The organism is Micromonospora sp. NPDC048909 (assembly GCF_040649635.1).
Classification (GTDB): Bacteria; Actinomycetota; Actinomycetes; order Mycobacteriales; family Micromonosporaceae; genus Micromonospora.
On sequence record NZ_JBEZFU010000003.1, the window covers coordinates 112,175 to 168,954 of the forward strand.

Sequence of the window (56,780 nt, forward strand, 5' to 3'; positions counted from 1 at the left end):
CGAGCGGCGCGACGGCAACGCCACCACGGAGGACCTGATCGTCCTCGCCGAACGGGTCTCCGGCCGGCAGTTGAGGTCCCTCTTCGACGCGTGGCTGGTCGGTGGCTCCGCACCCGCCCTGCCGTGACGATCTTGTGATGGTCGCTCGGTAGGCTGCCGCGGAACGGACGGGCGACGCGCCGGGCCGCGCCGGTCGGCGCGCGGCGGGCCGGGTCGACGGGCGCGCCGACAGGGCGGACGGGCGTGGTTCCCGTCGGCACACGAAAGGGCTGAGCGATGAGGCTGCGACGGCGGGCGCTGCGAACGGGCGTCGGTCTGCTGCTGACCGGGGCACTGCTGGCCGGATGCGACTCGGCGCCGGCGGAGTCGGGCCCCTCGGCGGCCGCCCCCTCCTCGGGCACCCCGCGGCAGTTCAAGCCGGGCGCGGCGGGCGCCGGTGACCCGTACTTCCCGAGCTACGGCAACGGCGGCTACGACGTCGGCCGCTACACGGTGAAGGTCCGGTACGACCCGGCGAAGGACCGGCTCACCGGCACCGCCACCGTGCAGGCCGCCGCGACCAGTGACCTCTCCGCGTTCAACCTGGACCTGGCCGGGCTCTCCGTGCGTTCGGTGAAGGTGGACGGTGCGCCGGCCAAGCACACCCGCAAGGGCGACGAGCTGGTGGTGACCCCGGCGAACGGCCTGATCGCGGGCAACGGCTTCGTCGCCGAGATCGCGTACGAGGGCAAGCCGGAGCCGCTGGAGAACGAGGTCCTCGGCGAGGGCGGCTTCCTGCACACCGGCGACGGCGCGATCGCGCTCGGCCAGCCGGAGTCGGCGAGCACCTGGTTCCCGGTCAACGACCACCCGTCCGACAAGGCCAGCTACGACTTCGAGATCACCGTCCCGGACGGCCTGACGGCGGTCAGCAACGGCGTGCCGGCCGGTAAGTCCCGCGATGACGGTTGGACCACCTGGAAGTGGTCCGAGCGGGCGCCGATGGCGAGCTACCTGAGCTTCGTGGTGATCGGCAAGCTGCGGGTGACCACCGGCGAGCACAAGGGACGGCCGGTGTTCAGCGCCGTCGACGTCGACGTGGCCGAGGGCGCGGCGGACGAGTCCATCGCCGACACCGTCAAGGTGGCGGACTACCTGGAGACCGTCTTCGGCCCGTACCCGTTCGACGCGTACGGCGGGGTGGTGATCTCCGACGCCCGGATCCGGTACGCGCTGGAGACGCAGTCCCGGCCGGTCTACTCGGCGGGGTTCTTCCGGCAGGGCCGCAACACCGAGGTGGTGGCGCACGAGCTGGCGCACCAGTGGTTCGGCGACAGCGTGGCGCTGACGAAGTGGCAGGACATCTGGCTCAACGAGGGGCTGGCCACGTACGCCGAGTGGCTCTGGGCCGAGCACAGCGAAGGCCGCAGGGCCGCGGCGGCCTTCGCCACCCGGTACTCCGGCTCACCGGCCTCGCTCTGGCGGATCCCGCCCGGCAAGCCGGGAGTGGAGAACCTGTTCAGCCAGTCGGTCTACCAGCGCGGCGGAATGACCGTGCACGCGCTGCGGGTGGCCGTGGGGGACAAGGCCTTCTTCCAGATCCTCAAGACCTGGGCGGCCGAGAAGCGCAACGCCAACGGCACCACCGCCGAGTTCATCGCGCTCGCCGAGCGCGTCTCCGGCGAGAAGCTCGACGCGCTCTTCGACGCCTGGCTCTACGGCACCTCCCGTCCGGAGGAGCCGAAGGCGCTCTAGGGCTGGGTCTTGACCCGCAGCGACGGGTGCTCGGCGAGGTAGGCGTCGGCGCGGCCGGCGCGTAGCTCGGTGAGGAAGCGCCGACCCGTGGAGGTGAGCTGCTCGCCCCGGTAGCCGCCGCCGGAGCCGACGGACGCGCCGGGGAGACCGACCAGCACGAACCGGTCCGCGGGCAGCCCGCCGAGGGCGTACGCGAGGTCGACCAGCCGTCGCCCGCCGCCGGCGAAGATCAGCGTGTCGCCGAGCGCGTCGGCGACCTGCTGCACCCGGTCCGGGTCCCGGGCCAGTCCCTGGTCCAGGATCTTCCGGGCCAGGGCCCGGATCAGCTGCTGCTGGTGCCGCTGCCGGCTGTAGTCACCGCCAGGAATGTAGCGCTGCCGGGAGTAGTCCAGGGCCTGCCAGCCGGTCAGGTGCCGGGTGCCCTTCTCGTAGACCATCTGCGGGCCGGTGTAACCGCCCGGCGCGCCCTTGCGGTGCTGCCCGTCGGGTTGCCGGTGCCGCGAGACGACCCGCTGGTCGACGTAGACGTCCACCCCGCCGAGGCTGTCCACCAGCCGGTCGAAGCCGCTGAAGGTGACCACCGCGCCGGCGTCGATGCGCAGCCCGGTGTAGCCGCTCACGGTGGAGCGCAGCAGGTCGTACCCCTGGGCCGGGTCCGGTCGCTTGGGGCGGCCCGGCACCCGGCTGCCGTAGCTCATCGCGTGGGTCAGCTTGGTGCGCCCACCGCGGTAGTTGGCCCTCGGGAAGGCCGGGATGTCGACCACCAGGTCGCGGGGGAGCGAGAAGAGATACGCCCGGTCGAGTCCGCGCGGGACGTGCAGGACCAGCACGGCGTCCGCGTGCGGCTCCCAGCCGGGGACGCTGACCCGGGTGTCCACGCCGACCAACAGCAGGTTGAGCGGGCCGGTGATGTCGGCGCCCGGCGGTGGTGACGGGCTCGCGGTGGGCGGCCCGGCCGTCGTGGGGCTGGCCGAGCCGGCCGGCGCGGCATCGCGCTCGGGGCTCCGGTCGGCGACCAGTCGGGTGACCACCACCCCGCCGACGGCGACCAGCGCCACGGCGACGAGCAGCGCCAGCCCCAGCAGCCAGCGCCGCCGTGGCGCGCCTGACCCGAGGACCATCTCCGACCCCTTCCGCCCGCACTGGAACAACGCTCCGACGGGTCCCTTCGGTTGCGGCCCGGGGCACCGGGTCGGTCGACCGCTGTGCATGATCGCGCGAATTCCGCCCCTGGCGCGACAGCTACTGACCGGTAATGATGCGTTCATGCGGTACGACGTGCTGGTCATCGGGTCCGGGTTCGGCGGCAGCGTCACCGCGCTGCGGCTGGCCGAGAAGGGCTACTCGGTCGGCGTGCTGGAGGCCGGCCGGCGCTTCGCCGACGACGAGTTCCCGCAGACCTCGTGGCGGGCCCGGCGCTTCCTCTGGGCGCCGCGGCTCGGCTGCTACGGAATCCAGCGGATCACCCTGCTCCGGGCGGCCGACCGCCGGGCCGGCGGTGGGGTGCTGGTGCTCTCCGGCACCGGGGTGGGCGGCGGGTCGCTGGTCTACGCCAACACCCTCTACGAGCCGCTACCCGCGTTCTACACCGACCCGCAGTGGCGGGACATCACCGACTGGCGCGACGAGTTGGCCCGCCACTACGACCAGGCCAAGCGGATGCTCGGCGTCACCACCTATCCGCGCGACACCGGGGCGGACCGGGCGATGCGGGCGGTGGCCGAGCGGATGGGGGTGGGGCACACCTTCCACGCCACCCCGGTCGGGGTGCACATCGGCCGGCCCGGCGAGCGGGTCGCCGACCCGTACTTCGGCGGGGCCGGCCCGGAGCGCACCGGCTGCACGCACTGCGGCTCCTGCATGACCGGTTGCCGGCACGGGGCGAAGAACACTCTGGTCAAGAACTACCTCTGGTTGGCCGAGCGGCTCGGCGCGCGGGTGCACCCGCTGACCACGGTGACCGCCGTCCGCCCCGCGCCGGACGGCGGCCACGAGGTGCACACCGTTCGCACCGGCGCCTGGTTGCGCCGGCGCCGCCAGATCTTCCGGGCCGATCAGGTGGTCTTCGCCGCCGGCGCGCTCGGCACCCAGCGGCTGCTGCACGAGATGAAGGCGACCGGCGCGCTCCCCGCGCTCTCGCCCCGGCTGGGCGAGCTGACCCGGACCAACTCGGAGGCGATCCTCGGCGCCTCGGTGCCCCGCCAGCGGGCCCGGGCACAGCGGCTCGACTTCACCGAGGGGGTGGCCATCACCAGCTCGTTCCACCCGGACCCGCAGACCCACGTGGAGCCGGTCCGCTACGGGCGGGGCTCCAACGCGATGGGGCTGCTCCAGTCGCTGCTGGTCGACGGCGGCCCGCACCGCGTCCGGCGCTGGGTCGGCACGCTGCTGCGGCAGCCGGGCACCGCGGCCCGGCTGCTCTCCGTCCGCCGCTGGTCGGAGCGGACGGTGATCGCCCTGGTCATGCAGTCGGTCGACAACTCGCTGACCACCCGGTGGCGGCGTGGGCCGCTCGGTCGACGGCTGGTCAGCGGCCCCGGGCACGGCGCGTCGAACCCGACCTGGATCCCGGCCGGCAACGACGCGGTCCGGCTGCTCGCCGAGGAGATCGGCGGTACGCCGGGCGGCGCGCTGACCGAGCCCTTCAACATCCCGATGACCGCGCACATCCTCGGCGGGGCGGTGATCGGGGCCACCCCGGCCGAGGGGGTGATCGACCCCTACCACCGGGTGTACGGGCACCCGGGGCTGCACGTGGTGGACGGGGCGGCGGTCTCGGCCAACCTCGGGGTGAACCCGTCGCTGACCATCACCGCCCAGGCGGAGCGGGCGATGTCGCTCTGGCCCAACAAGGGCGAGGCGGACCCGAGGCCGCCGCTCGGCGCTCCGTACCGCCGGCTGGACCCGGTCGCGCCGCGGCAGCCCGCCGTGCCGGCCCACGCTCCCGCCGCCCTGCGCCCCTGATCCGGGGAGCGGAAGAGTGATCTGTCCCGCCGCCGGGCGGGGCGGAGCGGGCCCGCCGGTGACTGTCGGTAGGCTTTGCCCACATGAGCGCGCCTCGCCCCGTCCTCGTGGTGGACTTCGGAGCCCAGTACGCCCAGCTCATCGCGCGCCGGGTGCGTGAGGCGAGGGTCTATTCGGAGATCGTGCCGCACTCCATGCCGGTCGCCGAGATGCTGGCCAAGGACCCGGCGGCGATCATCCTCTCCGGCGGCCCGGCCAGTGTCTACGCGCCGGACGCCCCGCAGATCGACGCCGGCATGTTCAACGCCGGGGTGCCGGTCTTCGGCATCTGCTACGGCTTCCAGGCGATGGCCCAGGCGCTCGGCGGCACGGTGGCCCGCACCGGCAACCGCGAGTACGGCGGCACCCCGCTGCGCCCCCGCCTCCTCGACCCCGGCGTACTGCTGCGCGATCTGCCGGCCGACCTGCCGGTCTGGATGAGCCACGGTGACTGCGTCACCGAGGCCCCCGCCGGCTTCACGGTCACCGCCGAGTCCGCCGGCGCGCCGGTCGCCGCCTTCGAGGACCTGACCGGCCGCCGGGCCGGCGTGCAGTTCCACCCGGAGGTCGGGCACACGGCGCACGGCCAGGAGATGCTCACCCGGTTCCTCTACGACATCGCCGGCATCGAGCCCACCTGGACGCCGGCGAACATCATCGACGAGCAGGTGGCCCGGATCCGGGCGCAGGTGGGCGACAAGGAGGTCATCTGCGGCCTGAGCGGCGGGGTCGACTCCGCGGTCGCCGCCGCGCTGGTGCACAAGGCCGTCGGCGACCAGTTGACCTGCGTCTTCGTCGACCACGGCCTGCTGCGGGCGGGCGAGGCCGAGCAGGTGGAGAAGGACTACGTCGCGGCCACCGGCATCAAGCTGAAGGTGGTCGACGCCGCGGACCGGTTCCTCGGCGCGCTCGCCGGGGTCACCGACCCGGAGCAGAAGCGGAAGATCATCGGACGCGAGTTCATCCGGGTCTTCGAGGCCGCCGCCCGGGAGATCGCCTCCCACGGCGACGTCGAGTTCCTGGTGCAGGGCACCCTCTATCCGGACGTCGTCGAGTCCGGCGGCGGCACCGGCACCGCCAACATCAAGAGCCACCACAACGTGGGCGGCCTGCCGGAGGACCTGAAGTTCGCCCTGGTCGAGCCGCTGCGCACGCTCTTCAAGGACGAGGTCCGGGCGCTCGGCCTGGAGCTGGGGCTGCCCGAGGCGATGGTCTGGCGGCACCCGTTCCCGGGTCCCGGCCTGGCCATCCGGATCATCGGCGCGGTCGACCGGGAGCGCCTGGACCTGCTCCGCCGGGCCGACCTGATCGCCCGCGAGGAGTTGACCGCGGCCGGTCTGGACCGGGGCGTCTGGCAGTTCCCGGTGGTCCTCCTCGCCGACGTGCGCAGCGTCGGGGTGCAGGGGGACGGGCGCAGCTACGGGCATCCCGTGGTGCTGCGCCCGGTCTCCAGCGAGGACGCGATGACCGCCGACTGGTCCCGGCTGCCCTACGACGTGATCGCGAAGATCTCCACCCGGATCACCAACGAGGTGGCCGAGGTCAACCGGGTGGTGCTGGACGTGACCAGCAAGCCGCCGGGCACCATCGAGTGGGAGTGACCCCGGCTCAGGCCGCGGCCGGCGGCGTGGGCCCGGTCGGCGGCACGCCCGGGTAGGTCGGCGACGGGGCGTACCCGGGTCGGCTGGGTTCGGGCCCGGCGGCGGGCGGCGGGCCCTGCGGCGCGGCGGCCGTCGGGTGCGGCCAGGCGGGCGCGCCGGCCGGCTCCTCGGGCATCAGGAACCACATGATCGGGTACGCGATCAGGGCGAGCCCACCGGTGAGCAGCCCGGTGACCGCGAAGATCACCCGGACCAGGGTGGGATCGACGCCGAAGTATCGGCCGACACCGCTCGCGACGCCGGCCACCATGCGGTCGGTGGTCGGTCGGCGGAGCTGCTTGTAGGGAGCGTGGGGAGGGCTGGTGGCTGTCATGCCTCCACCCTCCGCGCCGGGCGGCACGACGTCCTCGGTGACCGCCCGGATCCCTACCCTGACCGGTCCCTGACCCGGGAGCCTTGAGTCAGGAATCTGACTCTTTTCGATACCGGTAACCGGGCCCGGGGAGAATTTCCTCCCGTGACCACCACGCTGACGCCGCTGCGCAGGATCGCGGCATACGCAGTCTGTGCCGATCCTCAGGGCCGAGTTCTGCTGGTCCGCGCGTCGGAGCGCTCCGGCACTCCCGGCACGTGGTCGCTGCCTGGCGGGGCGGTCGACCACGGCGAGGACCCGAACCACACAGTCGTCCGCGAGACCGCGGCGGAGACCGGCCTCTCGGTCGCCGTCACCGGTCTGCACGACGTGCTGGCCGACATGCGGGCGCTGCCCGAGCGGGGCATCACGATCCACACCGACCGGCTCGTCTACCGGGTCTCGGTCCGGGGCGGCACCCTGCTCGACCGGGTGGACCGGCCGACCGACCTGGTGCGGTGGTTCACCCGCGAGGAGGCCGCCGCGCTGCCGCTGCGCTCGTTCACCGCGCGCGCCCTGGAGCTGCCCGCCTCCTCCGCCGACGTGGTCCCCGACGAGCCGCCGGAGTTCCCGTCCTTCTACGCGGTGCCCGGCCCGGACGGGCTGCACCGGGCGCAGCGCTTCGCCGCGTACGCGGTCTGCACCGATCCGGCGGGCCGGGTGCTGCTCACCCGGGTCGCCGACGGCTACCCGGGCGCCGGCTGCTGGCACCTGCCCGGCGGCGGCACCGACTACGGCGAGCAGCCCGGCGCCGCGCTGATCCGGGAACTGGTCGAGGAGACCGGGCAGGCCGGCCGGCTGGTCGAGCTGCTCGGGGTGGCCAGCCACCGCGACGCCGCCTCGCTCGGCCCGGAGGGTTACCCGATCGACTGGCACGGGGTGCGGGCCTTCTACCGGGTGGTGGTCGACCAGCCCGCGCCGCCCCGGGTCGCCGACGTCGGCGGCTCCACCAGCGAGGCCCGCTGGTTCGCTCCCGCCGAGCTGGGCGCGCTGCCCGCCGACCGCCTCACCGAGGTCACCGCCGAAGCCGTCCAAGCCGCCCGCCTGACCCCCTGACCCCACCCCCTCCCGCCGGCCCGGCGGTGATCATGAAGTTATTGTCAGGACACGCCGACATGGACGGCGATAACTTCTTGATCGACGGGACGATCCGGACGGGGACGCGGGGGCCACGGGGATGCAGCAGCGGCGGCGGGTGGGTGCGTACGGGGTCTGCCGGGACGACGGGCGGGTGCTGCTGGTGCGGGGGTCCGCCAGCGCCCAGTTCCCGGGGGTCTGGCAGGTGCCCGGCGGCGGCGTGGAGCACGCCGAACATCCCGTGCACGCGGTGGCCCGTGAGGTCGCCGAGGAGACCGGGCTGACCGTCGAGGTGGCCGGGCTGCGCGCGGTGGTCGCCGACGTGATCCACTTTCCCGAGGCCGACGTGGCGATGCACACCGACCGGCTCGTCTTCGACCTGACGGTGGTCGACGGAGCGCTGCGCGACGAGCGGGACGGCACGACCGACCTGGCCCGCTGGCTGACCCCGGACGAGGCGGCCGAGGTGCCGCTGATGCCGTTCACCGCCGAGCTGCTCGGCCTGCCGGTCACCCCGCTGCCGGCCGGGCGGGCGCGGCGGGCGTCGTTTCCACCGCCACCGGCCGACCGCCGGCTCCGGTTCGGGGCGTACGGGCTGGTCACCGACCCGGCCGGGCGGGTACTGCTCACGATGATCGCGGACGGCTACCCGGGGGCCGGGCGTTGGCACCTGCCCGGCGGCGGGACGGACCACGGCGAGCAGCCGGTGCCCGCGCTCCTGCGTGAGCTGGTCGAGGAGTCCGGCCAGCTCGGCCGGGTGACCGAGCTGGTCGCGGTGGACAACCTGCACAACCCGGCCGCGCTCGGTCCGGAGGGCCGCCCGCTGGACTGGCACGGCGTGCGGGTGGTCTACCGGGTGGTGGTGGAGGCGCCGACCGAGCCGAGGGTCACCGAGCTGGCCGGTGGCTCGACCGCCCGGGCCGCCTGGTTCGACCCCGCGGAGCTGGCCGGGCTGCCACTCACCGAGATCGCTGCCTGGTCAATGGGACGTCCGAGCCGATAGCACCCGCCAGTCGAGCCGACATTGGCCAACTCCGGTACAGTCGAAGCGGGGAATGATGGAGAAACGGGCGATGAGGCCCGGGATGGGAATATGACAGCGGTTCGCGCGGTTTAAGCCAGATATAAGTACCGCCGGCAGCTATCGCCAAGCTCCGTTCCCTTATGCGATGGTGTACTCCGCAAAACGGCTGCCGGGCCAGTGAAGGTCCGGCACGAGACAGCCGGACGCCCGCCCCAACGGCGGACAGCCGATCCGGTGATGGAGGAAACGTGCCGAGAGCCCCATGGCGCCGGCGTCGTACGACTGACAGTCCGCGCCCCGCAGGGCCCCGCTGGGCGGGCCGGTTGCGCCGCAGCAGCACCTTCGCCCGGCAGGTGCTGCTGGTCCGGGTGGGCCGCCGCGACGGCGACCTGCACGGCGGCACCGAGGGTGTGCTGACCGAGCCCCGCTACGCCGACCGGCGCCGCCGACGCTACGGTCTCAACCGGTTCAACCGGCCGAGCGTCGAGTCGGTCATGCCGGTCAGCCCGGCCCTGGCACCGGTCGCCGAGCCCGACGACCAGAGCAACGGGCGCCCCATCCCGCTGCTCCCCGGTGAGCGCACCACCAGCCGCCGGGTGAAGTTCGCCCTGGTCAACGCGTGCACGCTGAGCAGCCTGACCCTGGGCATGTTCGCCATCTTCCTGGCCATGCAGGGCGATGTGCGCGTCGCCGCGATCTGCCTGATCGCCTGCGTCGCGTTCGACGGCCTGGACGGGGCGCTGGCCCGCAAGTTCGGCGTGGCCAGCCCGTTCGGTGCGCAGATGGACTCGCTCGCCGACATGTGCTCGTTCGGCCTCGCCGCGCCGGTGGTGGTCTACGCCTCGCTCGCCGGTTCCGTCTCCACGGCGGCCGCGGCCGTCGCCTGCGCCCTCGTCGGGGCCTGCGCCGCGATCCGGCTCGCCCGATTCAACGTCTCGCCGAAGGACGGCCGGTTCTTCTGCGGGGTGCCCACCACGATGGCCGCCGCCGTGCTCGCGATGACCGTCGCCATCGGCCTGCCGGTGCCCGGCCCGGTGCTCGTCGCCGGCGTGGCGCTGCTCGCCTTCGCGATGGTGTCCAGCTTCCCGTACGCGAAGCTCGCCCGGCTGGTGAAGCTGCCGGCGTGGCTCTGGCTGGCTCCGGTGATCGGTGCCCTGGTCGACATCCGGCTCACCTTCGCCCTGATCGTGGTGGGTTACCTGGTCAGCGGCCCGGTGCTCTGGCTGCGCCAGCGCCGCACCGCCTGATTCCCGTACCTCGAAAAGAAGGGGGCGCCGCAGTCGCGGCGCCCCCTTCTTCGTCGCTGCGGTTCAGCGCCAGCGGGCGATCACGCTCGACCCGCCGACCACCTTGTCGCCCGGACCGACCAGCGGATCCGCCGCCTCGGCGGGCAGGTAGACGTCGGTACGCGAACCGAACCGGATCAGCCCGAAGCGCTCGCCCTTGGCCAGCAGCGCGCCGATCGGCGCCCGCTGCACGATGCGCCGGGCGATGAGCCCGGTCCGCTGCGCCACCACCACCGTGCCGTGCGTGGTGTCCAGCACCGTGTACGCGGCCACGTTGTGCTCGGCGTCCGGCTTCATGGCGTTGACGAACCCGCCGTCGGCCACGAAGTAGTCGACCACCTTGCCGGCGACGGGAGCGCGGTTGACGTGCACGTCCAGCACCGACAGGAAGACCGCGACGCGCAGCCATTCGCCGTCGCCGAAACGCTCGTCGTGCAGCCGCTGCACCGACAGGACCTGCCCGTCCGCCGCGGCCACCACGGCCGTCGGGTCCTCGGGGACGTCGCGCTCCGGGTCGCGGAAGAACGCGGCGACCGGGGCGGCGGCGAGCGCGGGCAGCAGCCAGAGCTTGGACTTCGGCCGGGTCAGCCGGGCCAGCGCGGCCAGGCCGAGGGTGATACCGGCCGCGGCCACCCCGTTGGAGTCGATGTGCATCGCTCGGGTCAGCGGCACGCTGGACGGCCGGTGGGCCGGGGCGAGCTGGTCGGCCGCCGAGGGGCCGGCCGGGGTGAGCCGGAGCCGGAACAGTCGCACCGGCGGGGAGTTGCGCAGTACCAGGTCGGTGCCGACGCCGTGGAGGGCGCCCTGCCGCTCCAGCTCCGCCGCCGCACCGGCCGTCCGACCGGGGGCGGCGGCCGTCGCCACGCTGAGCACCGCGCCGTCGCTGAGGTACTTCGTCAGGCCCTCGATCGCGGTACGGGTCTCGTCGGCCGTGCCGAGGAACGGCTCGGCGGCGATGACCACCTCGGCGGCGTCGGTCTCGGCGAGCGAGTCGACCACCCGGACCCGGTCGGCGACCCACCGGCCCTGGGCGGTGACGTGATCGCGCAGCGCGGCTGCGGACGCCCCCTCGGCGGGCACCACGGTGAGCCGGTCACCGGGCAGCAGCGCCTCGATCGCCGCGGCGAGCACGGCGGACTGCGGGCCCGCGCCGACCAGCAGGGCGGCCTTCGGGTGGTTGAGCCGGGCGAGCTCGGTGACGAGGGTACGGGCGGCTCGCTCGCCGATGCGGACCGGACCGGGCCGGCCGGGGGGACGCACGGCGGGGGACTGGGTCATGTCGGACGGGCTCCTGACGGGGTAGACACGGGAAGCGCGACGGGGCCGCCACGGCGACGCGGGCCGGCCGACGACGGCAGATTCTCCATCGGCCAGCATAGGCGTCCACGCGCGACGGCCGCACCGCCGTCGTCCGCCCGGTCTGCCGGCCCGGCCCGGTCTGCCGGCCCGGCCCGGTCTGCCGGCTCGGCCCGGCCGGCTGAACGGTCGCGGTCCGTCGGGGCGGTCGTGGCGCCCCGGGCCGATCGTGGCTCGGCGAAGCTGGCCGGGCACGCCCGGGGCGTGCCCGGCCAGGAATCCGTCGGGTCGGCCGTCCGCCGGACAGGCGGCGCCGGCGTCAGCGCCGAGGACCGTCCTCGTCGGGGGTCGCCGACCGGGGCTCGGCCCCGCCGCCCGGCCGGTCCTCGACCACCTCGCCCGGAGTGCTGGTGACCGCCTCGGTCGGCCGTTCGTCGGCCTGTTCCACCGTCCGGCTTCCGTCGACGGTCGGCTCGTCCGCCGGCCGGACCGGGCTGCCGCCGGCGGTCGGTTCGTCGACCACCGAGACCGGGCTGCCGCTGCTGGTCGGCTGGTCGGGCTGCCAGGCCGGGCTGCCGGTCGACTGGTCGGGCAGCCACGCCGGGTGGATCCCGCCGACCGCCTGGTCACCGGGCTCGCGCCCGGCGCCGCCCAGGCCCGGCCCGGCGCCGCTCAGGCCGGGCTCCGCCCAGCCCGTGTTCAGGGCCGGATGCTCGGCGGTCCGGGCCGGTGGCGCAGTGTCCCAGGCCGGTGGCGGGGCGTCCCAGGCCGGCAGCCCCGCGCCGGAGCCGGGCACCGCGGCACCCGAGGTGGGCGCCGGCTCACCGAAGGCGGCGGCCGGCTCGCCGAGCGCGGGCCCGGGCGCACCGGTGACGGGCTCGGCCGGGGTCGGCGTGGTGGCGGTTGCCGCGTCCCGGTCTGCGGACCGGCCCGAGCGGAGCGCGCCGACCAGGCCGAGAACCCCGATCAGGATCAGCGCGCCGGCCAGGAACCAGCCGACCGGTGGCAGGGCCAGCCCGAGCAGCTGGGCCAGCAGCCACCAGGCGGCGAGGGCCAGGAAGACCAGCCCGAAGGCGAACGAGACCAGATCGGTGCGGTGGGCCTTCATCGGGTCACCTCCAGGTTGCCGGCGTTCACGTGGATGAAGAGGCGGAGCGTGCCGCCGCCGGCCCCGTCCGGGCCGAGGTCGGTGATCTCCCGGGACCGCCCGGCCGGTCCGGCGTGACGCCGGCCGAAGACGGACGCGTCACCGGCGTTGACGTCGGCCACCGTCGTCACGTCGACGTTCGGCGGCACCACGACGGTGGCCTTGCCGAAGTTGATCGACACGCTGATCTCGGTGGTCCGCTTGGCGAAGTCGACCGCGCGCAGGTCGAGCACCGCGTCGCCGAAGCTGTTCTCGTAGCGGTTGGCGAGGTCCTGGTAGCTGGTCGGCGCCCAGGTCACCGCCCCGTCCACGCCGCGGACCCGGTCGTACGACTCGGCGACCGTACCCACGCCGAGCGCGGCGGCGGTCACCAGGCCGAGCGCGATCAGCCAGCGGGCCCGGCCGAACCAGGTGCCCACCAGCAGCCCGAGACCGATGGTGGCCAGCGCCGCGGCGAAGTACGCCGACGCGCCCACGTCGAAGGCGTTGACCAGATCGAGGACGACGACCACGCCCAGGGCGAGGAAGATCAGCGAGAAGGTCACCGCGCCGAGCGGAGACCGCTCCTTCGGCCGCTTCGGCGGCTTCGGTGGCTTCGGTGGCTTGGCCGGTGGGTATCCGCCGGCCGACTGCGAGGCGTACGGGCCGTGCGGGGCGAACGGCGGTCGGTAGCCGACCGGAGGCAGTGGTGCGGTCGGCGGGTAGCCGGTGCCCGCCGGCGCGTTCGGCGCCGCCTCGGCGGGCGTCGTCGGAGGCAGGCCCGAGGTGGCGGCGCCACTGCTCGGCCACTGCGGCGCCGGCGCGGCCGCCGGCGGCCAGGTGGGCAGTTCGGCGGTGCGGTCGGCCGGCTGACCGGAGACCGGCGGGACGGCGGCGAGCGGGGCCCCGCCGGAGACCGAGGTGGCACCGGGCAGAGCGCTCCCCCCGTGCGGAGCGCTCCACGGGTAGCCGGTTCCGCCGGCGCCGGGCGGTTGGTGACCGGTTGCCGGGCCGACCCCGGGCGCCGGGGCGCCCGCTGCGGCGGCCAGGTCGACGGTGGGCGGCGCAACCGGCCGGTCCGGCACCGGGTAGCTGACCGGTGGCACCGGGCCGGGCGGCGCGGCGGGCGGCGGCGGGCCGGGCGCAGCGGCGGGCGGTGTGCCGCGGCTGTCCCGGTTGAGCAGCAGCGCGCCACCGATCAGGATGGCCGCGCCGAGCAGGACCGCCCGGAAGGCGTCGGTGACGATGTAACCGAAGCTGACCGCGACCAGGATGCTGAGCACGATCACTGTGACCGGGGACATGCTGGACCGGCCCCGGCCGAGCATCGACTCGACCGGCGACGCGGTGTCGCCCTCACCGGGGATGATCAGCCATGCTGTGACGTACACCAGGATGCCGATCCCGCCGAAGAAGCCGAGCACCGCGAGCAGCACCCGCCACAGCACCGGGTCGGTGTTGGTGGCCCGGCCGATGGCCGCGCAGACCCCGGCCAGGTAACGCCCCTCCCGGGGCCGGACCAGTCCGTAGCGCGAGGTGAAGCCGGCGCCGCCGGGCGGTGGGCCGGCGGCGGCGCCACCCGGGCCTCCGGGCGGGGGCGGCGGTGTACCACCGGGCCCGCCCGGCCCGAAGCCGGCCGCGGTCGGCTCCGGCCCGTACCAGGCCGGTCCCGATCCCGGGCCCGCGCCGGCCCCCCAGCCGGCGGCGGTCGGGTCGGACCCGGCCGATGTCGCGGCGGCGGGCTCCTGCGGACCGGTCGGGGTCGGCGGGCCGAACGTGGTGGGGCCGGCTCCGCCGGTGGACGGGGCAGGTGGTGGCGGTCCGCCCGGCGAGGCCGCCCCGGGACGGGGCGACTGGGCAGCTTCCTCGGTCATGCCTCGATCCTGCTGCCCCACCCGCCCGAGCGACCTCAGGACCCGACCCTGACCCCACCCTGAGATCCCGAGCGCCGGAATGTCGGGGGCGTCCCCGTGGTCGGCACGGGGCGCAGCGTGTGACGATCGAACCGGCGCCGGAAACGGCCGGTGCCGCTGCACCGCCTTCGCCGCTCTTGACCGGCGTCACTCCACCGCGACCAGGGAGTTTCCGATCAGCATCGCGAGCCCGCCACCGCGCCTCTACCGCGCCCCGGAGCACCGGATGGCCGCCGGGGTGGCCGCCGGCATCGCCGATCATCTCGGCATCTCGGTGCTGCGGGTACGGGTCGCCTTCATGGTCCTGCTCGGCCTGAGCGGGCTCGGCCTGCTGCTCTACGCGGCCTTCTGGGCCGTGGTGCCACTGCGGCCCGGCAACTCGGGAGTGCCACCCCGGCGTGACGTCGCCCAGCTGCTGCCGTTCGTGGCGATCGGGCTCGGCGTCCTGCTGGTGCAGGTGATGGTCTTCGACTCGATCGGCGCGGCGGGCACCGCCGGTTGGCTGGTGGCGATCATCGCGGTCGGCGCCGGGGTGATCTGGCACCAGTCCGCGCCGGAGCGGCGTCGCCAGTGGGGCGACTCGATGCCGGTGCCCTGGCTCGGCGCGGTGGTGGAGGAGAGCGACCGGCGCTCGTTCGTGCTGCGCTTCATCGGCGGCGGGGTACTGGTCGCCGTCGGCATCATCGGCGTGGCCGCGGTCTACTCCCCGGCGCAGAACTTCGACGCGGTGATCAACGGCGTGATCTTCGCGCTGGTCGGCCTCGCCGGGGTGTGCGTGGTCGCCGCACCGGTGCTCTGGCGGACGTACAACCAGCTCCGCTCGGAGCGCGAGGGGCGGATCCGGGAGCAGGAGCGGGCCGAGTTGGCAGCCATGGTGCACGACCAGGTGCTGCACACCCTCGCCCTGATCCAGCGCAACGCCAGCGACATCAAGGCCGTGCAGCGGTTGGCCCGCGGGCAGGAGCGCTCGCTGCGCAACTGGCTCTACAAGCCGACCGGGTCGCCGAGCGAGCGGTTCGCGGCCGCGTTGGAGCAGGCCGCGGCCGAGGTCGAGGACACCTTCGCGATCACGGTGGAGGCGGTGGTGGTCGGCGACCGGGAGACCGACGAGCGGGTCGGCGCGCTGGTCGCCGCCGCCCGGGAGGCGCTGGTGAACGCCGCCCGGCACGCCGCAGTGCAGACCGTCTCGCTCTACGCCGAGGTGGAGCCTGATCAGGTCAGCGTCTTCGTCCGGGACCGGGGCAAGGGCTTCGATCCGGATACGGTGGAGGATCACCGGCACGGCGTCCGTGGCTCGATCATCGGGCGGATGAAGCGGCATGGCGGTCGGGCCGAGATCCGGTCCGGTCCGGGTGAGGGGACCGAGGTCCGGTTGATGCTGCCGACCTCCCGGGACTCGTCCACAGCGGAAAGGGACAGATGACGATGGCCGAGCAGTCGATGGAACCGGTCGAGGGGGCGGAGCCCCGCACCGAGCGGCTGCGGGTCTTCCTCGTGGACGACCACGCCATGTTCCGCGCCGGCGTACGCGCCGAACTCGGCGCGCACGTCGAGGTGGTGGGCGAGGCGAGCACGGTGGCCGAGGCGGTCAACCGGATCGCGGCCACCCTGCCGGACGTGGTCCTGCTCGACGTGCACATGCCCGACGGCGGCGGGCGGGCGGTGCTGGACGCGATGCGGCGTACCCACCCGCAGGTCAAGTTCCTGGCGCTGAGCGTCTCGGACGCGGCCGAGGACGTGATCGGGCTGATCCGGGCCGGTGCCCGCGGCTACGTCACCAAGACGATCTCGCCGGACGAGCTGACCGCGGCGATCCGCCGGGTGGCCGACGGCGACGCGGTGTTCAGCCCGCGGCTGGCCGGTTTCGTGCTGGACGCCTTCGCGGCCCGGCCGGACACTCCGGTCGCCGATCCGGAGCTCGACCAGCTCACCAACCGTGAGCGCGAGGTGCTCCGGCTGCTGGCCCGGGGGTACGCGTACAAGGAGATCGCCAAGGAGCTGTTCATCTCGATCAAGACGGTCGAGACGCACGTCTCCAACGTGCTGCGCAAACTCCAGATGTCCAACCGGTACGAGCTCTCCCGTTGGGCGGCCGACCGCCGACTGGTGTGATCGGCCTCCTCTTCTCGGGCAGCCGTCACACCTGCGGGTGCGGACCGGTCGCGGTCGGGTCACTCGGTGCGCAGCACCGTGAAGGCCTCGGCCAGCCGGCCGGGCGGCAGCCCGGCGTTGTCGGCCACAGTGGTGAGCCGGTCCCGGATCCAGGGCGCCACGTCGAAGTGCCCGGTCTGCGAGCGGTGCGCCCGCATCGCCGCGATCTTCCGGTCGAACCGGTCGGTCACGTCGACGGCGTGGTCCGGCCCGGGGCCGCCGGCGTACCAGACCTCCCGGACCACCCAGGGCTCCAGTCCGTCGGCGAGCAGGTCGGGGTGGGCGAACGGGTTGCGCGAGTCGGGATAGATCGCGCAGGTGGTGGCCTCGCCGACGGCCAGGTGGTCCGGGTGGCTGGGGCCGGTGAGCTGTTCCCAGCGGCGTAGCGGCGAGCTGGTCAGCACCCGGTCCGGGCGGAACCTGCGGATCATTGCGGTGATGTCGCGACGCAGGTCCAGGGTCGGGGCGACCGCCCCGTCGGGATAGCCGTCGAGGAACTCGACCTGCCGGACGCCGACGGCCGCGGCGGCGGCCCGCTGTTCGGTCTCCCGCAGTCGGGGCATCCGCGTCCGCTCGGTGTCGTCGAAGCCGCCGGCGTCCCCCCGGGTGGCGACGAGGTACGCGACCTCGATACCCTCATCCACCCAGCCGGCGATTGTGCCCGCACAGCCGAAGTCGACATCGTCCGGATGGGCAAAAACAGCCAGTGCTCGACGGACGTCGGAGAGCACGGGAGCGGAGGCGGGAAAGCTCACAGGGCCTGAGCGTACGCGTCGGCCCGCGCTCCGGCAGGACCATGTCTTTCCTGCTCAGAGCGGCACGAGACGCCCACTTCATGATCTTTTCTCAAGTATCGGCAACGTGGCGGGCAACTAACGTCTTGATAACGGCACCTTCACGGAAGTGGCCGGTGAGTGTCACAGTGGCAGCACCTCGCCCCCGGTGTGAGGCACTCCGTACGGCCCGACGACCACGACCGCCGCCTGTCGACTGCGGTTCGTGGAAGACACGCCTGCGCAGTGCCGATCCCGATCGGGTGGGGTGGCCCGGCGGATCGGTACATCGGGGGTGTCCCGATTTCCCAGTGGTGTTCGGCGACCCGGCCAACGGGTCGCCGTTGGCGTCACCCCCCAGACGTGCGTGAAACCCACGACGGAACCAGGTTAGAAAGAGGAGGCCCCTCGGAATGAGAGTCTCGAAGCGGGCGAGTAGCGCGGTTGCGCTGGGCGCGGCTGTCGCGCTCATCGCGTCCGGCTGCTCGGGCAGCGACAACGGCGGCGACGCCGGCAACAGCGCGGACGGCGCCATCGTCATCGACGGCACCCAGCCGGAGGTTCCCCTGGTCCCGGCGAACACCACCGAGACCGGTGGTGGCGCGATCATCGACTACCTGTGGACCGGTCTGGTCGAGTACCCGAACAACGGTGGTGCTCCGCAGAACGCCGTCGCGGAGTCGATCGAAACCACGGACTCCAAGGTCTACACCATCAAGATCAAGAAGGGCCTGAAGTTCCACGACGGGTCCGAGGTGAAGGCCGCCAACTTCACCAAGGCCTGGAACTGGGCTGCGTACTCGCCGAACGGCGCGCAGAACTCCAGCTTCTTCGCCGACATCGCGGGCTTCGCCGACGTCCAGTCCACGGACCCGGACGAGGACGGCCCGAAGACGGCTCCGGAGCCGAAGGCCAAGGAGATGACCGGCCTCAAGGTCGTCGACGACTACACCTTCGAGGTCACCCTCGCCGCGCCGACCGCGGTCTTCCCGACCAAGCTCGGCTACAGCGCCTTCGTGCCGCTGCCGGACGTGTTCTTCACCCAGAAGCCGGAAGACTTCGGCAAGAAGCCGATCGGTAACGGCCCGGTGAAGTTCGTGTCGTGGGAAGACGACGTCATGATCAAGCTGACGCGCTTCGACGACTACACGCTGCGCGACAAGATGAAGATCAAGGACGTCGACGTCAAGCTGTACCAGGAGGACACGGCGGCCTACAACGACCTGCTGGCCAACAACCTGGACTTCCAGCAGCAGGTGCCGCAGTCGTCGCTCGCCGGTGACAAGTGGAAGACCGACCTGGGCGAGCGGGCCATCCAGTCCGTCACCCCGTCCACGGGCATCATCGCCTTCCCGACGTACGACCCGCGCTTCAAGAACCCGAAGCTGCGCAAGGCGGTCTCGCTGTCGATCAACCGACAGGAGATCACCGAGAAGATCTTCTTCGGTAACCGCGTTCCGGCCGACAGCTGGGCCAACCCGCTGACCCCGGGCGCCAAGGAGAAGAACTGCACCTCGTGCGTCTTCGACGCGGCGCAGGCCAAGACGCTGCTGGCCGAGGCCGGTGGCTTCTCGGGCGAGATGGTCTTCTACTACAACGCGGACGCCAGCCACAAGCCGTGGATGGACGCCGTGGCGCAGAGCGTGAAGAACACCCTGGGCATCAACGCCCGGGCCGAGGGCATCCCGACCTTCGCCGTCTTCCGTGAGCAGATCAACGCCCACAAGATGAAGGGCCCGTACCGTGCCGGCTGGCAGCAGGACTACCCGGACGTGGAGAACTGGGTCAACCCGCTCTACGTGACTGGTGGCTCCTCGAACGACGGCCTGTACAGCAACACCCAGGTCGACGCGCTGGCCAAGGAGGCGAGCGGCGCTCCGAGCCTGGACGCGTCGCACGCCAAGTTCGCCGAGGCGGTCGCGATCATCGACCAGGACGTTCCGTCCATCCCGGTCTACTTCCAGGGTCAGCAGTCCGGCCACTCGGAGAAGATCAAGAAGGTGGAGCTGACCAACGTCGGCGAGATCGACATCACCTCCGTCGAGCTCTGATCCGTACGGTCTGACCCAGGTCGGGCTCACCTACCAGGTGAGCCCGACCTGGGGCCGTTCCGCGAGGGGTGCAAAATACCCCTCGACACGTCGTCACGCGTGTCGCCTCGCCGACGCGCCCCCTGTCTGGAGGACCACCCCATGGGCCGTTATCTGTTGAGACGGCTGCTCCAACTCGTCCCGGTCTTCATCGGCACGACCTTGCTGATCTACGTGCTCGTCTGGGTGATGGTGCCCGGCGACCCGTTCGCCGGCAAGTGCGGTGAGCGGCCGTGCCCGCCCGGATTCGTCGCGATGATGACCGAGAAGTTCCAGCTGGATCAGCCCTGGTATGTGCAGTACGCCAGCTACATGAAGAACCTCTTCCAGGGTGACTTCGGTACCACCTTCGGCGGTCGCTCGATCAACGACATCATCGCCACGGCCTACCCGAACACGCTGAAGCTGGCCATGGTGGCCCTGGCGATCGAGGCGATCATCGGCCTCACCGCCGGTGTGCTGTCGGGTCTGCGGCGTAACGGCTTCCTGGACAACCTGGTCCTGGTCTCCACCCTCTTCCTGATCGCGCTGCCGATCTTCGTCGTCGGTTTCCTGCTCCAGTGGGTGCTCGGTGTGCAGTGGAACATCGTCGAGCCCACCGTGTCGAACGAAATGCGGCTGTCCGAGTTGCTCGTTCCCGGCTTCGTGCTGGGCAGCGCCTCGATGGCGTACATCGCCCGGGTGGCCCGGACCAGCATCTCCGAGAACAGGCGGTCCGACTACGTGCGCACGGCGATCGCCAAGGGCCTGCCGATGCGCCGGGTGGTCGGCGTGCACCTGCTGCGCAACTCCCTGATCCCGGTGGTCACCCTGCTCGGCACCGACCTCGGCGCCCTGATGGGCGGCGCCATCGTCACCGAGGGCATCTTCAACATCAAGGGCATCGGCGGGACGGTCTTCCGGGCGATCACCACCAAGGAGAGCGCCACCGTGGTCTCCATCGTGGTGATCCTGGTGCTCGTCTATCTCCTGATGAACCTGCTGGTGGACCTGCTCTACGCCGCCCTTGACCCGAGGATCCGCTATGAGTGACCCGAGCACCGCTTCGATCGTCTCCACACCGCCGGCGCACCAGCCGACCGAGATCGGCGGCCCGACCAACGCCGGCCTGCCCGCGAGCGCCCGGGAGAAGCCCCGCGGCCTGCTCGGCGACGCCTGGCACGACCTGCGCCGCAAGCCGCTCTTCTGGATCTCGGCGGCGTTCATCCTGCTCTTCATCGTGATGGCCGCCTTCCCGTCGCTCTTCACCTCGGCCGACCCGACCGCCGGAAACCTGAGCCGGAGCCTGGAGAAGCCGTCCGGGCACGCCTGGTTCGGCTACGACCTCCAGGGGCAGGACGTCTTCGCCCGGACCATCTACGGCGCCAACGCCTCCATCGTGGTGGCGCTGCTCTCGGTGCTCGGGACCCTGCTGATCGGCGGCACCATGGGGATGATCGCCGGCTACCGTGGCGGGTGGGTGGACGCCCTGCTCTCCCGGATCGCCGACGTCTTCTTCGGCCTGCCGTTCGTGCTCGGCGCGATCGTCATCCTGACCACGTTCAACGGCACGGGCAGCGACAACAGCGAGTGGGAGATCAAGTTCCTGGTCATCGCGTCGCTGGTCGTGTTGAGCTGGCCGGTCGTGATGCGGCTGATGCGCTCCTCGGTGCTGGCCACCAAGGAGGCCGACTACATCGTCGCGGCGCGGGCGCTGGGCGCCGGCACCGGCCGGATCATCCTCAAGCACCTGCTGCCGAACTGCCTGGCGCCGCTGCTGGTCTACGGCACGATCATGGTCGGCTCGTTCATCGGCGCCGAGGCGACGCTCTCCTTCCTGGGCGTCGGGCTGAAGTCGCCGGTGGTCTCCTGGGGCATCATCATCAACGAGGCGCAGGACCTGATCCGGGTCGCTCCCTACCTGCTCTTCTTCCCCGCCGCGTTCCTCGTCGCCGCCGTCCTGAGCTTCGTGATGCTCGGTGAGACGGTCCGCGAGGCACTCGATCCGAAACTCCGCTAGGGGAGATTCAGTTGTCCGACATTCTCGTGTCCGAGCAGTCCGCCGCGGGTGCCGCCGGGCGCCCGGCCGGCCGTCTGCTCGAGGTCGACGACCTCCGGGTGGAGTTCCGTACCCGCGACGGCGTCGCCAAGGTCATCAACGGAGTCACCTACCACGTCGACGCGGGGGAGACCCTCGCCGTGCTCGGCGAGTCCGGCTCCGGTAAGAGCGTCACCGCGCAGACCATCATGGGCATCCTCGACACGCCGCCCGGTCACGTCACCGGCGGTCAGGTGCGCTTCCACGGCAAGGACATGCTCAAGATGTCCTTCGAGGAGCGCCGCCGCATCCGCGGCGAGGGCATCGCGATGATCTTCCAGGACGCGCTCTCCGCGCTGAACCCGGTCTTCACCGTCGGGTTCCAGATCGCCGAGCAGTTCCGGGTCCGGCGCGGCATGGGCCGTTCCGAGGCCAAGAAGCGCGCGATCGAGATGCTCGACCAGGTCAAGATCCCGAACGCCAAGGGCCGGTTCAGCAACTACCCGCACCAGTTCTCCGGCGGTATGCGGCAGCGGGCGATGATCGCCATGTCGCTGGCGCTCGACCCGGAGGTGCTGATCGCGGACGAGCCGACCACCGCGCTCGACGTGACCGTGCAGGCCCAGATCATGGACCTCCTCGCCGAACTGCAGCGTGAGCGGCAGATGGGCATGATCCTGATCACCCACGACCTCGGCGTGGTCGCCGACGTCGCGGACCGGATCGCGGTCATGTACGCCGGACGGATCGTCGAGGAAGCCGACGTGTACGACCTGTACGCCAAGCCGGCGCACCCGTACACCCTCGGCCTGCTCAACTCGATCCCGCGGCTGGACGAGAAGGGGCAGCAGCTCCGGACGATCAAGGGCCTCCCGCCGAACCTGATGAACATCCCGCCGGGCTGCCCGTTCAACCCGCGCTGCCCCATGGCGCAGCCGGTCTGCCGGGAGAAGGTGCCGCCGCTGCTGCAGATCGGTGCCGGCCGGGCCAGCGCCTGCCACTTCGCCGAGGAGCTGGTGAACCGTGACTAACATTCTCGAGGTCCGTGACCTGGTCAAGCACTACCCGGTCACCCGTGGCGTGGTGTTCAAGAAGACCATCGGTCAGGTCAAGGCCGTCGACGGCGTCTCCTTCGAGCTGCGCCAGGGCGAAACCCTCGGCGTGGTCGGCGAGTCCGGCTGCGGCAAGTCGACGCTCGCCCGGGTGCTGATGAACCTGGAGAAGCCGACCGGCGGCAGCGTGCTCTACAAGGGGCAGGACACCGCCAAGCTCTCCGGCGGGGCGCTGCGGCGACTGCGCCGGCAGATCCAGCTGGTCATGCAGGACCCGTACACCTCGCTGAACCCGCGGATGACGGTCGGCGACCTGGTCGGCGAGCCGTTCGAGATCCACCCCGAGGTGGCCCCGCGGGGCAGCCGACGGGGCAAGGTCAAGGAACTGCTCGACCTGGTGGGCCTCAACCCGGAGCACATCAACCGGTACCCGCACCAGTTCTCCGGCGGGCAGCGGCAGCGCATCGGCATCGCCCGGGCGCTCGCCCTGCGTCCGGAGATCATCGTCTGCGACGAGCCGGTGTCGGCGCTGGACGTCTCCATCCAGGCGCAGGTGATGAACCTGCTGGAGCAGCTCCAGGGCGAGTTCGGCCTGTCGTACGTCTTCATCGCCCACGACCTGTCGGTGGTGCGCCACCTCTCCGAGCGGGTCGCGGTCATGTACCTCGGCAAGATCGTGGAGATCGGCACCGAGGACGAGATCTACGAGCGGCCGACCCACCCGTACACCCAGGCGCTGCTCTCCGCAGTGCCGGTGCCGGACCCGACCGTCCGGGAGCACAAGGCGATCATCCGCCTGACCGGCGACGTGCCGTCCCCGGTCAGCCCGCCCTCGGGCTGCCGGTTCCGTACGCGTTGCTGGAAGGCGCAGGACATCTGCTCCCAGCAGGTGCCGCTGCTGCAGATCCGGCAGGGCTCGGACCACCCGAGCGCCTGCCACTTCGCGGAGAAGCGGGAGATCGTGGCCACCCACGAGGCCTGAGCCACCCTGGACCGCCTGCCGACGTCGTCGCGACGCCGGCAGGCGGTTCCGCGTTTCCGGGCCCGGTCGACGCCGGGCGGCCGCGCCCAGCCGTCGGCGCCGTCGCCTCAGAGCGGGCCGCGACCGGCGCGGAGCAGCAGCAGCGCGAGTTGGGTGCCGTCGGAGCCGAGCGCCTGCCGGAACCGCTCCAGGATCTCCCGCTCGCGGGAGAGCACCAGCCGGGTGCCGCCGGAAGCCATCCGGGTCGCGCCGACCTGCTGGGAGAGGCTCGCCCGCTCCTGCCACAGGTCGATCAGCGTCTGGTCGATCTGGTCGATCCGCTCGCGGATGGCCACGATCTGGGCCGCCGCGACCGGCTCCTGGGTGCCGGCGTCCACCGGCCGCGGGTCGGGTCGGCCGTTCTCGGTGTCGCCGGTGGCCAGGTTTGCCGCCAGGTCGGCCGCCTGGGCGGGCGTGCCGTTCGTACCCTCGGCGGGCGCGTCGGCCGACCGGGCCGGCACGTCGCCGGGCGTCACCGCGGCGGATCGCCCCCCGTCGGCGTCGCCGGACGCATCGGGTCTGCCCGGGCCGCCGTTCTGCTCCGCCACGTCTGTCATCATCGCCGTACCCCTCGGACGTCGGGCCCGGTGCCCGGATCCCGGGACGAAAAAGCCCCGGGCTCCAGGAGCCCGGGGCTTTTCGCAGGTCTGTGATCAGGCGCGACCTACGGCTGCCGGACTCCCGGTGCCGTAGTAAAAGTAGTAGCGCTGACCGAACACGCCGTCGAGTATGCCCATCCCGGGTGCCGGCGCGCAAGGATTCCGGGGGAAGCGGGCCCCAGGTCACCCCGAGCGGGCCGCCGCCCGACGGGCGGTGCCGGCTGGGTCGCACCCGGGCGTGCGCGGTCGGGAAGTGTCCGCCCGGCGGCATAGACTCGCCGTGCGATGCATCCTCTCTTCGACATCCCCGCGTCCCCGCCCGCGCCCGAGCGCGCGTCGGCCCGTCCGCACCGGCCCGGGCCGGCGCCCAGCCGCCTCGACCCACAGGCCCTGCTCACCGGGTTGAACGGGCCGCAGGGCGACGCGGTCACGCACGCCGGCACGCCGCTGCTGATCGTGGCGGGCGCGGGCTCCGGCAAGACCCGGGTGCTCACCCACCGGATCGCCTACCTGCTCGCCGCGCGGGACGTGCACCCCGGCGAGATCATCGCGATCACCTTCACCAACAAGGCCGCCGGCGAGATGAAGGAGCGGGTCGCCGCGCTGGTCGGGCCGCGGGCCCGGCTGATGTGGGTGTCGACCTTCCACTCGGCCTGTGTCCGGATCCTGCGCGCCGAGCACGAGCACGCCGGGCTGAAGTCGACCTTCTCCATCTACGACGCCGACGACTCCCGCCGGCTGATGCAGTTGGTCACCCGCGAGCTCGATCTCGACCCGAAGCGCTACCCGGCGCGCGGCCTGGCCGCCCAGGTCTCCAACCTGAAGAACGAGCTGGTCGATCCCGAGGAGTTCGCCGCCCGGGCCAAGGGCCCCAACGAGCGGGCCCTGGCCGAGGCCTACACGCTCTACCAGCGCCGACTGCGGGAGGCGCACGCGCTGGACTTCGACGATCTGATCATGACCACGGTGCACCTGCTCCAGTCGCACCCGCACGTCGCGGAGACCTACCGCCGGCGCTTCCGGCACGTGCTGGTGGACGAATACCAGGACACCAACCACGCCCAGTACACCCTGATCAAGGAGCTGGTCTCCGGCACCGACGGGCTGGCACCGGCCGAGCTCTGCGTGGTCGGCGACGCGGACCAGTCGATCTACGCGTTCCGCGGCGCGACCATCCGCAACATCCTGGAGTTCGAGCGGGACTTCACCGACGCCCGGACGATCCTGCTGGAGCAGAACTACCGCTCCACCCAGACCATCCTCAACGCCGCCAACGCGGTGATCGACCGCAACACCTCCCGCAAGCCCAAGCGGCTGTGGAGCGACGCGGGTGCCGGCGAGCAGATCGTCGGCTACGTGGCCGACACCGAGCACGCCGAGGCGGACTGGGTGGCCCGCGAGATCGACCGGCTGGTCGACGCCGACGAGGCCCGCCCGGGTGACGTGGCGGTCTTCTACCGCACCAACGCCCAGTCCCGGGTCTTCGAGGAGGTGTTCATCCGGATCGGCCTGCCCTACAAGGTGGTCGGCGGGGTGCGCTTCTACGAGCGCAAGGAGGTCCGCGACGCGCTGGCCTACCTGCGCGCGGTGGTCAACGACGACGACACGGTGAGCCTGCGCCGGATCCTGAACACCCCGCGCCGGGGGATCGGCGAGCGGGCCGAGGCGTGCGTCGAGGCGCTCGCCGGTCGGGACCGCATCTCCTTCGGCGCGGCGCTGCACCGGGCCAAGGAGGCGCCGGGCATCTCGACCCGGGCGGCGAACGGCATCGCCGACTTCGTCGCCCTGCTCGACGGCGCCCGCGAGCTGGCCGAGACCGGCACCCCGGAGGAGGTGCTGGAGGCGCTGCTCACCCGCTCCGGCTACCTGACCGAGCTGGAAGAGAGCCTCGACCCGCAGGACGCCGGCCGGGTCGACAACCTCCAGGAACTGGTCAGCGTGGCTCGGGAGTACACCGAGCGGATCGAGGCGACGGGCGACGAGGGGGAGCGGGCCACCCTGGCCGGCTTCCTGGAGCAGGTCGCCCTGGTCGCCGACGCCGACCAGATCCCCGCCGACGACCCGGATCACCAGGGCGTCGTCACGCTGATGACGCTGCACACCGCCAAGGGGCTGGAGTTCCCGGTGGTCTTCCTGACCGGCCTGGAGGACGGCGTCTTCCCGCACCTGCGCTCGCTCGGCGACACCCGAGAGCTGGAGGAGGAGCGGCGGCTGGCCTACGTCGGGATCACCCGGGCCCGGCAGCGGCTCTATCTCTCCCGGGCGGTGACCCGCTCGGCGTGGGGGCAGCCGTCCTACAACCCGCCGTCCCGCTTCCTGGAGGAGCTGCCGCCGGAGCTGGTGCGCTGGGAGCGCACCGAGGGGTCGTACACCTCGTGGGCCGGCGGGGGCGGCGGCGTCGGTGGCCGCGCGGACCGCGCGCCCGGCGGGCGCGGGACCTTCAACGGGGGTACGCCGAAGGCGGCCCAGCTGGCGAAGCGGCTCGGTGTCGACGGCAGCCGGTTGACCACCGCCAGCGAGTTGCCGCAGGGGCCGAAGGTGGCCGCCGGCGATCGGGTCAACCACCAGCGCTACGGGCTGGGCCGGGTGCTCGCCGTGGAGGGGCACGGCCCCGGTGCTCGCGCGCAGATCGACTTCGGCGACCAGACCATGTGGCTGGTGCTCCGGCACGCCCCCATCGACAAGCTCTGAGCCGGCGCGGCCCGGCCCGGCGAGTGCCGGGCCGGGCCGCGTGCCTTGGTGACGTCAGCAGGGCACGTCGATGCCCCGGGCGCGTAGGAACGGCGCCGGGTCGATCTGGCTCCACATCTGGCCCTGGTGCACCTCGAAGTGCAGGTGCGGGCCGGTGGAGTCGCCGGTGGAGCCTTCGTAGCCGATGACCTCGCCGGCGCTGACCTTGTCGCCCACGCTCACCACGAGGCGGCTCTGGTGGGCGTAGTGGGTGAGGTAGCCGTTGCCGTGGTCGATGAAGACCGAGTTGCCGTACCCGTCGCCGGCGTCGCCGGCCTTGACCACGGTGCCCGCGGCGGCGGCGTGGATCGGGGTGCCGGCCGGCATGGCGAAGTCGATGCCCGCGTGCTGGGTGCCCCACCGGGGGCCGAAGCAGGACGTGATCGCGGCGCCCTTCATCGGGATGACCCAGGCCGGCTTCGGCTTCGCGGTCTTCGGCTTCGGCTTGGGCTTGGGCTTGGGCTTGGCGGTGGCCGGCTTGGCCGAGGGGCTGGCGGTGGACGGGCTCGGCGTCGGGCTGCTCGGCGTGACCGACGGGGTGGCCGCTGCGCTCGACTCGCGGGCGGAGCGGTCGGCGCGGTCGGCGGCCTCGGCACGGGCCTGCGCGTCGAGCGAGACCGGCGCCGGGGTGTGGTCGTCGCCGGTCGTGGCGACCGCGACGCCGGCGACGCCGATGCCGAGCGCGGCGACCGCCCCGACCACGAGGAGCCGGGCGCGGCGCCCGACGCGCATCCGGTGCCGGGTCACGTCGGCGTCGTCGCGCTGCTCGTTCCGGGTGGTGCTGTCTTCTTCCTGCACGGGGGGACCTTCACGTGTCGAGGGGATCGGACGGGACCGATCCTGGTGCGGGCCCGGGTGCCGGCGGGTAAGGGGGACGGGTCGGGCCGGTGACACGGTGCCGGCCGCTGACCTGTTCTGGGCGGCTATGGGGGTTGTGACCCGTTAAGTGATCATGCTCGGTGGTGGCGCCGCTCACATCTCCCGCTGTGGCGCAGGTGACACCGCTCCGGCCGCGACATGAAAAAACCGCCCGGATCGATCGATCCGGGCGGTTATCCGTCGATACACAGCGTCAGGAGGCGGCTACCTCGCCGTAGATTGCCTCGACTTGTAGCTTGATGTCCACTCCGCGCTCCTGGAGCCACGGCACCGGGTCCACCGGCTCGCCCTTGACATGCACCTCGAGGTGCAGGTGGCTGCCGTAGGAGTGGCCGGTGTTGCCCACCAGGCCGAGCTGGTCGCCGGCCTTGACCTGCTGACCCTCCTGGACGCTGACCGCGGAGGAGTGGCCGTAGATCGCCTCGCTGCCGTCCGGGTGCTGGACGATCACCGCGTGGCCGTAGCCGCCGAACCAGCCGGCCTTGGTGACGGTGCCGGCGTGGATCGCGACGTACGGGGTGCCCTCGGGGGCGACCAGGTCGACGCCGGTGTGCAGCTTGCCCCAGCGCATTCCGTAGGGCGAGTTGAAGTCGTAGCCCTGCAGGGGCAGCAGCCAGGTGTCGGGCTCGCCGGCCTCGTCGGACCGCCCGCTGTCGCGGGAGGCGCGGTCGGCGGCGTCGGCGCGGGCCGCGGCGTCCTGGCTGGTGATCGAGGCCTGCCGCAGGTCGTCGAGGACCGACGGGTTGACGCTCTTGGCGTCCGGCAGGGCGCCCGCGCCGAGCGCGACGACACCGGCGCCGACGAAGGCGGTGGTGACCACGGCCGCGTAACGGCTACGCGGAGGGGTGGGTACGCGGCGACGACCGCGATATCTATCGGGCTCAGACGACAGGCGCTGGCGCACGCACACCCTCCGTTGTCGGGGTTCCGATGCGGCCCGCGGACACCCGGAGAAGCTCGGGTGAACGTCTGCTGACCGCGTCGTCACCCGTCCATGGACCTGATGACAACCGTGGACACGTTAGCCAACCACCAGGCGACTCACAAGCCGGAGCGCCGAATTGGCGTGTCGATCTGTCCGTTTGCGTCCGCGATTGTCATGCCTCGCGCCGCCGATCGGTGCCCAGGTTACTGTCCGTTCGTCGCCGAGCGTGACCGGTACGGCGGACTCGTCCCGCTTGACGGCGAAGGCCGCGCCGCCCCTGCCCGCCCCGGGTGGTTGCCGCACCGCCCTGGCTCCGCCGCAGGTCACCGGGGAGCCCGGACCCGGAATGTCCGGCCCGACTCGCCGGCGGGGCTGCCCCCGCCGCCCGGCCGACGATCCGCCCGACTCGCCGGGCCGACTCGCCGGCCGGGTTCCCGGCCCGGATTTCCCGGCCCCGGTCGGCCGGGTTACCGTTCGTTCAGGTGAATGCCGCGAAGTCCGGTGAAAGGTGTGCGCTGATGAGCTCTCGAATTCGGGTCGTCGTCGCCAAGCCCGGCCTGGACGGCCACGACCGGGGCGCGAAGGTGGTCGCGCGCGCCCTGCGTGACGCCGGCATGGAGGTCATCTACACCGGCCTGCACCAGACGCCGGAGCAGATCGTCGAGACCGCCATCCAGGAGGACGCCGACGCGGTCGGCCTCTCGGTGCTCTCCGGCGCGCACATGACGCTGTTCCGGCGGGTCCTCGAGCTGCTCGCCGAGCGCGACGCGCGGGACATCGTGGTGTTCGGTGGCGGCATCATCCCGGACGCCGACCTGCCCGAGCTCGAGAAGCTCGGGGTCGCCAAGATCTTCACGCCGGGCGCGACCACCCAGTCGATCGTGGAGTGGGTGCGGCAGAACGTGGCTCAGCCGGTCAGCTGAGGCGGGCGTCGCGCCGGCCTTCCAGGCTGACAGCGGCGGTGCTCTCCTGGCTGACAGCGGCGGAGAGAGAGCCGCGGCCGGATCGAGAGACGGGGGAGGGGCCGGACGCACCCCTCACACGTCCGGCCCCTCTATGCACGATGCCCCGCCGCCACCCCTCGACCGACAGGGCATCGGCCGTCTCCCGTCATCGCGCTTTCCAGCGCTCCGACATCTGACTCAACGAGGCCCCGCCGGAGGGGTTACGCGCCCCCGCCAACATCGCCCGGACGGCTGACGTGACCGGGCCGTCGCCGCCCGGGGACCCCGCGGCAGGCGCGTCCGAGGCGGCTGTCGGGCGGCGACGGCCCGGGGGTCCGAGGGTGGGCTGTGCATTACCGCACACCGCGCACCCGCTCGGTTGCCGCCGGTGGCCACCTCGCTAGGCTGCGGCCAATGGCCTGTTTCAAGTGATGACAGGCGTCAAACTGTTTTCTGAACGCTGGTGGCGGCGCGACGGCGCGCCGCGGAGACGGGACGGGACGCGCAATCGTGGACCTGTACGAGTACCAGGGGCGGGACCTGTTCGAGCGGCACGGCTTGCCCGTGCTGGCCGGCGGCGTCGCCACTACCCCGGAGGAGGCCCGCGCGATCGCCGAACGCCTCGGCGGTCGGGTGGTCGTCAAGGCACAGGTGAAGGTCGGCGGCCGGGGCAAGGCCGGCGGCGTCAAGCTGGCCGAGGGCCCGGATGAGGCGGTGGCCCGGGCCACCGACATCCTCGGCATGGACATCAAGGGCCACACCGTCCACAAGGTCATGATCACGGTGACCGCGGACGTGGCCGACGAGTACTACTTCTCGTACCTGCTCGACCGGGCGAACCGCACCTTCCTCTGCATCGCCAGCGTGGCCGGCGGCATGGACATCGAGCAGGTCGCCGCCGAGACCCCGGACAAGGTGGTCAAGGCCCCGATCGACGCCGTCAAGGGCGTCGACGAGGCGAAGGCCCGTGAGATCGTCACCGCGGCCGGCTTCCCGGCCGAGGTCGCCGACCAGGTCGTCGACGTCGCGGTGGGCCTGTGGCAGGCCTTCGTCGCCGAGGACGCCACCCTGGTCGAGGTGAACCCGCTGGCCAAGACGGGCGAGGGCAAGCTGCTGCTGCTCGACGCCAAGATCAGCCTGGACGAGAACGCCGGCTTCCGGCACCCGGACCACGAGGCGCTGGTCGACCAGGCCGCGGTGGACCCGCTGGAGCAGGCCGCCAAGGAGAAGGACCTCAACTACGTCAAGCTCGACGGCGAGGTCGGCATCATCGGCAACGGCGCGGGTCTGGTCATGTCGACCCTCGACGTGGTCGCGTACGCCGGTGAGCGGCACGGCGGCGTCAAGCCGGCCAACTTCCTCGACATCGGCGGCGGCGCCAGCGCGGCCGTGATGGCGAACGGGCTGGAGATCGTCCTTTCCGACCCGTCGGTGCGCAGCGTCTTCGTCAACGTCTTCGGCGGCATCACCGCCTGCGACGAGGTCGCCAACGGCATCATCCAGGCGCTCGCCCTGCTCGAGCAGCGCGGCGAGCAGGTCACCAAGCCGCTCGTCGTCCGGCTCGACGGCAACAACGCCGAGGCCGGTCGGGCGATTCTCGACGGCGCGAACAACCCGCTGGTGCAGCGGGTCGACACCATGGACGGCGCGGCCGAGCGGGCCGCCGAGCTGGCAGCTGCGGGGGTCTGAAGATGGCTATCTGGCTGACCAAGGACTCCAAGGTCATCGTCCAGGGGATGACCGGTTCCGAGGGTTCCAAGCACACCCGGCGGATGCTCGCCGCCGGCACCAACGTGGTCGGCGGCGTGAACCCGCGCAAGGCCGGCACCACCGTCGACTTCGACGGCACCGAGCTGCCGGTCTTCGCCTCGGTCGCGGACGCGATGAAGGAGACCGGGGCCGACGTCACGGTGATCTTCGTTCCGCCGCAGTTCACCAAGGCCGCCGTCGTCGAGGCGATCGACTCCGGCATCGACCTCGCCGTGGTGATCACCGAGGGCGTGCCGGTGCACGACACCGCCGCGTTCTGGGCGTACAACGTGTCGAAGGGGGAGCGGACCCGGATCGTCGGGCCCAACTGCCCCGGCATCGCCTCGCCGGGCGCCTCGAACGCCGGCATCATCCCGGCCGACATCACCGGCACCGGCCGGATCGGCCTGGTCAGCAAGAGCGGCACGCTGACCTACCAGATGATGTACGAGCTGCGGGACATCGGCTTCTCGACCTGCGTCGGCATCGGCGGTGACCCGATCATCGGCACCACCCACATCGACGCGCTCGCCGCGTTCGAGGCCGACCCGGACACCGACGCCATCGTGATGATCGGTGAGATCGGCGGCGACGCCGAGGAGCGGGCCGCCGAGTTCATCAAGGCGAACGTCACCAAGCCGGTCGTCGGCTACATCGCCGGTTTCACCGCCCCGCCCGGCAAGACCATGGGGCACGCCGGCGCGATCATCTCCGGCTCGGCCGGTACCGCCGAGGCGAAGAAGGCGGCGCTGGAGGCGGTCGGTGTGAAGGTCGGCAAGACGCCGACCGAGACCGCGCGCCTGATGCGGGAGATCATGTCCGCCGGCTGATCCGGCTGTCGCGTACCGAGGGGGTCGACCGGCGCGGTCGGCCCCCTCAGTCGTCTCCTCGCCCGGATCGTTGCCGGCCCCGGCGCGGAGCCCGCGCTCGAACGACGACTCCCACGACGCCCGGCGCGGAGGCGACGTGCCCGAGTGGCCGGGCGGGTGGGTGTCCCGAATGGACAGGTGGTCGAGGACGATGCCGAGGATTCCGCGGCGGACGGGACCGAGCGTGATGCCGAGCACGCCCGGAACGGCGGTGCAGGCCCGCTCGGCGGCCGTCGGCAGGGCACCCACGGAGGGCCGGCGGAGCGCGGACGGCGGAACTCGCCGCCGTGCCGGGGGGTTATCGGACTGCTCCCGCGCGCGCGGCGTGCCAGAGTAGATCCCGATGTCCTCCGTCACCCCTGATCAACCCCGCCGCTCCGGCACGGCCACCGCCGACGACCGGTCGGGTGGTCGCGCCGCGCCGGGCCGGCGGGTGCCGACGCCACGGTCAGGCGGAGCGCCGCGCGGTCGCGCGCCCCTCGCCGTGGCCGCGGCGGTGGCGGCCATCGGGGCCGCGCTCACCTCCTACCTGCCCGTCGCGATCGTGCTCGGCCTGGCGCAGCTCAGCGAGGACGCCGGCTCGGTCACCGGCGCCCTGCGTGCCGGGCTGGCCGGCTGGCTGCTCGGGCACGGCGTCCCGCTGCACACCGAGGCCGGTCCTCTCGGGCTGGTTCCGCTGGCGCTGACCGGGCTGGTGGTCTGGCGGCTGACCCGGGCCGGGGTGCACGTCAGCCGGGCCATCGGCGCGCGCGGCGGCCGGTCGCCGCGGCAGGCGCTCGTCGCCGCCGGCGCGGTCGGCGTCGGTTACGCGCTGCTCGGCGTCCTCGCCGCGGTGCTGGTCGGGGCGGGCGGTCCGACGGTGTCCCTGCTCCGCGCCGGGCTGACCTTCGCCCTGCTCGGCACGCTGGCCGCGCTGGTCGGCGCGGTGCGCACCTCCGGCGTGGCCAGGCTGTTCGATGAACGCGCCCCGGTGGCGCTGCGCGAGGGGATCCGCACCGGCCTGGTCGCCGGTCTGCTGCTGCTCGGCGCGGGCGCCGGGGCGGCCGGGCTCGCCGTGGCCACCGGCGGGGGCGACGCGGCCGACATGATCGGGGCCTACCGGACGGGGGTGGCCGGGCAGGCCGGGATCACCCTGGTCAGCCTCGCCTACGCGCCCAACGCCACCGTCTGGTCCACCAGTTACCTGCTCGGCCCGGGCTTCGCCGTCGGCACCGACACCGCGGTGCGGACCAGCGAGGTCTCGGTGGGCGCCCTACCGGCCGTACCGCTGCTGGCTGGCCTGCCCCGCGGCCCGGTGGACGGGCCGGGCGCCGCCATGCTCGCGGTGCCCGTGCTGGCCGCGATGACCGCCGGTTGGCTGCTGGCCCGGCGGCTGCTGCGGCTGGCCCTGGACGAGCGGGCGCCGGTGGGCTGGGCCGCGCTGCTCGGCCCGGCGGCGATCGCCGGACCGGTGGCCGGGGTGCTGCTGGGCGTGGCCGCGGCAGCCTCGGCCGGCCCGTTGGGGGGCGGCCGGTTGGCCGAGGTGGGTCCGGTCGCCTGGCAGGTCGCCGCGGTGACCACCGCCGTGGTCGCGGCGGGCGCGCTGCTCGGCGCGGCCGCCGCCCGGGCCTTCGCCCGCCCCGCCGCCGGCTGAGCCGCGGCCGGCTGGTCCGCACACCCGCAGACAGACCGAGAGGGGCGCCCCGCGACTCGCGGGACGCCCCTCTCGTGGTTCGGACGGTCAGGGCTGGTTGGGCAGGCTCATGCCGATGAGGTTGAGGATCAGCACCAGGATGCCCAGGCCGGCGCCGACCGCGCCGCAGATCAGGCCGGCCTTGGCCTGGCCCGCGTTGTTGGCCAGGCCCTGGTCCGCCTTCTGCTTACCCAGGTAGCCGGTGACCACGGCGGCGATGCCGGCCGGGATGCCCAGGAACAGGCAGCAGGCCAACGGGATCGACGCGATACCGAGGATCATCGACACGAGGCCGAGGGTGTTGTTCTGCCCCTGCGCCTGCGGGTAGCCGGCGTTCGGGTAGGTCGGCGCACCGCCGTACGGCTGCTGCTGCGCGTACGGGTCCTGGTACGGCTGGCCGTAGGGCTGTCCCGAGGTGGGCGGCTGGCCGTAGGGCTGTCCCGAGGTGGGCGGCTGGCCGTACGGCTGGCCCGAGGTCGGCTGCTGCCCGTGCGGCGGCTGCTGGCCGTAGGGGTTCTGCGGCGCGGCGTACGGGTCCTGCGGCTGGCCGTAGGGCTGCCCGGCGGGGGGCTGCTGCCCGTACGGCGCCGCCGGCGGCGGGGCGTACGGGTCGTGGGGCTGCTGCGGCGCGGTCGGATCCTGGTTGGGCTGCTGGTTGTAGGGATCCTGACCGGGGTAACCGGGCTGCATTCGACGAGGCTCCTTGGCTGTGTCGTCAGTACGTGGTCCGTCAGTATGTGGTGCTGTCGCCACTCATGATCGCGCCGAGACCGCCCAGCGCGCAGCACACCAGCACGATCACATACCACGCGATGCCGATGATCAGGGCCCACTTGGACCACTTCTTCGACTCGGCCGCGGCGGCCTGCGCCCCGGCGTAGTCACCCTGCTGGAGCAGCGGGTTCACCTTGGACGCGTTGATGATGGCCGGAATGGCCAGCGGCCAGAAGAGGAAGATGGCGACGATCGACATCGTCATGTTGTTGTTGATCGGCTGCTGGGGGGCCGGGTATCCGGGCTGCATGGGGGCTCCTCATTCATCGACACAGCTCGCGTGTCGGATCATCGACGGGGTGCGGGCCGGGCGCGCCGGTCCCGAGCGACCGGCAGCGTACCGGTTCCGCGCCAGTCCGGCTGTCACCTGCGAGCACCGATCGACGGCAACCGTCCCGACCTGCCCGGACGTGGGCCGTCCCGACCTGCCCGATAGGGTGACCCGGTGACCGAGCCCGCGTCCGCCGCCCGCATCGTCGTCCTCATCTCCGGATCCGGGAGCAACCTGCAGGCGCTGCTCGACGCCACCGCCGACCCGGCGTACGGCGCCCGGGTGGTCGGGGTCGGCGCCGACCGGGACGGCATCGCCGGGCTGGACCGGGCCGCCGCGGCCGGGGTGCCGAGCTTCGTGGTCCCGCTGAAGGCGTACGAGACCCGGGAGGAGTGGGACCTCGCGCTCACCGCGCAGGTCGCCGCGCACTCGCCCGACCTGGTCATCTCCGCCGGGTTCCTGAAGCTGGTCGGGCCGCACTTCCTGGCCGCCTTCGGCGACCGCTACCTGAACACGCACAACACCCTGCTGCCGGCGTTTCCCGGCATCCACGGCCCGCGCGACGCGCTCGCCTACGGCGTGAAGGTCACCGGCGCCACCCTCTTCTTCGTCGATGCCGGAATGGACACCGGCCCGATCGTCGCGCAGGTCGCCGTGCCGGTGCTCGACGACGACGACGAGGAGACCCTCACCGAGCGCATCAAGTCGGCCGAGCGGCGCCAACTCGTCGAGCAGGTCGGCCGCCTGGTCCGCGCTGGTTGGACGATCACCGGAAGAAAGGTCACGACCCCGTGAGCTCCACTCAGGACGAGCGCCGCCCGATCCGGCGGGCGCTGGTCAGCGTCTACGACAAGAGCGGCCTGGTCGAGCTGGCCCAGGGCCTGCACGCGGCCGGCGTGGAGATCGTGTCGACCGGGAGCACCGCCGCGACGATCGCCGGCGCCGGTGTGCCGGTCACCGCGGTGGAGACGGTCACCGGCTTCCCCGAGGTCCTCGACGGCCGGGTCAAGACCCTGCACCCGAAGGTGCACGCGGGGCTCCTGGCCGACCTGCGCAAGCAGTCGCACGTCGACCAGCTCGACGAGCTGGGGGTCGCTCCGTTCGACCTGCTGGTCAGCAACCTCTACCCATTCCAGGCCACGGTCGCCTCCGGCGCCAGCCTCGACGAGTGCGTGGAGCAGATCGACATCGGTGGGCCGGCGATGGTCCGGGCCGCGGCCAAGAACCACGCGTCGGTCGCCGTGCTGACCGACCCGTCGGCGTACCCGGCGCTGCTGGCCGCCCTCGACGCGGGCGGCTTCACCCTGGCGCAGCGCCGGGCCCTGGCCGCGCGGGCCTTCGCCGACATCGCCGAGTACGACGTGGCGGTGGCGAACTGGTGCGCGGTGCAGCTCGGGGCCGAGCCGGAGTGGCCGGGCTTCGCCGGGCTGGCGCTGCGGGCGGAGCAGGCGCTGCGCTACGGCGAGAACCCGCACCAGGCGGCGGCGCTCTACACCGACCCGGACGCGCCGGCCGGGCTGGCCCAGGCCGAGCAGCTGCACGGCAAGGAGATGTCCTACAACAACTACGTCGACGCGGACGCCGCGTGGCGGGCCGCCAACGACTTCGCCGACCAGCCGGCCGTCGCGATCATCAAGCACGCGAACCCGTGTGGCATCGCGGTGGGCGCGGACGTCGCCGAGGCGCACCGCAAGGCGCACGCCTGCGACCCGGTCTCCGCGTACGGCGGCGTGATCGCGGTCAACCGGCCGGTCTCGGCCGAGCTGGCCCGGCAGGTGGCGGAGATCTTCACCGAGGTGGTGGTGGCGCCGGAGTTCGAGGCCGGCGCGGTCGAGATCCTCCGGGCCAAGAAGAACCTCCGGCTGCTGCGCGCCCCGGCGTGGAACCCGCCGCCGGCGGAGTGGCGGCAGATCAGCGGCGGCGTGCTGGTGCAGCTGGCCGACCGGGTGGACGCCCCCGGCGACGACCCGGCGAACTGGACCCTCGCTGCCGGCGACCCGGCCGACGAGCAGACCCTGCACGATCTGGCCTTCGCCTGGCGGGCGGTCCGCGCGGTGAAGAGCAACGCGATCCTGCTGGCCAGCGATGGCGCGACCGTCGGGGTCGGCATGGGTCAGGTCAACCGGGTCGACTCGGCGCGGCTGGCGGTCAGCCGGGCCGGGGCGGACCGGGCCCGGGGCTCGGTCTGCGCCTCGGACGCGTTCTTCCCGTTCGCCGACGGCCCGCAGATCCTCATCGACGCGGGGGTCCGGGCGATCGTCCAGCCGGGCGGATCGATCCGCGACGAGGAGGTCATCGCCGCCGCCAAGCAGGCCGGCGTGACGATGTACCTGACCGGCACCCGCCACTTCTTCCACTGACCGCCGCGCCAGCCCCCCGCTCGACCCCGTCGATCATGCAGTTGTGGTGCCTCACGAAGGGCGCGAATCAGCGCCCTTCGCCCACCACAACTGCATGATCGACCGGGATGGGGGCGGGGTCAGGCCGTCGCGGTGGGGCGGAGTTCGGCGAAGTGGCAGGCCGAGGGGTGCGGGTCGGCGGCACGCGGGACGGTCTGCGGGTCCTCGACGGCGCAGATCTCCTGCGCCTTCCAGCAGCGGGTGCGGAACCGGCAGCCGCTCGGCGGGTCGGCCGGCGACGGCACGTCACCGGTGAGCCGGATGATGTTCCGGTCGGTGCGCGCCTCCGGGTCCGGCACCGGCACGGCGGAGAGCAGCGCCTGGGTGTACGGGTGGGTGGCCCGCTCGTAGATCTCGTCCTCGGTGCCGATCTCCACGATCCGGCCGAGGTACATCACCGCCACCCGGTCCGCGATGTGCCGGACCACCGACAGGTCGTGCGCGATGAAGATGTAGGAGAGGCCCAACTCGTCCTGGAGCTGCTCCAGCAGGTTGATCACCTGCGCCTGGATGGAGACGTCCAGCGCCGACACCGGCTCGTCGCAGACGATGATCTCCGGACGCAGGGCGAGCGCCCGGGCGATGCCGATGCGCTGCCGCTGCCCGCCGGAGAACTGGTGCGGGTACCGGTTGATGTGCTCGGGGTTCAGCCCGACCACGTCCAACAGCTCCTGCACCCGCTTGCGCTTGCTGCCCTTCGGCGCCGCGTCCTGGTGGATCTCGAACGGCTCACCGATGATGTCGCCGACCGTCATCCGCGGGTTCAGCGAGGTGTACGGATCCTGCATGACCATCTGCATGTTGCGCCGCAGCCGCCGCAGCTCGCCGCCGGAGGCCTGGAACAGGTCGCGCCCCTCCAGGGTGGCCCGGCCCGAGGTCGGCGTCTCCAACCGCATCAGCAGCCGGGCCAGCGTCGACTTGCCGCAGCCCGATTCGCCCACCACGCCGAGGGTCTCGCCCCGGCGCAGCTCGAAGCTCACCCCGTCCACCGCCTTGACCGCGCCGATCTGGCGCTTGAACAGCACGCCCTGCGAGATCGGGAAGTGCTTGACCAGGTTGTCGACGGAGAGGATGGTCTCGCCCCGGACCTTGGTGGAGCTAGCGGGCGCTGTCATCACGGACCTCCTGCGCGAAGTGGCATGCGCTGGTCCGGCCGTCGCCGAGGACCAGGTCGTGCGGCACCGCGTCCACGCAGACCTGCTGGACGTACGGGCAGCGGGGGTGGAACGGGCAGCCGGAGGGGATCCGCATCAGGTTCGGCGGCAGCCCCTTGATCGTCGAGAGCTCCTGGCCGCGGACGTCCAGGCGCGGGATCGACTCCAGCAGCCCCTTGGTGTACGGGTGCGCCGGCGCCCGGTAGAGCGAGCGGACGTCGGCGTGCTCGACGATCCGGCCGGCGTACATCACCGCGATCCGGTCCGCCACGCCGGCCACCACGCCGAGGTCGTGGGTGATCAGGATCATCGCCATGCCGAGGTCCCGGCGCAGGTCGGCCAGGAGGTCCATGATCTGGGCCTGCACGGTGACGTCCAGCGCCGTGGTCGGCTCGTCGGCGATCAGCACCTTCGGGTTGAGCGCCAACGCCATCGCGATCATGACGCGCTGCCGCATGCCGCCGGAGAACTGGTGCGGGTAGTCGCCGATCCGCCGGGCGGCGGCCGGGATCTTCACCAGGTCCATCAGCTCGATGGCCCGCCGGCGGGCGTCGCCGCGGGACATCCCCTCGCGCTGGCGCAGCGTCTCGCCGATCTGCCAGCCGACCGGGAAGACCGGGTTCAGCGCCGAGAGCGCGTCCTGGAAGATGATCGCGATCTCTTTGCCGCGTACCTGCCGGCGCTGCTCCTCCGACTGGGCGAGCAGGTCACGGCCCTGGTAGAGGATCTGCCCGGAGCGGATGTGCGCCGGCGGGGTGTCCAGGATGCCCATGATCGCCTGGGCGGTCACCGACTTGCCGGAGCCGGACTCGCCGAGCACGGCGAGCGTCTCGCCGGCGTCCAGGTGGTACGAGACGCCGTTGATCACCTTGGCCACGCCCTCGCCGGTGCGGAACTCGACGTGCAGGTCCCGTACCTCGAGAAGGTGGCCGCCCTCCGGGGTGGCGGAGGCGGGCGTGGGTTGGACGATGGAGTCGGTCATGCTGTGCCTGCCTTTCGCTCGCGAACTGCGGGGCTCGCTTCGCTCACTCCTCGCGCTCGCACGGATCACCGCAGCTTCGGGTCGAAGGCGTCACGGATCGCGTCGCCGAGCATGATGAACGCGAGCACGGTCAGTGCGAGGAAGGCCGACGGGACGATCAACGGCGTCGCCGCCTCCCGCATGTGGATCCGGCCGGTGTCGATGTCCTGGCCCCACGAGATGGTCGGCGCCTTGAGGCCGATGCCCAGGAAGGAGAGCGTGGCCTCGGCGGCGATGAACGAGCCGAGCGCGATGGTCAGCACCACGATGGCCGGGGCCAGCGAGTTCGGCAGGATGTGCCGCCACATGATCCGGCCGTGGTTGGCGCCGAGCATCCGGGCCGCCGCGACGTAGTCCTGCTCCTTGGCGGTGATCACCGAGGAGCGGACCACCCGGGCGGCGGTCGTCCAACCGAGGACGGCCAGCACGAAGATGACCGCGGTGATCCGGGCCGTGGGGCTGTCGCTGCCCACCCGCTTGAGCAGCACGATCGCGGCCAGCAGCAGCGGGATGCCGAGCACGACGTCGATCACCCGGGAGAGCACCGCGTCCACCCAGCGACCGAAGTAACCGGCCAGCATCCCGATGACCAGCGCGATCACGCCGGTGCCCAGGGCCGAGAGCGCGCCGACCAGCAGCGACGCCCGGGTGCCGTAGACCGCTCGGGAGTACGTGTCGCAGCCCTGGAAGTCGTACCCGAAGATGGCCCCGCCGGACGGCCCGGCGTGCTGCCGGGAGAGCAGGCAGTCGCGCGGGTCGTTCGCGGTGAACACGCCGGGCAGGAGCGCCATCAGGGTGACGAGCAGCACCAGCACCAGCGAGATCCAGAAGATCGGGTTGCGGCGCAGGTCGCGCCAGGCGTCCCCGGCCAGGCTGCGCGGCTTCTGCGCCGCGCCGACCTGGTTGGGCGTGCCGGGCTCACCCGAGGGGCCACGCCGTGCGGCCTGGTTCTCGGTGGCCGCCACAGTTTCGAAGTCACTCATAGCGGATCCTCGGGTCGAGTACGGCGTACAGGACATCCACCACCAGGTTCGAGACCAGGTAGACCACGACGAGCACGCTGACGATGCCCACCACCAGCGGCCCGTCCTCGGTGCGGATGCCCCGGAAGAGGTTGAAGCCCACGCCGGGGATGTTGAAGACGCCCTCGGTGATGATCGCGCCGCTCATCAGGTTGCCCAGCTCGACGCCGAGGAAGGTCACCACCGGGATGAGCGAGTTGCGCAGCACGTGGACGCTGACGATGCGCCGCTTGAGCAGGCCCTTCGACCGGGCGGTCCGCACGTAGTCGGCGCGCAGGTTCTCGGCCACCGAGGTGCGGGTCAGCCGCAGCGCGGTGGCGAGCGAGAGCGAGCCGAGCACGATGCCGGGCAGCAGCAGCGCGTAGAAGCTCGGCTCCGAGCCGGCGGTGGGCGGGAAGAGCTGCCACTTCACGCCGAGGAAGAACTGTGCGAGCGGCGCCAGCACGATGGTCGGGATGCCCAGCACCAGCAGCGTCAGCACCAGCGTCGAGTTGTCGAAGATGCTGGCCCGGCGGATTCCGGCGATCACGCCGGAGGTGACGCCGAAGATGACGGCCACGGCGAGCGCGATGAGGGCCAGCTTCACGGTGACCGGCCAGGCCTGCTGGAGGATGTCGCCGATCTGCCGGCCGGTGAGCGACTGGCCCAGGTCGCCCTGGAGCAGGCTCCGCACGTAGTCGAAGTAGCGGTAGAAGAAGCCGCCCACGCCGGTCGCGTCCAGGTGGTACTTCTCGGTCAGATATGCCCGCTGAGCCGCCGTCACCGGCCGCTCACCGGCGAGAGCCTGGATCGGGTCGCCCTGCCCGGCGAACATCAGCGCATAGACGATCAGGGTGGTCCCGAGGAACGCGAGGACCATCTGCAGGAGGCGCCGCAGGATGTAGCGGAACATACTTGACAGTCTCTCTGGAAAAGTGCGAAAGGTTCGCAGTACGACGTCTCTGGTCGTACCGGAAATCTTGCCGCCGGCGCCCCTCCGGCCCGGGGGCCGTGCGGAGAGCGGCCGGACGGTCGGTCGGCGATTCCCGGTCCGCGCGTGCCCGGGCCACCCGGGTTTCCCCGAGTGGCCCGGACGCGGTCAGCTAGCTCAGCTGGTCGCTTCGATCTTGACCAGGTTGACGCGCTGGAACAGGTCCATCTCGACGTGGCTGACCTTGGTCGAATGCCCGAACACGTTCTCGCCGAAGCGGAGCGGGATCACCGGCATGTCCTTGGCCAGGATGTCCTCGGCCTGCTGGTACTTCTTGATCGCCTCTTCCTGGGTGGGAGCGGCGGAGCCCTCCTTCACCAGGCGGTCGAACTCCGGGTTGCTGTAGCCGTAGTAGTTCGACGAGCCGTTGGTGCTGTACAGCGGGCCCAGGTAGTCCTCCATGGACGGGTAGTCCATGACCCAGCCCAGCCGGAACATGCCGACCGGCTGCTTCTTCTCGACCTTGGTGAGCAGGTCGGCGAACTTCGGCTCGGCCGAGCCGACGACGTCCACGCCCAGGTTGGCCTTCAGCTGGTTGGCGGTCGCGTCGACCCAGTCCTTGTGGCCGCCGTCCCCGTTGTAGGAGATGACGATCTTCGACGGGCCGCCGGCGGCCTGGTAGAGCTTCTTGGCCTCGGTCGGGTTGAACTCGCCCGCCGCGCCCGCGGTGTTCTCCCGGTAGCCCGGCAGCACCGGCGAGACGAACGAACGAGCCGGCTGCTGCGAGTTCTTGAAGATCGACTTGGTGATCTCGTCCCGGTCGATCGCCATCGAGATCGCCTTGCGCACGTCCGGGTTGCTGAAGTTCTTGTCGAACGTCGGGAACGCCAGGAACTGGAACGACGACATCGGGCTGGTCTGGTAACGGTCGCCCAGGTCGGTCGGCGCGGTGCTCAGGCTCTCGGTCGGGATCGTCGGCAGCACGTCGAGGTTGTCCGCCAGCACGTCCGCGTACGCGGCGGTGAGCTGCTGGTAGACCCGGAACTCGACGGCATTCACCTTGGGCTTCTCACCCGGGTAGGCGTCGTACCGCTCGACGTCGATCTTGCTGTCGTGCTGCCAGGTGCCCTTCATCTTGAACGGGCCCTGACCGATCGGCGCCTGCTCGTAGGAGTCCTTGAGCACGCCCGGGGCCGAGAACGCGGCGTCCGGCAGCGGGTAGAAGGCGTTGTAGCCCAGCATCGTCTTGAAGTCGATGTACGGGGCGGAGAGCGTCACCTGGAAGGTCAGGTCGTCGACCTTCTTCAGGCCGGACATCTCCTTGGCCTTCGGCTTGTCGCCCTGCAGGTCCTGGTAGCCGTCGATCTTCTCGAAGAAGTAGCTGCCACCCTGGCCGTTGGGCGCGTACGCGCCGTAGTTCCAGGCGTTGATGTAGTCCTCGGACGTGACCTTCTCACCGTTGTGGAAGGTGAAGCCGTCCTTGAGCTTGATCGTCCAGACCTTGTTGTCGGACGACGTCACGGACTCGGCCGCGACCTCGTACGGCTTGTTCTGGGCGTCGTAGTCGACGAGCGGGCTGAACAGGCCGGCGAGCACCTGGGACCCGGACGTCTCGGTGGTGTTGGTCGGAACCAGGTGCTGGGGTTCCCCGATCTGGATACTGACCGCGGAACCGGAACCGCCGCTACCGGACCCACCGTCGCCGCCGCTGCCGCAGGCCGCGAGGCCCAGGGTCACCGCGAGCGGGAGGGCGGTCCAGGCGGCGAGCCTACGAACTCGCATTGAGCCTCCTCATCTCCTCACGCTGCGCAGTCAGGCCCGACGCTGGGTGACGCTGCGCAACAATCGGCAACGGTAGGTCGGGGTGGGTGCTTCCGGCAACGAGCCGGTTGCGACTCCGTAACAGTGTAGGTGGTGGCCCGTTGCCGACGGGCGGCCATTCTGCTAGGGCGAGGTCGTGTTTACGCCCCTGAAGTGCGATTACCGCTGGGAAGGCGGCGTGCTTCAGGCCGCTCCGGACGTCGCTCGGCGGTATCCGGTCGCCCGTCCCGGTTGTCGCCTTCCGTGCCCACCGGTCCGGTAACGGCTGTGGCTTGATCCACAAACCATCACCCAGGGTGATGAACGACACGTCACGCTTCGTTACCGAGGGCGGCTGCCCGAGCTGCCGCCGGGTCGTGGAACCGGGTCATCCGAAAGACCGACGTCCAACGTGAGACGATCAGTTCGTGACGGCGACGCTTCTGGACGGCAAGGCGACCGCGGCGGAGATCAAGGACGAGCTGCGAGCGCGGGTGAAGGCACTGGCCGAACGCGGCATCACCCCCGGACTGGGCACGGTCCTGGTCGGTTCCGACCCCGGCTCGCAGGCGTACGTCAACGGCAAGCACCGGGACTGCGCCGAGGTGGGCATCGCCTCGATCCGCCGCGAGCTGCCGGCCGACGCCACCCAGCAGCAGGTCGAGGACGTGCTCGCCGAGTTGAACGCCGACCCGGCCTGCCACGGCTACATCGTCCAGCTGCCGCTCCCGGCCCACCTCGACACCCAGCGGGTGCTGGAGCTGATCGACCCGGCCAAGGACGCCGACGGCCTGCACCCGGTGAACCTCGGCCGGCTGGTGCTCGGCTACCCGGGGCCGCTGCCCTGCACCCCGCGCGGCATCGTCGAGCTGCTGCGCCGCTACGACGTGCCGCTGCGCGGCGCCAAGGTGGCGGTCGTCGGCCGCGGCAACACCGTCGGTCGCCCGCTCGGCCTGCTGCTCACCCGGCGCACCGAGAACGCCACCGTGACGCTCTGCCACACCGGCACCCTCGACCTCGCCGCGCAGACCAGGGACGCCGAGATCGTGATCGTGGCGGCCGGTGTACCCGGCCTGCTCACCGCTGACATGATCACCCCGGGCGCCGTGGTGGTCGATGTCGGTATCACCCGGGTGGTCGGGCCGGACGGCAAGGGCCGTTACACCGGGGACGTGGACCCGGGGGTGGCCGAGGTGGCCGGCGGCCTCGTTCCGATGCCGGGCGGCGTCGGCCCGATGACCCGGGCCATGCTGCTGACCAACGTGGTCGAGCGCGCCGAGCAGGGCTGAGGTCTGGACGCGACGCCCGTCAGGGTCATAACCGTCCGCCCCTGGCCGGTTCGGTGCCAGGATGACTGATACGGTCCGGAAAACCGACTGGTAGCAGGGAGTGGGACGACCATGGGTAAGAAGGTCACTGTCGTCGGGGCCGGCTTCTACGGCTCCACTACCGCACAGCGCCTGGCCGAGTACGACGTCTTCGACACCGTCGTGATCACCGACATCGTGGAGGGCAAGCCGGCGGGTCTCGCGCTGGACCTCAACCAGTCGCGCCCGATCGAGGGCTTCGAGACGAAGGTCGTCGGCGTCACCACCGGCCCGAACGGCGAGGGCTACGAGGCGATCGAGGGCTCAGACGTCGTCGTGATCACCGCCGGTCTGCCGCGCAAGCCGGGCATGAGCCGGATGGACCTGCTGGAGACGAACGCCAAGATCGTCCGCCAGGTCGCCGAGAACGTCGCCAAGTACGCCCCGAACGCCGTCGTCATCGTGGTCTCCAACCCGCTGGACGAGATGACCGCGCTGGCCCAGCTCGCCACCCAGTTCCCGAGGAACCGGGTGCTCGGCCAGGCCGGCATGCTCGACACCGCCCGGTTCACCAACTTCGTGGCCGAGGCGCTGAACGTACCGGTGAAGTCGGTGAAGACGCTCACCCTCGGCTCGCACGGCGACACCATGGTGCCGGTGCCGTCGAAGAGCACGGTCAACGGCAAGCCGCTGCGTGAGGCCATGCCCGACGCGCAGATCGAGGAGCTGGTCGTCAAGACCCGCAACGGTGGCGCCGAGGTGGTCGCGCTGCTGAAGACCGGCTCGGCGTACTACGCCCCGTCGGCCGCCGCCGCCAAGATGGCGAAGGCCGTCGCGGAGGACTCCGGCGAGGTCATGCCGGTCTGCGCCTGGGTCGACGGCCAGTACGGCATCTCCGGGGTCTACCTGGGCGTGGAGGCGCAGATCGGCGCCGAGGGCGTGAAGCGGGTCGTCGAGACCGACCTGGACGCCGACGAGCTGGCGAGCCTCAAGGAGGCCGCCGAGGCGGTCCGCGCCAAGCAGGCCGACGTAGCCAACATGTGATCCAACCCGACCCACGGAAGGGGCGCGCCGGCCAAGCCGGCGCGCCCCTTCCCTGTCCCGCCCCCGTCCGCCCCACCCGGTCAGAGGGAGGTGAAGGGGGTGCCCAGGTGGGGGGTGGCCAGGAGGGTGGGGGTGGTGGTCAGGGTGCCCAGGAGGGTCGTGCGGGACTTTCGGGCGGTCGTGGGGTCCTCCTCGTGGGCGTACGCCAGGTCGGGGTCGACCAGTTGCACGGCGTGCACCAGCAGGTCGCCGGTGAACAGCAGGCGCTCGTCGGCCGCGTCCAGCAGCACGGACTGGTGGCCGGGAGTGTGCCCGGGGGTCGGCAGCAGTCGTACCGCCGGGGTGAGGGTGGTCTCGCCGTCGACCACCCGGAGCTGGCCGGCGGCGCGCAACGGCGCGACCAGGCCGGCCGGCAGCCCCGGGTTGAGGCTCTCCGCGGCGTCCAGCTCGGCGCGCTGCACCAGGTAGCTCGCGTTCGGGAAGTACGGCCGCCCGGGCGTGCCGGTCACCGCCCAGCCGATGTGGTCGCTGTGCAGGTGGGTCAGCACGACCGTGTCGACGTCGGTCGGGTCGATGCCGGCGGCAGCCAACTCGGCGGGGAGTCGGCCGGGCACCGGCGCCCAGCTCGCGGCGGGCGCGTCGGCCGGGCCGATGCCGGCGTCGACCAGGGTGACCGGCCCGTCGCCGGCGCGGATCGCGAAGCTGCGGAATTGCAGCCACCACTGCCCGTCGTCGGTCACCGAGCCGGGGTCGCGCCGGTCGGCCTCCCGCCAGTGGGCCGCGGTGGCGTGCGGAAACGCCGCCGCCCGGGGCTGGAAGAAGGCACCCTCCCCGTCGGTCAGCGCGGTCACCGTGATAGACCCGAGGGTGCGGCTCAGTGGCATCGGGCGAGGATGCCAGGGAACTACTGCGCCGTGCAGCCCCGTTTCGCGGCCGACCGAGGCCGGCTGGGGGCTGCCGGCGAGTTTCCAGTACGCTCGTACTGCTTGAGCACGTGTCCCCCGAGAGGAGCGCCGGCCGATGGCGAAGATCAAGGTAAACAACCCGGTCGTGGAGCTCGACGGCGACGAGATGACCCGGATCATCTGGAAGCAGATCCGGGAGCAGCTGATCCTGCCCTACCTCGACGTCGACCTGCACTACTACGACCTGTCGATCCAGCACCGCGACGAGACCGACGACCAGGTCACCATTGACGCCGCCAACGCCATCAAGGAGCACGGCGTCGGCGTGAAGTGCGCCACCATCACCCCGGACGAGGCCCGGGTCGAGGAGTTCGGCCTGAAGAAGATGTGGCGGTCGCCGAACGGCACCATCCGCAACATCCTCGGCGGCGTCGTCTTCCGTGAGCCGATCATCATGTCCAACGTGCCGCGGCTGGTCCCCGGCTGGACCAAGCCGATCATCATCGGCCGGCACGCCCACGGTGACCAGTACAAGGCCACCGACTTCGTCGTGCCCGGCCCCGGCAAGGTGACCGTCACCTACACCCCGGCCGACGGCTCCGCGCCGGTGGAGATGGAGGTCGCCGACTTCTCCGGCGGCGGCATCGCCATGGGCATGTACAACTTCGACGAGTCGATCCGGGACTTCGCCCGGGCCTCGTTCCGGTACGGCCTGGACCGCAACTACCCGGTCTACCTGTCCACCAAGAACACCATCCTGAAGGCCTACGACGGCCGGTTCAAGGACATCTTCGCCGAGGTGTTCGAGAACGAGTTCAAGGCCGAGTTCGACGCCGCCGGCATCACCTACGAGCACCGGCTGATCGACGACATGGTCGCCGCCGCGCTCAAGTGGGAGGGTGGCTACGTCTGGGCCTGCAAGAACTACGACGGTGACGTCCAGTCCGACACCGTCGCGCAGGGCTTCGGCTCGCTGGGTCTGATGACCTCCGTCCTGCTCTCCCCGGACGGCCGCACCGTCGAGGCCGAGGCCGCGCACGGCACGGTCACCCGGCACTACCGGCAGTGGCAGAAGGGCGAGAAGACCTCGACCAACCCGATCGCGTCGATCTACGCCTGGACCCGGGGCCTGGCCCACCGGGGCAAGCTGGACGGCACCCCGGCGGTCACCGAGTTCGCCAACACCCTGGAGCAGGTCATCGTCGACACCGTCGAGGGCGGCCAGATGACCAAGGACCTCGCGCTGCTCATCTCGCGGGACGCCCCGTGGCTGACCACCGACGAGTTCATGAACGCGCTCGACGAGAACCTGGCGCGCAAGCTCGCCGCCTGATCCTCGCCAGCAACCGCACGGAGCCCGCCGGCACCCGCCGGCGGGCTCCGTCGTCTGCGGAAACTTTCGTCACCTCAACCGGCGCGCCTCGTTGACCAGGGTGGACGAGATGCCAGTCGCGTCCAGGAAGGTTGACCGCGGTCGCCTCGCGGCACGAGTGCCGATCAGCCAGCCTTCCCGGCTGTCGAGCACAGCCAGCCGTCCCTTCCCTGCGGGGGGCCCTGTCCCGGGCCCCCCGCGCCCTGTTCGCCACCCTCCCGGCCGGGCCGGGAGGGATCAGGCGGCGCGGAGCAGTTCGGCGGCGCGCTCCGGGGCGATGTCGTTGATGAAGACGCCCATCCCCGACTCCGAGCCGGCCAGGTACTTCAGCTTGTCCTTCGCCCGCCGGATGCTGAACAGCTGCAGGTGCAGGTGGCCCAACTCGCGGTCGATCCGCACCGGCGCCTGGTGCCAGGCCGCGATGTACGGCATCGGCATGTCGAAGAGGCCGTCGAAGCGGCGCAGCAGGTCCAGGTAGAGCGGCCCGAAGGCGTCCCGCTCGGCGTCGTCCAGCGCCGGGATGTCCGGCACCGGCCGGTGCGGGGCGACGTGCACCTCGAACGGCCAGCGGGCCGCCGCCGGCACGTACGCCGTCCAGTGCTCGTTGCTCGCCACCACGCGGTCGCCGGCAGCCCGCTCGGCGGCGAGCACGTCGGCGTAGAGGTTCCCGCCGCCGGTGCGCTCGGCGTGCCGGCGCGCGGCGGCGAGCAGCGCTCGGGTCCGGGGCGTGACGAAGGGGTACGCGTAGATCTGGCCGTGCGGGTGGTGCAGGGTCACCCCGATCTCGACGCCGCGGTTCTCGAAGCAGAACACCTGCTCCACGCCGGGCAGCTCACCCAGCGCCACGGTCCGGTCGGCGAGCGCGTCGAGCACGGTGCGCACCCGGCGGGGGGAGAGGCTGGCGAACGAGGCGTTGTGGTCGGAGGTGAAGCAGACCACCTCGCAGCGGCCGAGCCCCGGGCGGAGCGGGGTGAACGGGGTGATCTGCCCGGGCTCGTCGGCCACCCGGCCGCTCAGCGACGGGAAGCGGTTCTCGAAGACCACGACGTCGTAGTCGGACGCCGGGATCTCGGTGAGCCGGTCGCCCTCCGACGGGTCGAGCGGGCACTGGTCGGCCGGGGGCAGGAAGATGCGGGTCTGCCGGTGCACGGCGACCGCCACCCACTCGTCGGTCAACGGGTCGTAGCGCAGCTGCGACGCGGGAGGCGGGGGTGGCAGGTCACGCCGGTCCGGCTGGTCGCGGACCGCGTCGTCCCGCTCGTCGAAGTAGATCAGTTCCCGGCCGTCGGCCAGCTCGATCGCGGTGCGCTTCACTCCGCCGCCCCTCCACTCGTCGGCGTGCCCGTCGACCGGCCCGCCCCCGTCACCATCACCAGTTCGCCCACCCGGTCGCCGAGTACCCGCCGCGCATCCGGCGCCAACTGGTCGTCGGTGACCAGCACGTGCGCGGCGGAGAGTTCGACGATCGAGGAGATGCCCACCGTGCCCCACTTGGTGTGGTCGGCGAGCACCACCAGTCGGTCCGCCGCCGCCACCAGCGCCCGGTCGGTCTCCGCCTCCATCAGGTTCGGGGTGGTGAACCCCGCCCGCTCGGTGATCCCGTGCACGCCGAGGAAGAGCAGGTCCAGGTGGAGCGACCGGATCGCCCCGACGGCCAGCGGCCCGACCAGCGCGTCGGACGGCGTCCGCACCCCGCCGGTGAGCACCACGGTCTGGTCCGGCCGGCCCGCGGCGTGCAGGATCTCCGCCACCGGAAGCGAGTTGGTCACCACGGTCAGCCCGGGCACGTCCACCAGGCGGCGAGCCAGCTCGGCGGTGGTGGTGCCGGCCGAGAGCGCGACGGCCGCGCCCGGCCGGACCAGCTGCGCCGCCCGGTCGGCGATCGCCGCCTTCTCGGCCGGTTGCTGGACCGACTTCGCCGAGAATCCCGGCTCGTCGGTCGAGCCGGGGCCGGCGACGGTCGCCCCACCGTGCACCTTGGCGAGCAGGCCGCGCTCGTGCAGCGTCTCCAGGTCGCGTCGGATGGTCATGTCCGAGACGCCGAACTCGGCGGCCAGCTCGGTGACCCGTACGCCGCCGGTCGACCGGACCCGGTCCAGGATGGCCGCCTGCCGCTGTTGCGCCAGCATCCGCCACACCTCCGGGACCGTCCACGCACTCTCACGCGGTCAAACGTGTTCCAACAAGAATGAACACTAGCGCGTGCCCGGAAGCGGCGGAAGGAACGGGGGTGGTCGCCGGGATCAGGCGGACTGGAGCTTGGGTTCGACCCAGCCCGTCTCGGTGAGGTGGTGCAGCACCGCCTGGACCGCCTGGTCGACGCTCAGCTCGCTGGTGTCCAGCACCAGGTCGGCGTCGGTCGGCTCCTCGTAGGGGTCGTCGACGCCGGTCATCCCGGTGATCAGGCCGGCGCGCGCTCGCGCGTAGAGCCCCTTGCGGTCGCGCCGCTCACAGACCTCCAGCGGAGTGGCGACGTGCACCAGCTGGAAGCCCGCCCCGGCGGCGAGCGCCATCTCCCGGGCGGCCGCCCGGGCCGCCGCGTACGGGGCGATCGGGCAGCAGATCGCCACCCCGCGATGCCGGGCGATCTCGGCCGCCACCCAGCCGATCCGGCGCACGTTCAGATCCCGGTCGGCCTTGCCGAACCCGAGCCCGGCGGAGAGCTCCCGGCGGACCACGTCCCCGTCGAGCAGGGTGATCGTCCGGTCGCCGCTCTCCCGTAGCGCGTCGGACACCCCCCGGGCGATTGTCGACTTGCCCGACCCGGAGAGCCCGGTCATGAAGAGCACCAGCCCGCGGTGCCGGCGCGGCGGCCGGGCCCGGGCCAGTTCCTTGGCCACCGCCGGCGGAGTGTGCCACTCGGGCAGCGGGAAGCCCCGATCCAGCAGATCGTTGATCTCGGCCTGGGTCAGCGCCAGTCGCCGGTTGCGCGGCGGGATGTCCTCCCGCCAGCGCCACTGCCCGTCCCGGTTGTCGTACGCCAGCTCACGCGGCACCAGCACCCGCAGCCCGGCGCCGGAGAGCATCTCGCCGGTCGACAGCAGGTGGGTGACGCCGTACGCGGCCGACACCCGGGCCCGCAGCAGCGCGTCGCTGATCTCGTCGGGGCGGCGGGAGAGCGGCACGGCCACCAGGGTGGCCGGTGGCATCCGGTCCCGGGCGGCGAAGACGGCGCGCACCAGCGCCTCGGGCGGCAGCCCGCCGGAGCCCTCCTCGCCGATCGGAATCAGGATCAGCAGGTGCGCGCCGAGGGTACGGACGGCGTGCGCGATCTGGGCGAGCTGCGGGCGGTGCAGCGGCCGGTCGGCGATCACCCCGAGCACCCGGCCCGGTGGCAGCAGCGCGCGCACCTCCTCCGGGCTGCGGCGCAGCCGCTGGAACGGCCCGTGTGCGCCGTCGCCGAGCCGGCGTACCACCCCGCCGACGGCGGCCACCCCGTCCCGGACCAGCCAGGTGTCGGCCACGTCCAGCGCGGCCATCGGAGCGCCCTCGCCGTCGGTGAGCACCAGCGCGCGGCGTTCCGGGTCGCGCGGATCGAACGACTGGGCGAGCGCGGCCGGCACCTGGAGGGTCACCGGCACCTGCCACGGGTTGCCGTCGGCGAGCCGGCCGCGGCGGCTGACCGAGACCAGGTCGGCCCGGGTCATGAAGCCGGTCAGCGGGGTGTACGCCCCGGTCAGCAGCAGCTCCAGGTCGGCCAGCTCCCCGGGGCGCGGCGTGTACGCCGGCGCGTCCCGGAGCACCTCGTCGGGCAGCACCCACCCGTTGCTCATCGCACCCCCTACTCGCCGGCCGGCACACAGTTTCGCAGCCGACCGGCGATCGGTCGAGGGCGCCACTCCACGATCGGAGCGCGGGCGGAGCGGGGCGGCCGCCGTCGGCTCAGGCCGGCGGGTCCAGCGCAGCCGCCCCGAACGAGACGGCGAACCGCTTGCACCAGATGGAGACGCTGGTCAACCCGGTCAGGTCCACGCCGGCCGGGATCTCGTAACCCTGATTGCCCCGGTTGCCCTTGAGCCGGCCCAGCTCGACCCAGCGGCCGTCGTCGAAGACCCGCCAACCCGCCGTGCCGTCGCGTACCGGCTGGTCGGTGAGCCACACCCGGAGGTCCGGGCCGTTCGAGGTGGACAGACCGACGAGCTCCAACCGGTGCCGGCCGGCCGCGTCCCGGACGATCCGGGCGGTGCCGGCGGTGTCGTGCTCGTGGGTGACGAACGTGCCGGCGCGGACGACCGTGGGCGCGGCCGGCTCGGCGGGCGTGCTCGGGGTGCCGCTGCTACTCGCGGCCGGCGTGGTCGGCGCGCCGGTGGAGACCACGGTCAGCGCCTCGTCGACCTCGGCGTCGGTGACCAGCTTCCATGGCTGGAACCACCAGAGACCGAGGGTGGCCCCGACGAGGAGCACGGCGAGCGTGACCCAGGTCAGGCGGGCGCGCAGCAGGCGAGCGGACATGGGCACAGTCTGTCGCCGCAGGCCCGGACACGGCGTTACGAAAGCCTTACCGGTGGTGGCGCCGGCCCTCCGGGGCCCGGCGACGGGGAGACGCATTAGGGGTCGGCCGCCCCCAGGATCGGGGGAGGACCAGGGGCGCGCCGGGCACCGGGACGGGCGGTGGCTGCCTAGGCTGGCGGCGTGACACTCATCGCGACCGAGTCGCTGACCAAGACGTACGGGGGAGGGGTCACCGCGCTGGCCGACCTCACCGTCGCGGTCGAGCCGGGGATCATCGGGCTGGTCGGCGCGAACGGCGCCGGCAAGTCGACGTTGATCAAGATCCTGCTCGGCCTGCTCGCACCGACCAGCGGCCGGGTGCAGGTGCTGGGCCTGGACCCGACCGCAGACTCGGCCGCGGTCCGCGCCCGGGTCGGCTACATGCCCGAGCACGACGCGCTCCCGCCCGACCTCACCGCCTCGGAGCTGGTCACCCACCTCGGGCGGATCAGCGGGCTGCCGCGCACCGTCGCCCGCGAGCGGGCCTCCGAGGCGCTGCGGCACGTCGGGCTCTACGAGGAGCGCTACCGCCCGGTCGGCGGCTACTCCACCGGCATGAAGCAGCGGGTGAAGCTCGCCCAGGCGCTGGTGCACGACCCCGACCTGCTGCTGCTCGACGAGCCGACCAACGGCCTCGACCCGGCCGGCCGGGACGCCATGCTGGCCCTGGTGCACCGGATCGGCACGGAGTTCGGCATCTCGGTGCTGGTCTGCTCGCACCTGCTCGGCGAGGTGGAGCGGATCTGCGACACGCTCGTCGCCATCGACGGCGGGCGGCTGCTGCGCGCCGACCACATCTCCGCGATGACCTCGGCCATCGACGTGCTCGCCGTCGAGGTCAGCGAGGGCACCGAGGAGCTGGCCGGCCGGCTCGCCGCGCTGCACCTGCCGGTGCGCCGGGACGGGCGGCTGCTGCTCGTCGAGCTCGCCGACGAGGGCACCTACGACCTGATCCTCGGCGCGGTCGCCGAGCTGGACCTGCCGTTGCACCGGCTGGACCAGCGCCGGCACCGGGTGGCCGAGCTCTTCGCCACGAGGGAGCCCAGCAATGTCTGAGCCGACCGGCGTCATCCACGACATCGGCTACCAGCGCTACACCGGCCCGCGGCTGGGCCGCCGGCACGTCTTCGGCGCGCTCTACCTGCACGGCCTGCGGACGGCGTTCGGCCTCGGCCGCAGCGCCAAGGCCAAGATCTTCCCGTGGCTGGTGGTCGGCATCGTCACCCTGGTCGCCGCCGGTGTCACCGCGGTGCGCAGCCAGATCGGCGAGGTGGTGATGACCTACGCCCAGTTCGCCGACGCGATGAGCTGGCTGGTCATCTTCTTCGTCGCGGTGGTCGCCCCCGAACTGGTCTCCCGGGACCTGCGCAGCGGGGTGCTGCCGCTCTACTTCTCCCGACCGCTGCCGCGCACCGACTATCCGCTGGCCAAGCTGCTGGCCCTGGTGACCGCGCTGTGGCTGCTGCTCGGCGGGCCGCAGCTGGTGATGTTCCTCGGGGCCGCGTTCACCACCGACGACGGCATGAGCGGGGTCTGGAACGAGCTGCTCGACCTGCTGCCGGGCCTGCTCTACGCCGGCCTCTGGGCGGCGGTCTTCGCCTCGGTCGGGCTGCTGGTCGCCTCGCTCACCGGCAAGCGGGCGTTCGCCGCCGGTGGGATCGTCGCGGTCTTCCTGATGACCACACCGATCGTCGGCACGCTGTCGATCATGCCGTCCCGGACGCTCAACGAGCTGGCCGGCCTCGCCTCGCCGTCCACGCTGGTGCAGGGGGTCGGCATCTGGTCCCTCGGTGACCTGCTGATCACCGGGGAGAACGCCCCGGACACCAGCTCCATGATCGGCGGTTTCGGCCCGGTCTACGCGATCGTCGCCGTGCTGCTCATCGCCCTCTGCGTCACCCTGCTGCTGGCCCGGTACCGGAAGGTGGCCTCCCGATGAGCGCGATCAGCGCCGGCACTGCCCGGCCCACGGCGGTCGGCGAGCCGCCCGCCCCGACCACGAGCACCTTGGAGCTGACGGGGGTCTCCCGCTGGTACGGCAACGTGGTCGCGGTCAACGACGTCAGCATGCGCCTCGGCCCCGGGGTCACCGGGCTACTCGGGCCCAACGGCGCCGGCAAGACCACCCTGCTGCACATGATGGCCGGCTTCCTCACCCCGTCCCGCGGGGCGGTCACCCTGGACGGCGAGCCGACCTGGCGCAACCCGGGCGTCTACCGCCGGCTGGGGCTGGTGAGCGAGCGCGAGGCGGTGCACACCTTCCTCAGCGCGTACGAGTTCGTGCTGGCGAGCGCCAAGCTGCACCGGCTGCCGGATCCCCAGGAGGCGGCCCGCCGGGCGATCGCGCTGGTCGAGCTGGAGGACGCGCAGGACCGGCGGATCGGCACCTACTCCAAGGGCATGCGGCAGCGCACCCGGGTGGCCGCGGCGCTGGTGCACGACCCGCAGGTGCTGCTGCTCGACGAGCCGTTCAACGGAATGGACCCGCGCCAGCGGCTGCACATGATGGAGCTGCTGCACCGCCTCGGTGACGCCGGCCGGACGATCCTGTTCAGCTCGCACATCCTCGAGGAGGTCGAGCAGGTCTCCGGCACCGTCCAGGTGATGGTCGCCGGCCGGCTGGCCGCGTCCGGTGACTTCCGGACCATCCGCCGGCTGATGACCAACCGACCGCACGTCTTCGCGGTGCACTCCACCGACGACCGGGCGCTGGCCGTCGCGCTGATGGCCGAGCCGTCGGTGACCGGGGTGGAGTTGGGGCGCACGGGGCTGACCGTGCGGGCCGGCGACTACGGCGCCTTCACCCGGGCGCTGCCGAAGATCGCTCTGGCGAAGGGCATCCGGGTCCGGCAGCTGCTGCCCGAGGACGAGTCCCTGGAGAGCGTCTTCTCCTACCTGGTGGAGGCCTGAGACATGTCGACCGTTTCCTGGATCACCGCGCGAGGCCTCTTCGGTCGTCGTCGGTTCCTGCTGCTCTTCCCACTGCCGGTGGTGCTGGTGCTGCTCGCCGTGCTCTCCCGTTCGCTCGGTGTGGACCCGGGCGAGTGGGGGCCGCCGGTGCTGGTCGGCCTCGGGCTGGCCGTGGTGCTGCCGGTGGTCGCGCTGATCGTCGGCACCGGCGTGCTCGGGGCCGAGATCGACGACGGCACGGTGGTGCATATCCTCACCAAGCCGCTGCCGCGCTGGCAGATCGTGCTGCCCAAGCTGGCGGTGGCGACCGGCGTCACCGCGGCGACCGTCGCCGTGCCGCTCTACGTCGCGGGTGTACTGGCCCATTCGGTGAGCCTCGGCCTGGCGCTCGCCGCCGCCGGGTGCCTCGGCGCGCTGGCCTACTCGGCGCTCTTCCTGGCGCTCAGCCTGCTCACCCGGCGACCGGTGCTGCTCGGCCTGGTCTACGTGCTGATCTGGGAGGGTCTGCTCGGCAACTTCGTCAGCGGCACCAAGGTCCTCTCCATCCAGCAGTACGTGATCGCGCTCGCCGACCGGCTGGCCCCGACCGGGCTGCTGGAGACCAGCGTCTCGGTGCCGGTGGCGGCGGTGATGACCGGGCTGGTGAGCGTCGGCTTCACCGTGCTCGCGATCGACCGACTGCGGTCGTTCAGCGTGGCCGGCGAGACGAGCTGAACCGGCCGGGACCGGACCCGGTGGCGGCCGGGCGCAGTGCGCCCGGCCCGTCCGGCCGCTCGGCGGCGACACCCCGATGAGCGTCATGCCTCAGCGTCGTAGTGATGACGCTGAGGCATGACTGTCGGTTCTCAGCGAGGACTTCGGCACGCCAGGACCCTTTTCAGCAGACCTGTCCGCCTGTCCGCACGGCCGGTCGGCCCGACGTGGTGCCTGCCACCACTACCCCTGGGCCGGGGAATGCGGGTGGCGCAGGCCCAGCAGTCCGAGGCGGTCCGCGTGAAGAACCATGGCTACTACGTGAAGATCATCGACGGTGGAAGCGGGCCGGATCAGATCGCCGACGCTCAGGCGCAGAACGGGACGGAGCGGCCACCCACCCGATGCCTCGACCCCGAGACGGATCTCCCTCCGGGTTCCCCCCAGCGACCCCGGTACCCGGTTCTCATCGGCGGATACGCCGTCCATGGCGCTGAGCAGAGCCGAGCGGGCGCCGAGGTTCCCGGCGCACGTCAGCGGGCGCGGCCGTAACCGAGGGGTCGGTTCGGGCCCGCGCGGGCAGGATGGTGCTTGCCGGGTGACGGATGGTAGGGCTGGCCGGATGGACCGCTCCGGCTTGGTCGGAGAGGCTGGAGCCGTGAGTGCAGAAGCGGGGCGGGTGCTGCCGCGTGAGCCCTACTCAGGCAGCACGAGGCACTGGTTGGTGAGTCTGGCGCTGGCCGGGCTGGCCGCCGCGGCGACCA

At 72.2% G+C, this 56,780-nt stretch carries 49 protein-coding genes and 1 pseudogene (2 of these 50 running past the window's edge); 29 read left to right on the top strand and 21 right to left on the bottom strand.

Going from position 1 to position 56,780, the window contains the following annotated elements:
• A protein-coding gene (locus tag AB0C04_RS09860; protein ID WP_357051026.1) for a M1 family metallopeptidase crosses the window boundary here: on the top strand, window positions 1–127 show its final stretch. 1,298 nt of this gene lie to the left of the window's left edge; only the last 127 of its 1,425 coding nucleotides appear in the window; its start codon lies beyond the left edge, outside the window; its stop codon occupies window positions 125–127.
• Between the two features lie 149 nt (window positions 128–276).
• Window positions 277–1,734 (top strand): M1 family metallopeptidase, encoded by a 1,458-nt coding sequence (locus AB0C04_RS09865; RefSeq protein ID WP_357051029.1) that lies wholly within the window; start codon window positions 277–279, stop codon window positions 1,732–1,734.
• Here the strand turns inward: AB0C04_RS09865 and AB0C04_RS09870 are convergent.
• Complete coding sequence (locus tag AB0C04_RS09870) at window positions 1,731–2,855, bottom strand: LCP family protein (RefSeq protein WP_357051032.1); 1,125 nt, start codon at window positions 2,853–2,855, stop codon at window positions 1,731–1,733. The two genes, AB0C04_RS09865 and AB0C04_RS09870, sit on opposite strands and share 4 nt — an antisense overlap.
• Before the next feature lie 145 nt (window positions 2,856–3,000).
• Here AB0C04_RS09870 and AB0C04_RS09875 point away from each other — a divergent pair, with 145 nt between their 5' ends.
• Both AB0C04_RS09875 and guaA read left to right on the top strand, forming a co-directional pair.
• Window positions 3,001–4,698, top strand: coding sequence for a GMC family oxidoreductase (locus AB0C04_RS09875; RefSeq protein WP_357051035.1), 1,698 nt, complete (start codon window positions 3,001–3,003; stop codon window positions 4,696–4,698).
• Window positions 4,699–4,781: 83 nt separating this feature from the next.
• Window positions 4,782–6,338 carry a glutamine-hydrolyzing GMP synthase gene (guaA, locus tag AB0C04_RS09880; protein ID WP_357051038.1) on the top strand — a complete coding sequence of 519 codons (1,557 nt, stop codon included), beginning with the start codon at window positions 4,782–4,784 and terminating at the stop codon, window positions 6,336–6,338.
• A gap of 7 nt (window positions 6,339–6,345) precedes the next feature.
• Here guaA and AB0C04_RS09885 read toward each other — a convergent pair whose 3' ends face one another.
• Window positions 6,346–6,711, bottom strand: coding sequence for a PspC domain-containing protein (locus AB0C04_RS09885; protein ID WP_357051041.1), 366 nt, complete (start codon window positions 6,709–6,711; stop codon window positions 6,346–6,348).
• A 144-nt stretch (window positions 6,712–6,855) separates the two neighbouring features.
• On the opposite strand from AB0C04_RS09885, the gene AB0C04_RS09890 reads away from it, so the two are divergent.
• The 3 genes from AB0C04_RS09890 (at window position 6,856) to AB0C04_RS09900 (ending at window position 10,098) form a co-directional block, all read left to right on the top strand.
• Complete coding sequence (locus AB0C04_RS09890) at window positions 6,856–7,806, top strand: NUDIX hydrolase (protein WP_357051044.1); 951 nt, start codon at window positions 6,856–6,858, stop codon at window positions 7,804–7,806.
• Window positions 7,807–7,927: 121 nt separating this feature from the next.
• A complete protein-coding gene (locus tag AB0C04_RS09895; protein ID WP_357051047.1) occupies window positions 7,928–8,830 on the top strand; it encodes an NUDIX domain-containing protein in 903 nt (300 codons plus the stop codon).
• Window positions 8,831–9,174: 344 nt separating this feature from the next.
• Entirely contained in the window at window positions 9,175–10,098 is a 924-nt protein-coding gene (locus tag AB0C04_RS09900) for a phosphatidylcholine/phosphatidylserine synthase (RefSeq protein ID WP_357051050.1), read from the top strand.
• 63 nt (window positions 10,099–10,161) lie between these two features.
• Here the strand turns inward: AB0C04_RS09900 and AB0C04_RS09905 are convergent, their stop codons facing one another.
• The 3 genes and pseudogenes from AB0C04_RS09905 to AB0C04_RS09915 form a co-directional block, all read right to left on the bottom strand.
• Window positions 10,162–11,415, bottom strand: a complete 1,254-nt coding sequence (locus AB0C04_RS09905; protein ID WP_357051053.1) for a phosphatidylserine decarboxylase — start codon at window positions 11,413–11,415, stop codon at window positions 10,162–10,164.
• Between the two features lie 934 nt (window positions 11,416–12,349).
• Window positions 12,350–12,541 (bottom strand): annotated as a pseudogene (locus AB0C04_RS09910) (hypothetical protein); the annotation flags it as partial.
• Entirely contained in the window at window positions 12,538–14,433 is a 1,896-nt protein-coding gene (locus AB0C04_RS09915; RefSeq protein WP_357051056.1) for a PspC domain-containing protein, read from the bottom strand. The gene AB0C04_RS09915 and the pseudogene AB0C04_RS09910, both read right to left, overlap by 4 nt.
• 220 nt (window positions 14,434–14,653) lie before the next feature.
• On the opposite strand from AB0C04_RS09915, the gene AB0C04_RS09920 reads away from it, so the two are divergent.
• Together AB0C04_RS09920 and AB0C04_RS09925 are read left to right on the top strand one after the other, a co-directional pair.
• The gene (locus AB0C04_RS09920) at window positions 14,654–15,895 is read left to right on the top strand and encodes a PspC domain-containing protein (RefSeq protein WP_357052195.1); all 1,242 of its coding nucleotides are present in this window, start codon (window positions 14,654–14,656) and stop codon (window positions 15,893–15,895) included.
• 2 nt (window positions 15,896–15,897) lie between these two features.
• A complete protein-coding gene (locus tag AB0C04_RS09925; RefSeq protein ID WP_357052198.1) occupies window positions 15,898–16,584 on the top strand; it encodes a response regulator transcription factor in 687 nt (228 codons plus the stop codon).
• A gap of 59 nt (window positions 16,585–16,643) precedes the next feature.
• On the opposite strand, the gene AB0C04_RS09930 is transcribed toward AB0C04_RS09925, so the two are convergent.
• Window positions 16,644–17,378, bottom strand: coding sequence for a PIG-L deacetylase family protein (locus AB0C04_RS09930; protein ID WP_357051059.1), 735 nt, complete (start codon window positions 17,376–17,378; stop codon window positions 16,644–16,646).
• 431 nt (window positions 17,379–17,809) lie between these two features.
• On the opposite strand from AB0C04_RS09930, the gene AB0C04_RS09935 reads away from it, so the two are divergent.
• The 5 genes from AB0C04_RS09935 to AB0C04_RS09955 all read left to right on the top strand — a co-directional run bounded on the left by AB0C04_RS09935 (window position 17,810) and on the right by AB0C04_RS09955 (window position 23,537).
• On the top strand, window positions 17,810–19,447 hold the full coding sequence (locus AB0C04_RS09935; protein WP_357051062.1) for an ABC transporter substrate-binding protein: 1,638 nt from the start codon (window positions 17,810–17,812) through the stop codon (window positions 19,445–19,447).
• A 141-nt stretch (window positions 19,448–19,588) separates the two neighbouring features.
• Window positions 19,589–20,518 carry an ABC transporter permease gene (locus AB0C04_RS09940; RefSeq protein ID WP_357051065.1) on the top strand — a complete coding sequence of 310 codons (930 nt, stop codon included), beginning with the start codon at window positions 19,589–19,591 and terminating at the stop codon, window positions 20,516–20,518.
• A complete protein-coding gene (locus AB0C04_RS09945; protein WP_357051068.1) occupies window positions 20,511–21,485 on the top strand; it encodes an ABC transporter permease in 975 nt (324 codons plus the stop codon). Before AB0C04_RS09940 ends, AB0C04_RS09945 begins: the two co-directional genes overlap by 8 nt.
• Before the next feature lie 26 nt (window positions 21,486–21,511).
• Window positions 21,512–22,534 carry an ABC transporter ATP-binding protein gene (locus AB0C04_RS09950; protein ID WP_357052201.1) on the top strand — a complete coding sequence of 341 codons (1,023 nt, stop codon included), beginning with the start codon at window positions 21,512–21,514 and terminating at the stop codon, window positions 22,532–22,534.
• On the top strand, window positions 22,527–23,537 hold the full coding sequence (locus AB0C04_RS09955; protein ID WP_357051072.1) for a dipeptide ABC transporter ATP-binding protein: 1,011 nt from the start codon (window positions 22,527–22,529) through the stop codon (window positions 23,535–23,537). The genes AB0C04_RS09950 and AB0C04_RS09955 overlap by 8 nt, the downstream gene beginning before the upstream one ends.
• A 107-nt stretch (window positions 23,538–23,644) precedes the next feature.
• On the opposite strand, the gene AB0C04_RS09960 is transcribed toward AB0C04_RS09955, so the two are convergent.
• Window positions 23,645–23,959, bottom strand: coding sequence for a chorismate mutase (locus AB0C04_RS09960; protein ID WP_357052204.1), 315 nt, complete (start codon window positions 23,957–23,959; stop codon window positions 23,645–23,647).
• Window positions 23,960–24,460: 501 nt separating this feature from the next.
• On the opposite strand from AB0C04_RS09960, the gene pcrA reads away from it, so the two are divergent.
• Window positions 24,461–26,866: a DNA helicase PcrA gene (gene pcrA / locus AB0C04_RS09965; protein ID WP_357051075.1), complete on the top strand. Its 2,406-nt coding sequence runs from the start codon at window positions 24,461–24,463 to the stop codon at window positions 26,864–26,866.
• A gap of 54 nt (window positions 26,867–26,920) precedes the next feature.
• Here the strand turns inward: pcrA and AB0C04_RS09970 are convergent, their stop codons facing one another.
• Together AB0C04_RS09970 and AB0C04_RS09975 are read right to left on the bottom strand one after the other, a co-directional pair.
• Window positions 26,921–27,637 carry a M23 family metallopeptidase gene (locus tag AB0C04_RS09970; protein WP_357052207.1) on the bottom strand — a complete coding sequence of 239 codons (717 nt, stop codon included), beginning with the start codon at window positions 27,635–27,637 and terminating at the stop codon, window positions 26,921–26,923.
• Between the two features lie 340 nt (window positions 27,638–27,977).
• A complete protein-coding gene (locus tag AB0C04_RS09975; protein WP_357051078.1) occupies window positions 27,978–28,688 on the bottom strand; it encodes a M23 family metallopeptidase in 711 nt (236 codons plus the stop codon).
• 539 nt (window positions 28,689–29,227) lie between these two features.
• Between AB0C04_RS09975 and AB0C04_RS09980 the strand changes: the two genes are divergently transcribed.
• The 4 genes from AB0C04_RS09980 to AB0C04_RS09995 all read left to right on the top strand — a co-directional run bounded on the left by AB0C04_RS09980 (window position 29,228) and on the right by AB0C04_RS09995 (window position 33,904).
• Window positions 29,228–29,632 carry a cobalamin B12-binding domain-containing protein gene (locus AB0C04_RS09980; RefSeq protein WP_350871411.1) on the top strand — a complete coding sequence of 135 codons (405 nt, stop codon included), beginning with the start codon at window positions 29,228–29,230 and terminating at the stop codon, window positions 29,630–29,632.
• 531 nt (window positions 29,633–30,163) lie between these two features.
• A complete protein-coding gene (sucC, locus tag AB0C04_RS09985; protein ID WP_357051081.1) occupies window positions 30,164–31,342 on the top strand; it encodes an ADP-forming succinate--CoA ligase subunit beta in 1,179 nt (392 codons plus the stop codon).
• Between the two features lie 2 nt (window positions 31,343–31,344).
• Window positions 31,345–32,232 (top strand): succinate--CoA ligase subunit alpha, encoded by an 888-nt coding sequence (gene sucD, locus AB0C04_RS09990; protein ID WP_357051084.1) that lies wholly within the window; start codon window positions 31,345–31,347, stop codon window positions 32,230–32,232.
• A gap of 382 nt (window positions 32,233–32,614) precedes the next feature.
• The gene (locus AB0C04_RS09995) at window positions 32,615–33,904 is read left to right on the top strand and encodes a DUF6350 family protein (RefSeq protein WP_357051087.1); all 1,290 of its coding nucleotides are present in this window, start codon (window positions 32,615–32,617) and stop codon (window positions 33,902–33,904) included.
• 87 nt (window positions 33,905–33,991) lie between these two features.
• Here AB0C04_RS09995 and AB0C04_RS10000 read toward each other — a convergent pair whose 3' ends face one another.
• Together AB0C04_RS10000 and AB0C04_RS10005 are read right to left on the bottom strand one after the other, a co-directional pair.
• Window positions 33,992–34,633: a hypothetical protein gene (locus tag AB0C04_RS10000; RefSeq protein WP_357051090.1), complete on the bottom strand. Its 642-nt coding sequence runs from the start codon at window positions 34,631–34,633 to the stop codon at window positions 33,992–33,994.
• A gap of 40 nt (window positions 34,634–34,673) precedes the next feature.
• Window positions 34,674–34,967 (bottom strand): CD225/dispanin family protein, encoded by a 294-nt coding sequence (locus AB0C04_RS10005; protein WP_350871424.1) that lies wholly within the window; start codon window positions 34,965–34,967, stop codon window positions 34,674–34,676.
• Window positions 34,968–35,162: 195 nt separating this feature from the next.
• Here AB0C04_RS10005 and purN point away from each other — a divergent pair, with 195 nt between their 5' ends.
• Window positions 35,163–35,783, top strand: a complete 621-nt coding sequence (gene purN / locus AB0C04_RS10010; RefSeq protein WP_350871427.1) for a phosphoribosylglycinamide formyltransferase — start codon at window positions 35,163–35,165, stop codon at window positions 35,781–35,783.
• Window positions 35,780–37,348, top strand: coding sequence for a bifunctional phosphoribosylaminoimidazolecarboxamide formyltransferase/IMP cyclohydrolase (gene purH / locus AB0C04_RS10015; RefSeq protein ID WP_357051095.1), 1,569 nt, complete (start codon window positions 35,780–35,782; stop codon window positions 37,346–37,348). The genes purN and purH overlap by 4 nt, the downstream gene beginning before the upstream one ends.
• A gap of 119 nt (window positions 37,349–37,467) precedes the next feature.
• On the opposite strand, the gene AB0C04_RS10020 is transcribed toward purH, so the two are convergent.
• From AB0C04_RS10020 to AB0C04_RS10040, 5 genes are all read right to left on the bottom strand, one after another.
• Window positions 37,468–38,502, bottom strand: coding sequence for a dipeptide ABC transporter ATP-binding protein (locus tag AB0C04_RS10020; protein ID WP_357051098.1), 1,035 nt, complete (start codon window positions 38,500–38,502; stop codon window positions 37,468–37,470).
• A complete protein-coding gene (locus tag AB0C04_RS10025) occupies window positions 38,486–39,523 on the bottom strand; it encodes an ABC transporter ATP-binding protein (RefSeq protein WP_357051101.1) in 1,038 nt (345 codons plus the stop codon). Before AB0C04_RS10025 ends, AB0C04_RS10020 begins: the two co-directional genes overlap by 17 nt.
• A gap of 65 nt (window positions 39,524–39,588) precedes the next feature.
• Window positions 39,589–40,545: an ABC transporter permease gene (locus tag AB0C04_RS10030; protein ID WP_350871438.1), complete on the bottom strand. Its 957-nt coding sequence runs from the start codon at window positions 40,543–40,545 to the stop codon at window positions 39,589–39,591.
• A complete protein-coding gene (locus AB0C04_RS10035; RefSeq protein WP_350871440.1) occupies window positions 40,538–41,476 on the bottom strand; it encodes an ABC transporter permease in 939 nt (312 codons plus the stop codon). The genes AB0C04_RS10030 and AB0C04_RS10035 overlap by 8 nt, the downstream gene beginning before the upstream one ends.
• Window positions 41,477–41,671: 195 nt before the next feature.
• The gene (locus tag AB0C04_RS10040) at window positions 41,672–43,276 is read right to left on the bottom strand and encodes an ABC transporter substrate-binding protein (RefSeq protein WP_357051105.1); all 1,605 of its coding nucleotides are present in this window, start codon (window positions 43,274–43,276) and stop codon (window positions 41,672–41,674) included.
• 446 nt (window positions 43,277–43,722) lie between these two features.
• Between AB0C04_RS10040 and AB0C04_RS10045 the strand changes: the two genes are divergently transcribed.
• A complete protein-coding gene (locus AB0C04_RS10045) occupies window positions 43,723–44,583 on the top strand; it encodes a bifunctional methylenetetrahydrofolate dehydrogenase/methenyltetrahydrofolate cyclohydrolase (protein WP_350871444.1) in 861 nt (286 codons plus the stop codon).
• 111 nt (window positions 44,584–44,694) lie between these two features.
• Complete coding sequence (gene mdh / locus AB0C04_RS10050) at window positions 44,695–45,645, top strand: malate dehydrogenase (protein WP_357051109.1); 951 nt, start codon at window positions 44,695–44,697, stop codon at window positions 45,643–45,645.
• 80 nt (window positions 45,646–45,725) lie between these two features.
• Here mdh and AB0C04_RS10055 read toward each other — a convergent pair whose 3' ends face one another.
• Complete coding sequence (locus AB0C04_RS10055) at window positions 45,726–46,529, bottom strand: MBL fold metallo-hydrolase (RefSeq protein ID WP_357051112.1); 804 nt, start codon at window positions 46,527–46,529, stop codon at window positions 45,726–45,728.
• 136 nt (window positions 46,530–46,665) lie between these two features.
• On the opposite strand from AB0C04_RS10055, the gene AB0C04_RS10060 reads away from it, so the two are divergent.
• Window positions 46,666–47,883, top strand: coding sequence for an NADP-dependent isocitrate dehydrogenase (locus tag AB0C04_RS10060; protein ID WP_357051115.1), 1,218 nt, complete (start codon window positions 46,666–46,668; stop codon window positions 47,881–47,883).
• Window positions 47,884–48,159: 276 nt separating this feature from the next.
• On the opposite strand, the gene galT is transcribed toward AB0C04_RS10060, so the two are convergent.
• The 4 genes from galT to AB0C04_RS10080 form a co-directional block, all read right to left on the bottom strand.
• The gene (gene galT / locus AB0C04_RS10065) at window positions 48,160–49,236 is read right to left on the bottom strand and encodes a galactose-1-phosphate uridylyltransferase (RefSeq protein WP_357051118.1); all 1,077 of its coding nucleotides are present in this window, start codon (window positions 49,234–49,236) and stop codon (window positions 48,160–48,162) included.
• The gene (locus AB0C04_RS10070) at window positions 49,233–50,051 is read right to left on the bottom strand and encodes a DeoR/GlpR family DNA-binding transcription regulator (RefSeq protein ID WP_357051121.1); all 819 of its coding nucleotides are present in this window, start codon (window positions 50,049–50,051) and stop codon (window positions 49,233–49,235) included. The genes galT and AB0C04_RS10070 overlap by 4 nt, the downstream gene beginning before the upstream one ends.
• 114 nt (window positions 50,052–50,165) lie before the next feature.
• Window positions 50,166–51,695, bottom strand: a complete 1,530-nt coding sequence (cysC, locus tag AB0C04_RS10075; RefSeq protein WP_357051124.1) for an adenylyl-sulfate kinase — start codon at window positions 51,693–51,695, stop codon at window positions 50,166–50,168.
• A gap of 109 nt (window positions 51,696–51,804) precedes the next feature.
• Window positions 51,805–52,374 carry a DM13 domain-containing protein gene (locus AB0C04_RS10080; RefSeq protein ID WP_357051127.1) on the bottom strand — a complete coding sequence of 190 codons (570 nt, stop codon included), beginning with the start codon at window positions 52,372–52,374 and terminating at the stop codon, window positions 51,805–51,807.
• A gap of 180 nt (window positions 52,375–52,554) precedes the next feature.
• Between AB0C04_RS10080 and AB0C04_RS10085 the strand changes: the two genes are divergently transcribed.
• The 5 genes from AB0C04_RS10085 to AB0C04_RS10105 form a co-directional block, all read left to right on the top strand.
• Window positions 52,555–53,469, top strand: coding sequence for an ABC transporter ATP-binding protein (locus tag AB0C04_RS10085; RefSeq protein WP_357051130.1), 915 nt, complete (start codon window positions 52,555–52,557; stop codon window positions 53,467–53,469).
• Window positions 53,462–54,352: an ABC transporter permease gene (locus AB0C04_RS10090; protein WP_350871463.1), complete on the top strand. Its 891-nt coding sequence runs from the start codon at window positions 53,462–53,464 to the stop codon at window positions 54,350–54,352. The genes AB0C04_RS10085 and AB0C04_RS10090 overlap by 8 nt, the downstream gene beginning before the upstream one ends.
• Window positions 54,349–55,323 (top strand): ABC transporter ATP-binding protein, encoded by a 975-nt coding sequence (locus AB0C04_RS10095; RefSeq protein ID WP_350871465.1) that lies wholly within the window; start codon window positions 54,349–54,351, stop codon window positions 55,321–55,323. The genes AB0C04_RS10090 and AB0C04_RS10095 overlap by 4 nt, the downstream gene beginning before the upstream one ends.
• 3 nt (window positions 55,324–55,326) lie before the next feature.
• Window positions 55,327–56,037: an ABC transporter permease gene (locus AB0C04_RS10100; protein WP_357051135.1), complete on the top strand. Its 711-nt coding sequence runs from the start codon at window positions 55,327–55,329 to the stop codon at window positions 56,035–56,037.
• A 637-nt stretch (window positions 56,038–56,674) separates the two neighbouring features.
• Window positions 56,675–56,780: the start of a hypothetical protein gene (locus AB0C04_RS10105; RefSeq protein WP_357051138.1), read on the top strand. Its footprint extends 542 nt past the window's final position; 106 of the gene's 648 nt are visible here — the first part of the coding sequence; it begins with the start codon at window positions 56,675–56,677; the stop codon falls past the right edge of the window.

Bases quoted from the DNA above. Each gene is read 5' to 3' on its own strand.
- AB0C04_RS10055 (WP_357051112.1), bottom strand. From the start codon at position 46,529: ATGCCACTGAGCCGCACCCTCGGGTCTATCACGGTGACCGCGCTGACC.
- guaA (WP_357051038.1), top strand. From the start codon at position 4,782: ATGAGCGCGCCTCGCCCCGTCCTCGTGGTGGACTTCGGAGCCCAGTAC.
- AB0C04_RS09970 (WP_357052207.1), bottom strand. From the start codon at position 27,637: ATGCGCGTCGGGCGCCGCGCCCGGCTCCTCGTGGTCGGGGCGGTCGCC.
- AB0C04_RS09865 (WP_357051029.1), top strand. From the start codon at position 277: ATGAGGCTGCGACGGCGGGCGCTGCGAACGGGCGTCGGTCTGCTGCTG.
- AB0C04_RS09875 (WP_357051035.1), top strand. From the start codon at position 3,001: ATGCGGTACGACGTGCTGGTCATCGGGTCCGGGTTCGGCGGCAGCGTC.
- AB0C04_RS10025 (WP_357051101.1), bottom strand. From the start codon at position 39,523: ATGACCGACTCCATCGTCCAACCCACGCCCGCCTCCGCCACCCCGGAG.
- AB0C04_RS10005 (WP_350871424.1), bottom strand. From the start codon at position 34,967: ATGCAGCCCGGATACCCGGCCCCCCAGCAGCCGATCAACAACAACATG.
- AB0C04_RS10040 (WP_357051105.1), bottom strand. From the start codon at position 43,276: ATGCGAGTTCGTAGGCTCGCCGCCTGGACCGCCCTCCCGCTCGCGGTG.
- pcrA (WP_357051075.1), top strand. From the start codon at position 24,461: ATGCATCCTCTCTTCGACATCCCCGCGTCCCCGCCCGCGCCCGAGCGC.
- AB0C04_RS10000 (WP_357051090.1), bottom strand. From the start codon at position 34,633: ATGCAGCCCGGTTACCCCGGTCAGGATCCCTACAACCAGCAGCCCAAC.
- AB0C04_RS10060 (WP_357051115.1), top strand. From the start codon at position 46,666: ATGGCGAAGATCAAGGTAAACAACCCGGTCGTGGAGCTCGACGGCGAC.
- AB0C04_RS09935 (WP_357051062.1), top strand. From the start codon at position 17,810: ATGAGAGTCTCGAAGCGGGCGAGTAGCGCGGTTGCGCTGGGCGCGGCT.
- AB0C04_RS09905 (WP_357051053.1), bottom strand. From the start codon at position 11,415: ATGACCCAGTCCCCCGCCGTGCGTCCCCCCGGCCGGCCCGGTCCGGTC.
- AB0C04_RS10100 (WP_357051135.1), top strand. From the start codon at position 55,327: ATGTCGACCGTTTCCTGGATCACCGCGCGAGGCCTCTTCGGTCGTCGT.
- AB0C04_RS09885 (WP_357051041.1), bottom strand. From the start codon at position 6,711: ATGACAGCCACCAGCCCTCCCCACGCTCCCTACAAGCAGCTCCGCCGA.
- AB0C04_RS09940 (WP_357051065.1), top strand. From the start codon at position 19,589: ATGGGCCGTTATCTGTTGAGACGGCTGCTCCAACTCGTCCCGGTCTTC.
- AB0C04_RS10020 (WP_357051098.1), bottom strand. From the start codon at position 38,502: ATGACAGCGCCCGCTAGCTCCACCAAGGTCCGGGGCGAGACCATCCTC.
- AB0C04_RS09870 (WP_357051032.1), bottom strand. From the start codon at position 2,855: ATGGTCCTCGGGTCAGGCGCGCCACGGCGGCGCTGGCTGCTGGGGCTG.
- AB0C04_RS09980 (WP_350871411.1), top strand. From the start codon at position 29,228: ATGAGCTCTCGAATTCGGGTCGTCGTCGCCAAGCCCGGCCTGGACGGC.
- AB0C04_RS09915 (WP_357051056.1), bottom strand. From the start codon at position 14,433: ATGACCGAGGAAGCTGCCCAGTCGCCCCGTCCCGGGGCGGCCTCGCCG.
- AB0C04_RS10030 (WP_350871438.1), bottom strand. From the start codon at position 40,545: ATGAGTGACTTCGAAACTGTGGCGGCCACCGAGAACCAGGCCGCACGG.
- mdh (WP_357051109.1), top strand. From the start codon at position 44,695: ATGGGTAAGAAGGTCACTGTCGTCGGGGCCGGCTTCTACGGCTCCACT.
- AB0C04_RS10070 (WP_357051121.1), bottom strand. From the start codon at position 50,051: ATGCTGGCGCAACAGCGGCAGGCGGCCATCCTGGACCGGGTCCGGTCG.
- AB0C04_RS09895 (WP_357051047.1), top strand. From the start codon at position 7,928: ATGCAGCAGCGGCGGCGGGTGGGTGCGTACGGGGTCTGCCGGGACGAC.
- AB0C04_RS10095 (WP_350871465.1), top strand. From the start codon at position 54,349: ATGAGCGCGATCAGCGCCGGCACTGCCCGGCCCACGGCGGTCGGCGAG.
- sucD (WP_357051084.1), top strand. From the start codon at position 31,345: ATGGCTATCTGGCTGACCAAGGACTCCAAGGTCATCGTCCAGGGGATG.
- AB0C04_RS10090 (WP_350871463.1), top strand. From the start codon at position 53,462: ATGTCTGAGCCGACCGGCGTCATCCACGACATCGGCTACCAGCGCTAC.
- AB0C04_RS10035 (WP_350871440.1), bottom strand. From the start codon at position 41,476: ATGTTCCGCTACATCCTGCGGCGCCTCCTGCAGATGGTCCTCGCGTTC.
- AB0C04_RS10080 (WP_357051127.1), bottom strand. From the start codon at position 52,374: ATGTCCGCTCGCCTGCTGCGCGCCCGCCTGACCTGGGTCACGCTCGCC.
- AB0C04_RS09945 (WP_357051068.1), top strand. From the start codon at position 20,511: ATGAGTGACCCGAGCACCGCTTCGATCGTCTCCACACCGCCGGCGCAC.
- AB0C04_RS09995 (WP_357051087.1), top strand. From the start codon at position 32,615: ATGTCCTCCGTCACCCCTGATCAACCCCGCCGCTCCGGCACGGCCACC.
- AB0C04_RS09925 (WP_357052198.1), top strand. From the start codon at position 15,898: ATGGCCGAGCAGTCGATGGAACCGGTCGAGGGGGCGGAGCCCCGCACC.
- cysC (WP_357051124.1), bottom strand. From the start codon at position 51,695: ATGAGCAACGGGTGGGTGCTGCCCGACGAGGTGCTCCGGGACGCGCCG.